This window comes from Pseudomonas sp. NPDC089395, from assembly GCF_044749525.1.
Taxonomy (GTDB): domain Bacteria; phylum Pseudomonadota; class Gammaproteobacteria; order Pseudomonadales; family Pseudomonadaceae; genus Aquipseudomonas.
On sequence record NZ_JBIVID010000007.1, the window covers coordinates 228,167 to 283,299 of the forward strand.

Annotated in this window: 57 protein-coding genes (2 of these 57 running past the window's edge); 29 read left to right on the forward strand and 28 right to left on the reverse strand. The window is 63.7% G+C overall.

Annotated elements, in window-relative coordinates; genetic code table 11:
* The 7 genes from rlmB to ACIPZG_RS17140 form a co-directional block, all read left to right on the forward strand.
* Nucleotides 1–196: the 3' portion of a 23S rRNA (guanosine(2251)-2'-O)-methyltransferase RlmB gene (rlmB, locus tag ACIPZG_RS17110; RefSeq protein ID WP_008089831.1), read on the forward strand. It extends 551 nt beyond the left edge of the window; only the last 196 of its 747 coding nucleotides appear in the window; the start codon falls outside the window, past its left edge; the stop codon is at nt 194–196.
* 357 nt (nt 197–553) lie between these two features.
* The gene (gene rpsF / locus ACIPZG_RS17115) at nt 554–979 is read left to right on the forward strand and encodes a 30S ribosomal protein S6 (protein ID WP_003249557.1); all 426 of its coding nucleotides are present in this window, start codon (nt 554–556) and stop codon (nt 977–979) included.
* 28 nt (nt 980–1,007) lie between these two features.
* The gene (gene rpsR / locus ACIPZG_RS17120) at nt 1,008–1,238 is read left to right on the forward strand and encodes a 30S ribosomal protein S18 (protein WP_003249563.1); all 231 of its coding nucleotides are present in this window, start codon (nt 1,008–1,010) and stop codon (nt 1,236–1,238) included.
* 33 nt (nt 1,239–1,271) lie between these two features.
* A complete protein-coding gene (locus ACIPZG_RS17125; protein ID WP_400640339.1) occupies nt 1,272–2,135 on the forward strand; it encodes a hypothetical protein in 864 nt (287 codons plus the stop codon).
* Between the two features lie 20 nt (nt 2,136–2,155).
* A complete protein-coding gene (rplI, locus tag ACIPZG_RS17130) occupies nt 2,156–2,602 on the forward strand; it encodes a 50S ribosomal protein L9 (RefSeq protein ID WP_008101037.1) in 447 nt (148 codons plus the stop codon).
* 113 nt (nt 2,603–2,715) lie between these two features.
* Nucleotides 2,716–4,113, forward strand: coding sequence for a replicative DNA helicase (gene dnaB, locus ACIPZG_RS17135; RefSeq protein WP_008101035.1), 1,398 nt, complete (start codon nt 2,716–2,718; stop codon nt 4,111–4,113).
* 185 nt (nt 4,114–4,298) lie between these two features.
* Entirely contained in the window at nt 4,299–6,599 is a 2,301-nt protein-coding gene (locus tag ACIPZG_RS17140) for a YgiQ family radical SAM protein (protein WP_400640340.1), read from the forward strand.
* Between the two features lie 119 nt (nt 6,600–6,718).
* On the opposite strand, the gene ACIPZG_RS17145 is transcribed toward ACIPZG_RS17140, so the two are convergent.
* Nucleotides 6,719–7,306, reverse strand: a complete 588-nt coding sequence (locus ACIPZG_RS17145; protein ID WP_400715589.1) for a TIGR00730 family Rossman fold protein — start codon at nt 7,304–7,306, stop codon at nt 6,719–6,721.
* 349 nt (nt 7,307–7,655) lie between these two features.
* Between ACIPZG_RS17145 and azu the strand changes: the two genes are divergently transcribed.
* Nucleotides 7,656–8,105: an azurin gene (gene azu / locus ACIPZG_RS17150; protein WP_008099951.1), complete on the forward strand. Its 450-nt coding sequence runs from the start codon at nt 7,656–7,658 to the stop codon at nt 8,103–8,105.
* A 123-nt stretch (nt 8,106–8,228) separates the two neighbouring features.
* Here the strand turns inward: azu and nadE are convergent, their stop codons facing one another.
* Together nadE and pncB are read right to left on the reverse strand one after the other, a co-directional pair.
* Nucleotides 8,229–9,056 carry an ammonia-dependent NAD(+) synthetase gene (gene nadE / locus ACIPZG_RS17155; RefSeq protein WP_400640342.1) on the reverse strand — a complete coding sequence of 276 codons (828 nt, stop codon included), beginning with the start codon at nt 9,054–9,056 and terminating at the stop codon, nt 8,229–8,231.
* Nucleotides 9,057–9,059: 3 nt separating this feature from the next.
* Entirely contained in the window at nt 9,060–10,265 is a 1,206-nt protein-coding gene (gene pncB, locus ACIPZG_RS17160) for a nicotinate phosphoribosyltransferase (RefSeq protein WP_400715591.1), read from the reverse strand.
* Between the two features lie 511 nt (nt 10,266–10,776).
* Here pncB and ACIPZG_RS17165 point away from each other — a divergent pair.
* The 6 genes from ACIPZG_RS17165 to ACIPZG_RS17190 all read left to right on the forward strand — a co-directional run bounded on the left by ACIPZG_RS17165 (nt 10,777) and on the right by ACIPZG_RS17190 (nt 17,248).
* Entirely contained in the window at nt 10,777–11,913 is a 1,137-nt protein-coding gene (locus ACIPZG_RS17165; RefSeq protein WP_008089574.1) for a branched-chain amino acid ABC transporter substrate-binding protein, read from the forward strand.
* Between the two features lie 154 nt (nt 11,914–12,067).
* Nucleotides 12,068–12,982, forward strand: coding sequence for a branched-chain amino acid ABC transporter permease LivH (locus ACIPZG_RS17170; RefSeq protein WP_400715593.1), 915 nt, complete (start codon nt 12,068–12,070; stop codon nt 12,980–12,982).
* 2 nt (nt 12,983–12,984) lie between these two features.
* Entirely contained in the window at nt 12,985–14,286 is a 1,302-nt protein-coding gene (gene livM, locus ACIPZG_RS17175; RefSeq protein ID WP_400715595.1) for a high-affinity branched-chain amino acid ABC transporter permease LivM, read from the forward strand.
* Nucleotides 14,283–15,158, forward strand: coding sequence for an ATP-binding cassette domain-containing protein (locus tag ACIPZG_RS17180; RefSeq protein WP_008089577.1), 876 nt, complete (start codon nt 14,283–14,285; stop codon nt 15,156–15,158). Before livM ends, ACIPZG_RS17180 begins: the two co-directional genes overlap by 4 nt.
* Nucleotides 15,155–15,871, forward strand: a complete 717-nt coding sequence (locus tag ACIPZG_RS17185) for an ABC transporter ATP-binding protein (RefSeq protein WP_400715597.1) — start codon at nt 15,155–15,157, stop codon at nt 15,869–15,871. Before ACIPZG_RS17180 ends, ACIPZG_RS17185 begins: the two co-directional genes overlap by 4 nt.
* 609 nt (nt 15,872–16,480) lie before the next feature.
* Nucleotides 16,481–17,248 (forward strand): SDR family oxidoreductase, encoded by a 768-nt coding sequence (locus ACIPZG_RS17190; protein ID WP_400715732.1) that lies wholly within the window; start codon nt 16,481–16,483, stop codon nt 17,246–17,248.
* Between the two features lie 117 nt (nt 17,249–17,365).
* On the opposite strand, the gene ACIPZG_RS17195 is transcribed toward ACIPZG_RS17190, so the two are convergent.
* The 3 genes from ACIPZG_RS17195 to ACIPZG_RS17205 form a co-directional block, all read right to left on the reverse strand.
* Nucleotides 17,366–18,463, reverse strand: coding sequence for an AGE family epimerase/isomerase (locus ACIPZG_RS17195; protein WP_400715599.1), 1,098 nt, complete (start codon nt 18,461–18,463; stop codon nt 17,366–17,368).
* Nucleotides 18,464–18,640: 177 nt separating this feature from the next.
* Nucleotides 18,641–19,273 (reverse strand): HTH-type transcriptional repressor FabR, encoded by a 633-nt coding sequence (gene fabR / locus ACIPZG_RS17200; protein ID WP_400715601.1) that lies wholly within the window; start codon nt 19,271–19,273, stop codon nt 18,641–18,643.
* A 121-nt stretch (nt 19,274–19,394) separates the two neighbouring features.
* A complete protein-coding gene (locus ACIPZG_RS17205; protein WP_400715603.1) occupies nt 19,395–19,802 on the reverse strand; it encodes a phage infection protein in 408 nt (135 codons plus the stop codon).
* Between the two features lie 342 nt (nt 19,803–20,144).
* Between ACIPZG_RS17205 and ACIPZG_RS17210 the strand changes: the two genes are divergently transcribed.
* A complete protein-coding gene (locus ACIPZG_RS17210) occupies nt 20,145–22,211 on the forward strand; it encodes an AsmA family protein (RefSeq protein ID WP_400715605.1) in 2,067 nt (688 codons plus the stop codon).
* 125 nt (nt 22,212–22,336) lie between these two features.
* Here ACIPZG_RS17210 and ACIPZG_RS17215 read toward each other — a convergent pair whose 3' ends face one another.
* The gene (locus tag ACIPZG_RS17215; RefSeq protein ID WP_008089584.1) at nt 22,337–22,867 is read right to left on the reverse strand and encodes a bacterioferritin; all 531 of its coding nucleotides are present in this window, start codon (nt 22,865–22,867) and stop codon (nt 22,337–22,339) included.
* 47 nt (nt 22,868–22,914) lie between these two features.
* The gene (gene osmE, locus ACIPZG_RS17220; RefSeq protein ID WP_400715607.1) at nt 22,915–23,256 is read right to left on the reverse strand and encodes an osmotically-inducible lipoprotein OsmE; all 342 of its coding nucleotides are present in this window, start codon (nt 23,254–23,256) and stop codon (nt 22,915–22,917) included.
* A 125-nt stretch (nt 23,257–23,381) separates the two neighbouring features.
* Here osmE and ACIPZG_RS17225 point away from each other — a divergent pair, with 125 nt between their 5' ends.
* Nucleotides 23,382–24,272 carry an alpha/beta fold hydrolase gene (locus tag ACIPZG_RS17225; RefSeq protein ID WP_400715608.1) on the forward strand — a complete coding sequence of 297 codons (891 nt, stop codon included), beginning with the start codon at nt 23,382–23,384 and terminating at the stop codon, nt 24,270–24,272.
* Here ACIPZG_RS17225 and ACIPZG_RS17230 read toward each other — a convergent pair.
* A complete protein-coding gene (locus ACIPZG_RS17230; protein ID WP_400715609.1) occupies nt 24,253–25,146 on the reverse strand; it encodes a DMT family transporter in 894 nt (297 codons plus the stop codon). The genes ACIPZG_RS17225 and ACIPZG_RS17230 overlap by 20 nt on opposite strands.
* Nucleotides 25,147–25,272: 126 nt before the next feature.
* Between ACIPZG_RS17230 and ACIPZG_RS17235 the strand changes: the two genes are divergently transcribed.
* The 3 genes from ACIPZG_RS17235 to ACIPZG_RS17245 all read left to right on the forward strand — a co-directional run bounded on the left by ACIPZG_RS17235 (nt 25,273) and on the right by ACIPZG_RS17245 (nt 27,487).
* Entirely contained in the window at nt 25,273–26,061 is a 789-nt protein-coding gene (locus tag ACIPZG_RS17235) for an AraC family transcriptional regulator (protein WP_400715611.1), read from the forward strand.
* Between the two features lie 63 nt (nt 26,062–26,124).
* Complete coding sequence (locus ACIPZG_RS17240; RefSeq protein ID WP_400715613.1) at nt 26,125–26,409, forward strand: PsiF family protein; 285 nt, start codon at nt 26,125–26,127, stop codon at nt 26,407–26,409.
* 70 nt (nt 26,410–26,479) lie between these two features.
* Nucleotides 26,480–27,487, forward strand: coding sequence for an AI-2E family transporter (locus ACIPZG_RS17245; protein ID WP_008089590.1), 1,008 nt, complete (start codon nt 26,480–26,482; stop codon nt 27,485–27,487).
* A gap of 120 nt (nt 27,488–27,607) precedes the next feature.
* On the opposite strand, the gene ACIPZG_RS17250 is transcribed toward ACIPZG_RS17245, so the two are convergent.
* Nucleotides 27,608–28,879, reverse strand: a complete 1,272-nt coding sequence (locus ACIPZG_RS17250; RefSeq protein WP_400640355.1) for an Hsp70 family protein — start codon at nt 28,877–28,879, stop codon at nt 27,608–27,610.
* A gap of 165 nt (nt 28,880–29,044) precedes the next feature.
* Here ACIPZG_RS17250 and cbpA point away from each other — a divergent pair, with 165 nt between their 5' ends.
* Nucleotides 29,045–29,995, forward strand: a complete 951-nt coding sequence (gene cbpA / locus ACIPZG_RS17255) for a curved DNA-binding protein (protein ID WP_400715615.1) — start codon at nt 29,045–29,047, stop codon at nt 29,993–29,995.
* A gap of 2 nt (nt 29,996–29,997) precedes the next feature.
* Nucleotides 29,998–30,303: a chaperone modulator CbpM gene (locus ACIPZG_RS17260; RefSeq protein WP_400715617.1), complete on the forward strand. Its 306-nt coding sequence runs from the start codon at nt 29,998–30,000 to the stop codon at nt 30,301–30,303.
* Nucleotides 30,304–30,426: 123 nt separating this feature from the next.
* On the opposite strand, the gene ACIPZG_RS17265 is transcribed toward ACIPZG_RS17260, so the two are convergent.
* From ACIPZG_RS17265 to cbiE, 17 genes are all read right to left on the reverse strand, one after another.
* The gene (locus ACIPZG_RS17265) at nt 30,427–30,942 is read right to left on the reverse strand and encodes a GNAT family N-acetyltransferase (RefSeq protein WP_400715619.1); all 516 of its coding nucleotides are present in this window, start codon (nt 30,940–30,942) and stop codon (nt 30,427–30,429) included.
* Nucleotides 30,943–30,974: 32 nt separating this feature from the next.
* On the reverse strand, nt 30,975–31,673 hold the full coding sequence (urtE, locus tag ACIPZG_RS17270; RefSeq protein WP_400715621.1) for an urea ABC transporter ATP-binding subunit UrtE: 699 nt from the start codon (nt 31,671–31,673) through the stop codon (nt 30,975–30,977).
* A gap of 136 nt (nt 31,674–31,809) precedes the next feature.
* Nucleotides 31,810–32,667 carry an urea ABC transporter ATP-binding protein UrtD gene (urtD, locus tag ACIPZG_RS17275; protein ID WP_008099609.1) on the reverse strand — a complete coding sequence of 286 codons (858 nt, stop codon included), beginning with the start codon at nt 32,665–32,667 and terminating at the stop codon, nt 31,810–31,812.
* A complete protein-coding gene (urtC, locus tag ACIPZG_RS17280) occupies nt 32,664–33,743 on the reverse strand; it encodes an urea ABC transporter permease subunit UrtC (RefSeq protein WP_400715623.1) in 1,080 nt (359 codons plus the stop codon). Before urtC ends, urtD begins: the two co-directional genes overlap by 4 nt.
* Complete coding sequence (urtB, locus tag ACIPZG_RS17285) at nt 33,743–35,263, reverse strand: urea ABC transporter permease subunit UrtB (protein WP_400715624.1); 1,521 nt, start codon at nt 35,261–35,263, stop codon at nt 33,743–33,745. The genes urtC and urtB overlap by 1 nt, the downstream gene beginning before the upstream one ends.
* Nucleotides 35,264–35,370: 107 nt before the next feature.
* Entirely contained in the window at nt 35,371–36,633 is a 1,263-nt protein-coding gene (urtA, locus tag ACIPZG_RS17290; protein ID WP_400715626.1) for an urea ABC transporter substrate-binding protein, read from the reverse strand.
* A 187-nt stretch (nt 36,634–36,820) separates the two neighbouring features.
* A complete protein-coding gene (cycA, locus tag ACIPZG_RS17295; protein ID WP_400715628.1) occupies nt 36,821–38,221 on the reverse strand; it encodes a D-serine/D-alanine/glycine transporter in 1,401 nt (466 codons plus the stop codon).
* Nucleotides 38,222–38,436: 215 nt separating this feature from the next.
* Nucleotides 38,437–39,804 carry a PepSY-associated TM helix domain-containing protein gene (locus ACIPZG_RS17300; protein ID WP_400715630.1) on the reverse strand — a complete coding sequence of 456 codons (1,368 nt, stop codon included), beginning with the start codon at nt 39,802–39,804 and terminating at the stop codon, nt 38,437–38,439.
* A gap of 58 nt (nt 39,805–39,862) precedes the next feature.
* Complete coding sequence (locus ACIPZG_RS17305; protein WP_400715632.1) at nt 39,863–41,929, reverse strand: TonB-dependent copper receptor; 2,067 nt, start codon at nt 41,927–41,929, stop codon at nt 39,863–39,865.
* 65 nt (nt 41,930–41,994) lie between these two features.
* The gene (locus ACIPZG_RS17310; protein WP_008093031.1) at nt 41,995–42,426 is read right to left on the reverse strand and encodes a DUF2946 domain-containing protein; all 432 of its coding nucleotides are present in this window, start codon (nt 42,424–42,426) and stop codon (nt 41,995–41,997) included.
* Nucleotides 42,427–42,451: 25 nt separating this feature from the next.
* Nucleotides 42,452–42,937, reverse strand: a complete 486-nt coding sequence (locus ACIPZG_RS17315) for a copper chaperone PCu(A)C (RefSeq protein ID WP_008093033.1) — start codon at nt 42,935–42,937, stop codon at nt 42,452–42,454.
* Nucleotides 42,938–42,985: 48 nt separating this feature from the next.
* A complete protein-coding gene (locus ACIPZG_RS17320; protein ID WP_400715634.1) occupies nt 42,986–43,375 on the reverse strand; it encodes a DUF2946 domain-containing protein in 390 nt (129 codons plus the stop codon).
* 196 nt (nt 43,376–43,571) lie between these two features.
* Nucleotides 43,572–44,426, reverse strand: a complete 855-nt coding sequence (locus tag ACIPZG_RS17325) for an SPFH domain-containing protein (protein WP_400715636.1) — start codon at nt 44,424–44,426, stop codon at nt 43,572–43,574.
* 27 nt (nt 44,427–44,453) lie between these two features.
* Nucleotides 44,454–44,891, reverse strand: coding sequence for an NfeD family protein (locus ACIPZG_RS17330; protein WP_400715638.1), 438 nt, complete (start codon nt 44,889–44,891; stop codon nt 44,454–44,456).
* 224 nt (nt 44,892–45,115) lie between these two features.
* On the reverse strand, nt 45,116–45,838 hold the full coding sequence (locus ACIPZG_RS17335) for a cobalt-precorrin-6A reductase (protein ID WP_400715640.1): 723 nt from the start codon (nt 45,836–45,838) through the stop codon (nt 45,116–45,118).
* Nucleotides 45,835–46,929 (reverse strand): cobalt-precorrin-5B (C(1))-methyltransferase, encoded by a 1,095-nt coding sequence (locus tag ACIPZG_RS17340; RefSeq protein ID WP_400715642.1) that lies wholly within the window; start codon nt 46,927–46,929, stop codon nt 45,835–45,837. The genes ACIPZG_RS17335 and ACIPZG_RS17340 overlap by 4 nt, the downstream gene beginning before the upstream one ends.
* A complete protein-coding gene (gene cbiE / locus ACIPZG_RS17345; protein ID WP_400715734.1) occupies nt 46,922–48,133 on the reverse strand; it encodes a precorrin-6y C5,15-methyltransferase (decarboxylating) subunit CbiE in 1,212 nt (403 codons plus the stop codon). The genes ACIPZG_RS17340 and cbiE overlap by 8 nt, the downstream gene beginning before the upstream one ends.
* A gap of 101 nt (nt 48,134–48,234) precedes the next feature.
* On the opposite strand from cbiE, the gene cobG reads away from it, so the two are divergent.
* From cobG to ACIPZG_RS17385, 8 genes are all read left to right on the forward strand, one after another.
* Nucleotides 48,235–49,566, forward strand: coding sequence for a precorrin-3B synthase (cobG, locus tag ACIPZG_RS17350; RefSeq protein WP_400715644.1), 1,332 nt, complete (start codon nt 48,235–48,237; stop codon nt 49,564–49,566).
* The gene (locus tag ACIPZG_RS17355; RefSeq protein WP_400715646.1) at nt 49,559–50,185 is read left to right on the forward strand and encodes a precorrin-8X methylmutase; all 627 of its coding nucleotides are present in this window, start codon (nt 49,559–49,561) and stop codon (nt 50,183–50,185) included. The genes cobG and ACIPZG_RS17355 overlap by 8 nt, the downstream gene beginning before the upstream one ends.
* On the forward strand, nt 50,182–50,916 hold the full coding sequence (locus tag ACIPZG_RS17360; RefSeq protein WP_400715648.1) for a precorrin-2 C(20)-methyltransferase: 735 nt from the start codon (nt 50,182–50,184) through the stop codon (nt 50,914–50,916). Before ACIPZG_RS17355 ends, ACIPZG_RS17360 begins: the two co-directional genes overlap by 4 nt.
* Nucleotides 50,917–50,918: 2 nt before the next feature.
* Nucleotides 50,919–52,610: a precorrin-3B C(17)-methyltransferase gene (cobJ, locus tag ACIPZG_RS17365; RefSeq protein ID WP_400715650.1), complete on the forward strand. Its 1,692-nt coding sequence runs from the start codon at nt 50,919–50,921 to the stop codon at nt 52,608–52,610.
* 102 nt (nt 52,611–52,712) lie between these two features.
* Entirely contained in the window at nt 52,713–53,402 is a 690-nt protein-coding gene (locus ACIPZG_RS17370) for a hypothetical protein (RefSeq protein WP_400715652.1), read from the forward strand.
* 65 nt (nt 53,403–53,467) lie between these two features.
* The gene (locus tag ACIPZG_RS17375) at nt 53,468–54,151 is read left to right on the forward strand and encodes a hypothetical protein (protein WP_400715654.1); all 684 of its coding nucleotides are present in this window, start codon (nt 53,468–53,470) and stop codon (nt 54,149–54,151) included.
* Nucleotides 54,138–54,305 carry a hypothetical protein gene (locus ACIPZG_RS17380; RefSeq protein ID WP_400715656.1) on the forward strand — a complete coding sequence of 56 codons (168 nt, stop codon included), beginning with the start codon at nt 54,138–54,140 and terminating at the stop codon, nt 54,303–54,305. Before ACIPZG_RS17375 ends, ACIPZG_RS17380 begins: the two co-directional genes overlap by 14 nt.
* Before the next feature lie 127 nt (nt 54,306–54,432).
* A complete protein-coding gene (locus tag ACIPZG_RS17385) occupies nt 54,433–54,798 on the forward strand; it encodes a hypothetical protein (RefSeq protein WP_400715658.1) in 366 nt (121 codons plus the stop codon).
* A 12-nt stretch (nt 54,799–54,810) separates the two neighbouring features.
* Here the strand turns inward: ACIPZG_RS17385 and ACIPZG_RS17390 are convergent, their stop codons facing one another.
* Nucleotides 54,811–55,133: the 3' portion of a MarC family protein gene (locus tag ACIPZG_RS17390; protein ID WP_400715660.1), read on the reverse strand. It continues 274 nt past the right edge of the window; 323 of the gene's 597 nt are visible here — the last part of the coding sequence; its start codon lies beyond the right edge, outside the window; the stop codon is at nt 54,811–54,813.

A 55,133-nucleotide genomic window follows, 5' to 3' on the forward strand; every position in this document is an offset into this window, starting at 1 on the left:
CTATCAGCAGGACCTGACCGGGCCTTTGGTGATGATCATGGGTGCGGAAGGCAAGGGTATGCGCCGGCTGACCCGTGAGCATTGCGATTTCCTGGTGAAGTTGCCGATGGGCGGTAGTGTCAGCAGCCTGAACGTTTCGGTGGCGACGGGCGTCTGCCTGTTCGAGGCCGTGCGTCAGCGCCAGGCCAAGCGCTGATCTTCACTCTGTAGCTGTGCGCCGGCTCTTGTAGGAGCGGCCTTGTGTCGCGAAAGGGGTGCGAAGCGCCCCCCAGATTTTCAGCTCCGCCGCATAAATCGCCGGGGCCGCGCTGCGGCCCATTCGCGACACAAGGCCGCTCCTACAGGCGATAGGGCCGGAACAGCCATAAAGTGTTTCCGGCTGTTCAAATATTCGCCAATCACCTTGCTTGTGCGTCCTGCCTTCTCTACAATTGCGCCCCTTGCCGAGCTGGCAGGCGCGCATGTGCCTCCCCTTCATGGCAAGACATACAGTGTCATTCACTCCTTGTCTGACTAGATATCCTGGCAGACTACTAACCCGTAAGGAGCATTCATGCGTCATTACGAAATCATCTTCCTGGTTCACCCGGACCAGAGCGAGCAAGTCGGCGGCATGGTTGAGCGTTACACCAAGCTGATCGAAGAAGACGGCGGCAAGATCCACCGCCTGGAAGACTGGGGCCGTCGTCAACTGGCCTACGCAATCAACAATGTTCACAAGGCTCACTACGTGATGCTGAACGTTGAGTGCACCGGCAAGGCCCTGGCCGAGCTGGAAGACAACTTCCGCTACAACGATGCCGTTATCCGTAACCTGGTCATCCGTCGCGACGAAGCCGTTACCGGCCAGTCCGAGATGCTGAAGGCTGAAGAGAACCGCAGCGAGCGCCGTGAGCGTCGTGAGCGTCCTGAGCATGCTGACTCCGCCGAAGGCGACGACAGCAATGACAGCGACTCCAGCGATAACGCTGACGAGTAATCCACGGACCTTTAGAGGAGCCTATTAAATGGCACGTTTCTTCCGTCGTCGTAAATTCTGCCGCTTCACTGCTGAAGACGTGAAAGAGATCGACTTCAAAGATCTCAACACCCTGAAAGCTTACGTATCCGAAACCGGCAAGATCGTTCCAAGCCGTATCACCGGTACCAAAGCTCGTTATCAGCGTCAGCTGGCTACCGCTATCAAGCGCGCCCGCTTCCTGGCCCTGCTGCCCTACACCGACAGCCACGGCCGCTGAGACCGGGTCGTCGACAAGCAGTAAGGGATTAGCATGCGAGCGTTAGCAAGTTTCATCATGCGCGGTCGTGTGCAGGCCACCCTGGTGGTGGTCATCAGCGCGGTACTGCCGCTGCTGTTCTGGTTGAGTGCCGCTGCCGGCAGCCTTGTGCTGCTGCGGCGTGGGTTCAAGGATGCTTCAACGGTCATCGCCGGCGGCCTGCTGGCCGGGCTGGCCGTGTGGTTCATGGGCGATCCCATCACCTTTTTGGTGATCGCGGGTGCCCTGGGCCTGGCCGCCATGTTGCGTGCCGAGCATCCTTGGAGCCGAGTGCTGGTGGTCAGTGCCGTGTTCGCCGTGGTTTTCAGCCACGTGCTCGACCTGGCGCTGGCACAGACCTTCGATGTGCTGGCCAAGGCGTTTGCCGAAGCCATGCCGCAAATCGAGGGGCAACCCGTGCTCTCCGGTGAGCTGATCCGCCCTGTGCTGGTCGCTTCCACAGCCGTGACAGTGCAATTGTTCAGTGTGCTGGCCCTGGTGCTGGCGCGCTATTGGCAGGCAGCGTTGTACAACCCTGGAGGCTTCGGTCGCGAATTTCGCGCCCTGAAGCTGCCGAAACAGACCATGGCGGTCTTGGTGGCAGTGATGGTGGTGGCTCCGTTTATCGGGCCGCAGTTCATCATCCTGGCATCGGCGTCCAGCCTGGTTCTGGTCCTGGCCGGCATCGCCTTGATGCATGGGCTGGTGGCACAGGGGCGACTGGCCGGGTTCTGGCTGGTGGGCATGTACGTGACGTTGCCGCTGATCATGCAGCTGATTTATCCGTTACTGATGGTTTTGGCCATTGTCGACAGCCTGATTGATTTTCGCGGTCGCAAGTCCCCCCCGGGGAAAGACTCCGCGAACGGTGAAGGTTAAAAGTTAAGAGGTTTTACCAAATGGAACTGATCCTGCTGGAAAAAGTCGCTAACCTGGGCAACCTGGGCGACAAAGTTAAGGTTAAGGCTGGTTACGGCCGTAACTTCCTGCTGCCATTCGGCAAGGCCACCGTTGCCAACGCCGCCAACCTGGCTGCGTTCGAAGAGCGTCGCGCCGAGCTGGAAAAAGCAGCTGCTGACCGTAAAGCATCGGCTGAAAGCCGTGCTGCCCAACTGGCCGAGCTGGAAGTGACCATCACTGCCACCGCTGGCGACGAAGGCAAGCTGTTCGGTTCGATCGGCACCCACGACATCGCTGACGCCCTGACCGCCTCCGGCGTTGAAGTGGCCAAGGCTGAAGTTCGTCTGCCGAACGGCACCATCCGTCAGGTTGGCGAATACGACGTAGCCGTGCACCTGCACAGCGACGTTGAAGCCACCGTACGCGTGGTCGTCGTAGCTGCCTAAGCTGCGCTGACTGGCTAGCCCCAAGCGGGTTCGCCGGTTAACATCGGGCACGGTCCTGTTTTCGACAGGCCGTGCCCTTTGTCTTTTTCATCCTCCAGAATTCTTTCGTGGCCATGAACGAGATTACCAACCCCGAACAACTCGACCTGCAAACCGCTGCCCTGAAGGTGCCGCCGCATTCCATCGAGGCCGAACAGGCCGTGCTCGGTGGCCTGATGCTGGACAACAATGCCTGGGAGCGGGTGCTGGATCAGGTGTCGGATGGTGACTTCTACCGGCATGACCACCGCCTGATCTTCCGCGCCGTGCACAAGCTGGCGGACGCCAACCAGCCGTTCGACGTGGTGACGCTGCACGAGCAGCTGGACAAGGAAGGCCTGTCGACCCAGGTCGGTGGCCTGGCGTATCTGGCTGAGCTTGCCAAGAACACGCCGTCGGTGGCCAACATCAAGGCCTACGCCGCGATCATTCGCGAGCGGGCCACATTGCGTCAGCTGATCAGCATCAGTACCGACATCGCCGACAACGCCTTCAACCCGCAAGGGCGCAACGCCGAAGAAATCCTCGACGACGCCGAGCGGCAGATCTTCCAGATCGCCGAGGCGCGGCCGAAGACCGGCGGCCCGGTGGGCGTCAACGAGCTGTTGACCAAGGCCATCGACCGCATCGACACGCTGTTCAACTCCGACAGCGACATCACCGGTGTCTCCACCGGCTACACCGACCTGGACGAGAAGACCAGCGGCCTGCAGGCAGCCGACCTGATCATCGTTGCCGGCCGTCCGTCGATGGGCAAGACCACCTTCGCCATGAACCTGGTGGAAAACGCCGTGCTGCGCACCGACAAGGCGGTGCTGGTGTTCTCCCTCGAGATGCCAGGTGAATCGCTGATCATGCGTATGCTCTCGTCGCTGGGCCGTATCGACCAGACCAAGGTGCGTTCCGGCCAGCTGGACGACGATGACTGGCCGCGCCTGACCTCGGCGGTCAACCTGCTCAACGACCGCAAGCTGTTCATCGACGATACCGCCGGCATCAGCCCCTCGGAAATGCGTGCGCGTACCCGCCGCCTGGCGCGTGAGCACGGTGAGATCGGCATGATCATGGTCGACTACCTGCAGCTGATGCAGATCCCGGGTTCGGCCGGTGACAACCGCACCAACGAAATTTCCGAGATCTCCCGTTCCCTCAAGGCCCTGGCCAAGGAATTCAACTGCCCGGTCATCGCCCTATCGCAGCTCAACCGCTCCCTCGAACAGCGGCCGAACAAGCGCCCGGTGAACTCCGACTTGCGTGAATCCGGTGCAATCGAGCAGGACGCCGACGTGATCATGTTCGTTTACCGGGATGAGGTGTATCACCCGGAGACCGAGCACAAGGGCATTGCCGAAATCATCATCGGCAAGCAGCGTAACGGCCCCATCGGCTTCATTCGCCTGGCGTTCATCGGCAAGTACACCCGCTTCGAGAACCTCGCGCCGGGCATGTACAACTTCGACGACGACGAGTAAGTCGCCGCCCCATCGCCGGCAAGCCGGCTCCCACAGGTACCCCGCCGTATCTGTAGGAGCCGGCTTGCCGGCGATAGGGCCAGTAGCAGCTACACATGAATCCGACCTCTGCCGTCGGATTTGGTCAAAATTTGTGCTATATTCCGCGCCCGCGATTTCCCTGCACACCAGAACCGGTCACTGACATGCAAGCAGCCAAACCTCTCTACGACTATCCCAAGTACTGGGCCGAATGCTTCGGGCCAGCACCTTTCCTGCCAATGAGCAGGGAGGAGATGGATCTTCTCGGCTGGGATTCCTGCGACATCATCATCGTGACCGGTGATGCCTACGTCGACCATCCGTCGTTCGGCATGGCCATCATCGGCCGCCTGCTGGAAGCCCAGGGCTTTCGCGTGGGCATCATTGCCCAGCCGAACTGGCAGTCGAAAGACGACTTCATGAAGCTCGGCGAGCCGAACCTGTTCTTCGGCGTCGCGGCCGGCAACATGGACTCGATGATCAACCGCTATACCGCGGACAAGAAGATCCGTTCCGATGACGCCTACACCCCAGGTGGCTTGGCCGGCAGCCGTCCGGACCGCGCCAGCCTGGTGTACAGCCAGCGCTGCAAGGAAGCCTACAAGCACGTACCGATCGTGCTCGGCGGCATCGAGGCCTCGCTGCGCCGCATCGCCCACTACGACTACTGGCAGGACAAGGTTCGCCACTCGATCCTGATCGACGCCAGCGCCGACATCCTGCTGTTCGGCAACGCCGAGCGCGCGGTGGTCGAGGTGGCCCAGCGCCTGTCCAACGGCGAGAAGATCGAGTCCATCACCGACGTGCGCGGCACCGCGTTCGTGCGCCGTGACACGCCGCAAGGCTGGTACGAGATCGACTCCACCCGTATCGACCGCCCAGGCCGCGTCGAGAAGATCCTCAACCCGTACGTCAACACCCAGGACACCCAGGCCTGCGCCATCGAGCAAGCCAAAGGTGACCAGGAAGACCCGAACGAAGCCAAGGTCGTGCAGATCCTCGACAGCCCGAGCGTGACCCGGGAAAAGTCGGTGATTCGCCTGCCATCGTTCGAGAAGGTGCGCAACGACCCGGTGCTCTATGCTCACGCCAACCGCGTGCTGCACCTGGAAACCAACCCCGGCAACGCCCGCGCCCTGGTGCAGAAGCATGGCGAAGTGGATGTGTGGTTCAACCCGCCACCCATTCCCATGAGCACCGAAGAGATGGACTACGTGTTCGGCATGCCCTACGCCCGTGTGCCGCACCCGGCCTACGGCAAGGAGCGCATCCCGGCCTACGAGATGATCCGTTTCTCGGTGAACATCATGCGTGGCTGCTTCGGCGGTTGCACCTTCTGCTCGATCACCGAGCACGAAGGCCGGATCATCCAGAACCGTTCGCACGAGTCGATCCTGAACGAGATCGAGGAGATGCGCGACAAGGTGCCGGGCTTCACCGGCGTGGTCTCCGACCTTGGCGGCCCGACCGCCAACATGTACCGCATCGCCTGCAAGAGCCCCGAGATCGAGAAGCACTGCCGCAAGCCGTCGTGCGTGTTCCCCGGCATCTGCGAGAACCTCAACACCGACCACAGCTCGCTCATCGAGCTATACCGCAAGGCCCGTGCCTTGCCGGGTGTGAAGAAGATCCTGATCGCCTCGGGCCTGCGCTACGACCTGGCGGTGGAATCGCCGGAGTACGTGAAGGAGCTGGTTACCCATCACGTTGGCGGCTACCTGAAGATTGCCCCGGAGCACACCGAGCGTGGCCCGCTGGACAAGATGATGAAGCCTGGCATCGGCTCCTACGACCGCTTCAAGCGCATGTTCGAGAAGTTCTCGAAAGAGGCAGGCAAGGAGCAGTACCTGATTCCGTACTTCATCGCCGCGCACCCCGGCACCACCGATGAAGACATGATGAACCTGGCGCTGTGGCTCAAGGGTAACGGCTTCCGCGCCGACCAGGTGCAGGCGTTCTACCCATCGCCCATGGCCTCGGCCACGGCCATGTACCATTCGGGCAAGAACCCGCTGCGCAAGGTGACCTACAAGAGCGAAGGGGTCGAGATCGTCAAGAGCGACGAGCAGCGCCGCTTGCACAAGGCGTTCCTGCGCTACCACGATCCGAAGGGTTGGCCGATGCTGCGTGAAGCGCTGCAGCGCATGGGCCGCGCCGACCTGATCGGGCCGGGCAAGCACCAGCTGATCCCGCTGCACCAGCCGCAGACCGACTCTTACCAGAGTGCCCGACGCAAGAACTCGACGCCGGCGGGCAGCCATAAGGTGGGCAAGGAGCAGAAGATCCTTACCCAGCATACCGGCCTGCCACCGCGTGGCAGTGATGGCAGCAATCCCTGGGACAAGCGTGAGAAGGCCAAGGCCGAGGCATTTGCCCGTAACCAGCAGGCAGCCAAGGAACGCAAGGAAGCCGCCAAAGGTGGCAAGGGCAACAAGAAGCCGCGCCAGCCCGTCATTCCGCGCTGATTTCAGGGGCTGCTTTGCAGCCTTGTGGGAGCGGGCTTGTCCCGCGAATGCGACAGTGGTTTCACTGACGCATTCGCGGGACAAGCCCGCTCTCACAGGTTCGGTGTACAGTCAGGAAACTAGTCAGGCTTCTTGTCGACCCACTTCGGCAACACCGGTGACTCGAACCGGTCCATCCCATCCAGCAGCGCATCCGCCTGCTGTTCCAGCAACAACATCGCCCGATGTTGCGGCCGCACGAACCCTTCTTCGACGATATGGTCGAGAAACCCGCCGAGTTTTTCATAAAAACCGTTCACATCGAGCAGCCCCAGCGGCTTGGCGTGATAGCCCAGCTGCCCCCAGGTCCACACCTCGAACAGTTCCTCCAGCGTACCCAGCCCACCCGGCAGGGCGATGAAGGCATCGCTCAGCTCGGCCATGCGCGCCTTGCGCGCGTGCATGCCGTCGACCACTTCCAGCCGGGTCAGGCCCTTGTGGCCGATTTCGGCGTTCATCAGGCTTTCGGGGATGATCCCGATGACTTCGCCACCCGCCGCCATGGCCGCGTCGGCGACGGTGCCCATCAGGCCGACCGCGCCACCGCCGTAAACCAGGGTCAAGCCACGGCGAGCGATGGCCTGGCCAAGGGCGATGGCTGCATCACGGTAAGCAGGGTTGGCACCGATGCTGGCGCCGCAGAACACACAAACGGAACGTACGGGCATTGCTCATCTCCAATCACTTGGCGTGATAGGGTAAAGCGCAGGCCTGCCGCTTCCAAGGTCACTTTCACTCGGGCCGAGAGAATTCACAGGTGACGCCAGTGGCACCCTGGGCGTAGGCGGCGAGCAGGCTGTTCATGAAATTCGAGAGGGACATTGGCATTGCTCCTAAATGAGAGGTTGTCCCATCGTCTAGTAAAAGGGCATGATGTGCTCTTAGATTGGTTGTATACAATCCATCGAACAATTCTACTGACTGTCCACTTGACACCCACTTTGATTCATATCAGCAAGGGGATGAACGGTTTCGGGCAGTCTCGCAATTGATACAACCCTGCCAAGGAGATTCATGATGTTTGCGAAAGCTGTAGCGGTATCCCTGCTGACCCTCGCCAGCGCCTCTGTCTTCGCAGCCGAGTGCTCGGTGACTGTCGAATCGACGGACCAAATGTCCTACACCACCAAGGAATTCACCGTCGACAAGAGCTGCAAAGAGTTCACCGTCAAGCTGACCCACTCGGGCAACCTGCCGAAGAATGTCATGGGCCACAACCTGGTGATCAGCAAGACCGCCGATATGCAAGGCATCGCCACTGAAGGCATGAGCCAGGGCATCGAGAAGGGCTATCTGAAGGAAGACAACGCCAACATCATCGCCCACACCGCGATGATCGGCGCGCCTGAGAAAGAAACCGAAGTGAAGTTCGACACTTCCAAGCTGGAAGCCGGTGGCGACTACAGCTTCTTCTGCACCTTCCCGGGCCACATCTCGATGATGAAAGGCAAAGTCATCGTCAAGTAATCCGGAAAACGGGGAGGGCTTTGCCCTCCTTTCGCGACACAAGGCCGCTCCTACAGACGATCGTATTCATCTGTAGGAGCGGCCTTGTGTCGCGAATGGGCTGCGCAGCAGCCCCCAGGGCCCTCAAGGGGCGAACGGCAGTTCGCGCTTGTGCTGAGTCTTGCGATAGGTAGCGACGATGATATCGAACGCTTCCTGGTCAACCGGCTGCCCCTGCAGGAACGCATCGATCTGCTGGTAGGTCACTCCATGCGAAGCCTCGTCCGGCTTGCCCGGCTCCAGGTCTTCCAGGTCCGCGGTCGGCACTTTCTCCACCAGTGATTCCGGCGCGCCAAAGCTGCGCGCAATCGCCCGTACCTGGTTTTTCACCAGGCCACTCAGTGGCGCCAGGTCACACGCACCGTCACCAAACTTGGTAAAGAAGCCCATCACTGCCTCGGCGGCGTGGTCGGTACCAATCACCAGGCCCGCACGGGCGCCGGCGATGGTGTACTGCGCCACCATGCGCGTGCGCGCCTTGACGTTGCCGACAACGAAATCCACCAGGCTTGGCGAGCCTCCTTCCAGTGCTTTCACTTCCTTTGCCAGCGCGCGCACCGCCGGGGCGATGTCGACCGTGTGCACTTCATCGGCCTTGATCACGTCCAGGCAGGCCTGGGCATCGTGCTCGTCGTGCTGCACTTGATACGGCAGGCGCACGGCGATGAAGCGGTAGGCCTGGTCGCCGGTTTCGGCGCGCAGCTCGTTGATGGCGCGCTGGGCGAGCAGGGCGGCAGTCAGCGAGTCGACGCCACCGCTGATGCCCAGCACCAGGGTCTTGAGCCGGGCGTTGGCCAGGCAGCCCTTGATGAACGCCACGCGCCGGGCGACCTCGGCCTCGATCGCAGCGGCGCCTTCGAACGGCGGCTGCACCTTGAGCGCCTGGGCAATCTCTTGCTGAACGGCTTGCATGGGTTACTCCTTGCTGGGGACTTTGAATACGTGACGCATGTAGGCGACGAAGTTCGCGTCGCGGCACTGGGTCTTGGCGGCTTCGTCAGAGATCTTCGCCACCGGCGAGCCGTTGCAGTCGGTCATTTTAAGCACGATGTTCATCGGCGCCACACCCGGGATATCGCAGGTCAGGTTGGTGCCGATGCCGAAGCTGACGTTGATGCGACCGCGCAGGGCGCGGAAGATTTCCAGCGAGCGGGTCAGGTTCAGGCCATCGGAGAACACCAGGGTCTTGGTCATCGGGTCGATGCCCAGTTTCTGGTAGTGGGCGATGGCCTTTTCCGCCCAGGCAACCGGTTCGCCCGAATCGTGGCGCAGGCCGTCGAACAGCTTGGCGAAGTACAGGTCGAAATCGCGCAGAAACGCATCCATGGTGATGCAGTCGGTCAGGGCGATACCAAGCAGGCCGCGGTATTCGCGTACCCAGCAGTCGAGGGCGGCGATCTGGCTGTCGATCAACCGTGGGCCGAGCTGCTGGTGGGCCATGAACCACTCGTGGGCCATGGTACCCAGCGGCTTGATATCCAGTTTCCATGCCAGGTCGACGTTGCTGGTGCCGACGAAACGGCCCGGGAAGTCGTCGCGCAGGACCCGCACCACTTCAGCCTGTACACGGCTGGAGAAGCGCCGGCGGGTGCCGAAGTCGGCCACTTGCAGCGCGGCCAGTTCGTCGTCGCTGGCGTGGGCGCGCAGCCAGTCGAACTTGCGGTACAGCTGGTCGCGGGCTTCGGCTAGGCGCATGTGCGGATGCAGGTGGCGGTTGCGGACTTCGCTGATGATGGCCAGTAGCGGCACTTCGAAAAGGAGCACATGCAGCCACGGGCCTTTCAGGCGCAGGAACAGCTGGTCGTTTTCGACGCCAAGGTGCACATAGCGCAGGTTGAAGCGGAACAGCCGCAGAAAGCGCAGGAAGTCGGGTTTGAGGAAGCTGATGCGTTCGAGGAACGCCAGCTGGCCGTCATCCAGGGTGAGTTCGCTGAGCAGTTCGAGCTGGTTGCGGATCTCGCCGAGGTAAGGGCGCAAGTCCTCGCCATTGCGGCAACGGAACTCCCATTCCACATCGGCGTCCGGGTAGTTGTGCAGCACGCCCTGCATCATGGTGAACTTGTAGAAATCGGTGTCGAGCAGGTTATGCACGATGCGCTCGGCGAATGCGCTCTCGCTCATCAAGGGGGCTCCAGAAGCGGCGAATGGTGGTCATTGTGCCAGTCTTTTCAGTTGTGTTGTGTCTGTACCGGCCCTATCGCCGGCAAGCCGGCTCCCACAGTTGGGCATTGTGGTAACCCTGTGGGAGCCGGCTTGCCGGCGATAAGGCCAGTACAGGCAAAACAGGTGTTTTTTCGTGCACCAGCTAGCCTTGAAACAGTGCCGCCTGTAGCAGTCGCGCACCAGCGGTGTGCACTTCGGTGACGGTGCGCTGTTACAGGAGGGTTGCACGTAAACACTTGTCAGGGTTGCAATGATGGCACCGCAAGGTTGCTCCTTGTCTGTACGAGTGGTGGCGCCTGCCGCGTGGCAGACGGTTGCACGCTCAATAAAGAAAAGGCCGTCGGTCGCCTGCTGGCCTCCTGTCCAGTGTGTTTTCCCGGAATACAAAATCAATGGCACGGCCCTTGCTCGGAGCACAGGGCTGAGAAGTTGTAGTGCCAACCAAAAAAAACTCTAGGAGCACCACCTCATGTCGCAGACGTTTTACAAGAAAGGTTTCCTGGCACTTGCCGTGGCTACGGCGCTGGGTGTTTCTTCGTTTGTTCAGGCCGACGTCAAGATCGGCGTCGCGGGCCCCATGACCGGGGCTAACGCAGCGTTTGGCGAGCAGTACATGAAAGGTGCCCAGGCGGCGGCCGACAAGGTCAACGCCGCAGGTGGCGTAAACGGCGAGAAGATCGTCCTGGTCAAGGGCGATGATGCCTGTGAACCGAAGCAGGCCGTGTCCGTGGCCAACCGTCTGGTCGACCAGGACAAGGTGATCGGCGTGGTTGGCCACTTCTGTTCCTCCAACACCATCCCCGCTTCCGAGGTGTATGACGAAGCGGGCGTGATTGCCATCACCCCAGGCTCCACCAACCCGCAGGTCACCGAGCGTGGTCTGAGCGGCATGTTCCGCATGTGCGGCCGTGACGACCAGCAGGGCATCGTTGCCGGCAATTACATCGTCGACGTGCTCAAGGGCAAGAAAGTCGCGGTGCTGCACGACAAGGACACCTACGGCCAGGGCCTGGCCGACGCGACCAAGGCGCAGCTGGAGAAGCGCGGCGTCAAGCCTGTGCTGTATGAAGGCCTGACCCGTGGCGAGAAAGACTTCAGCGCCGTGGTCACCAAGATCCGAGCCGCCGGTGCCGACGTGGTCTACTTCGGTGGCCTGCACCCGGAAGCCGGTCCCCTGGTACGCCAGCTGCGCGAGCAGGGCCTGAAAGACGTCAAGTTCATGTCCGATGACGGCATCGTCACCGACGAACTGGTGGCCACCGCAGGCGGCGCCCAGTACGTCGACGGTGTGTACATGACCTTTGGCGCCGACCCGCGCCTGCTGCCTGACAGCAAGGCCGTGGTGGAAGAGTTCCGCAAGGCCGGCACCGAACCCGAGGGCTACACCCTGTACGCCTACGCCTCGGTCCAGGCCCTTGCCGCCGCGTTCAACGGCGCCAAGTCGAACAAGGGCGAAGACGCTGCCAAGTGGCTCAAGGCCAACCCGGTGCAGACCGTGATGGGCGAGAAGAAGTGGGACAGCAAGGGCGACCTGACCGTCTCCGACTACGTGGTCTACCAGTGGGACAAGGACGGTAAGTACCACCAGCTGGAAAAACAAAAATAATAACGGCCAACGGCCCGGGCACACATGCCCGGGCCAGTGCCCCGCGGTACCTGTCTTTATCCGAAGATCTGCACAGTTCTGCGCTGCGAGGGCCGCTGCACCCCAGCCCGCCGTGGTCGGCGCTCGTGCAATCTCAATCAGGTGAGATTGCGTTATGGATGGTATTTTCCTGCAGCAACTGGTCAACGGCCTGACCCTCGGGTCGGTCTATGGCCTGATCGCCATCGGCTACACAATGGTCTATGGCATCATCGGCATGATCAACTTCGCGCACGGCGAGGTGTACATGATCTCCGCTTACCTAGCGGCGATCAGCCTGGCATTGCTGGCTTATTTCGGTATCGAGTCGTTCCCCCTGCTGATGTTGGGCACTTTGTTGTTCACCGTCGTGGTCACGGGTGTGTACGGCTTCACCATCGAACGCATCGCCTACAAACCCCTGCGTAACTCCACCCGCCTGGCACCGCTGATCAGTGCCATCGGCATCTCGCTGATCCTGCAGAACTACGCGCAGATCAGTCAGGGCGCCCGCCAGCAAGGCGTGCCAACCCTGCTCGAAGGCGCCCTGCGCGTCGAAGTGGGCAGCGGCTTCGTGCAACTGACCTACACCAAGATCTTCATCCTGATCGCCGCGTTTGTCGGCATGGGCCTGCTCACCTATGTAATCAAGTACACCAAGCTAGGCCGCATGTGCCGCGCCACTCAGCAAGACCGCAAGATGGCCTCGATCCTCGGCATCAACACCGATCGGGTGATCTCCTACGTGTTCGTCATCGGTGCGGTGATGGCTGCGCTGGCCGGCGTGCTGATCACCATGAACTACGGCACTTTCGACTTCTATGCCGGCTTCATCATTGGCATCAAGGCATTCACCGCCGCGGTGCTCGGCGGCATCGGCTCGCTACCGGGCGCCATGCTTGGCGGCATCATCCTGGGCATCTCCGAGTCGCTGTTCTCCGGCCTGATCAACTCCGACTACAAGGACGTATTCAGCTTCTCGCTGCTGGTGATGATCCTTATCTTCCGCCCACAAGGCCTGTTGGGTCGCCCGCTCGTGGCTAAGGTGTGAATATGTCCGTTGCCAAAACTGCCCCTGTTTCCGAAACCAATGGTTTCGATCTCAAACGCAGCTTGCTGGAGACCATCGTCGCCGGCTTGCTGGCGCTCATCGTCTTCGGCCCGGTAGTCGGCGTAGTGCTCGACGGCTACACCTTCAATGCCGAACCCCGGCGTGTCGCCTGGCTGGTCGGCGGGGTCATGATCGGGCGTTTCCTGCTCAGCCTGTACCTGCAGAGCGCACCCGGGCGGCGCATGCTCCAGGGGTTCGACAGCGGTGGCTCGGGCGTGCACGTGAATGCACCTGACTACAAGTCGCGCCTGCGCTACATCGTCCCGGCGCTGATCGTGATCGCCATCGTCTTCCCGATCTTCGCCAACAAATACCTGCTGACCGTGGTCATACTTGGCCTGATCTACGTGCTGCTGGGCCTTGGCCTGAACATCGTGGTCGGCCTGGCGGGCCTGCTCGACCTGGGTTATGTGGCGTTCTACGCCATCGGTGCCTATGGCCTGGCGCTGGGTTACCAGTACCTCGGCCTGGGCTTCTGGAGCGTGCTGCCGCTGGCGGCCATCGCGGCAGCCCTGGCGGGATGCATACTCGGCTTCCCGGTGTTGCGCATGCACGGTGACTACCTGGCGATCGTGACCCTGGGCTTTGGCGAGATCATCCGCCTGGTGCTGAACAACTGGCTGTCGTTCACCGGTGGCCCGAACGGCATGCCGGCGCCGTCGCCGACCTTCTTCGGTCTGGAGTTCGGTCGGCGGGCCAAGGACGGTGGTACGCCAATCCATGAGTTTCTCGGCATCGACTACAACGCCAACCTGAAGTTCGTGTTCATCTACGCGGTACTGTTCCTGGTCGTACTGGCGGTGCTGTACGTCAAGCACCGGCTGACCCGCATGCCGGTCGGCCGCGCCTGGGAAGCACTGCGCGAAGACGAGATCGCCTGCCGCTCGATGGGCCTGAACCACGTGCTGGTCAAGCTCTCGGCATTCACTCTGGGCGCTTCCACCGCCGGCCTTGCCGGGGTGTTCTTCGCCACCTACCAGGGCTTCGTCAACCCGTCGTCGTTCACCTTCTTCGAGTCGGCGCTGATTCTGGCCATCGTCGTGCTCGGAGGCATGGGCTCGACCGTCGGCGTGGTGATCGCGGCATTCGTGCTGACCGTGGCGCCGGAGCTGCTGCGCAGCTTCTCCGAATACCGAGTGCTGCTGTTCGGCGTGCTGATGGTGCTGATGATGATCTGGCGACCGCGTGGGCTGATCCGCATCAGCCGTACCGGTGTGACCCCGCGTAAAGGAGTGGCGCCATGAGCGACGAAATCATTCTCTCGGTCGACAACCTGATGATGCAGTTCGGTGGCATCAAGGCGCTCAGCGATGTCAGCCTCAAGGTCAAGCGCAACCAGATCTTCGCCCTGATCGGCCCCAATGGTGCCGGCAAGACCACGGTGTTCAACTGCCTCACCGGTTTCTACAAGGCCAGTGGCGGGCGAATCGAGCTGAACGTGCGCGGCAGCCATACCAACGTCATCCAGCTGCTGGGCGAGCGCTTCCAGGCCACCGACTTCGTGTCGCCGGCGAAGTTTGCCAATCGCCTGTACTACAAGATGTTCGGCGGAACCCACCTGGTGAACCGGGCAGGCCTTGCCCGGACTTTCCAGAACATTCGCCTGTTCAAGGAAATGTCGGTGGTGGAGAACCTGCTGGTGGCCCAGCACATGTGGGTCAACCGCAACCTGCTGGCCGGGGTGCTCAACACCAAGGCCTACCGCAAGGCGGAGAGCGACGCCCTGGACCACGCGTTCTACTGGCTGGAGGTGGTCGACCTGGTCGACTGCGCCAACCGCCTGGCCGGTGAGTTGTCCTATGGGCAGCAGCGCCGTCTGGAAATCGCCCGGGCCATGTGCACACGGCCGAAGATCATCTGCCTCGACGAGCCCGCCGCGGGCCTCAACCCGCAGGAGACCGAAGCGCTGAGCCGCATGATCCGCGTGCTGCGTGACGAGCACGACATCACCGTGGTGCTGATCGAACATGACATGGGCATGGTCATGAGCATCTCCGACCATATCGTCGTGCTCGACCACGGCAACGTGATCGCCGAAGGCGCGCCACAGGATATCCGCCACAACCCGACGGTGATCGCCGCCTACCTGGGTGCCGACGAAGAGGAACTGGTATGAGTGCACCCATTCTCGAACTGAAGGACCTGGACGTGTTCTACGGGCCGATCCAGGCGCTAAAGAAAGTCTCGATGCACATCAACGAGGGCGAGACAGTGAGCCTGATCGGCGCCAACGGTGCCGGCAAGTCGACGCTGCTGATGTCGATCTTCGGCCAGCCGCGTGCGGCGTCCGGGCACATCGTCTATCGCGGCACTGACATCACCCGCAAGTCGTCGCACTACATCGCTTCCAACGGCATCGCCCAGTCACCGGAAGGGCGCCGGGTGTTCCCCGACATGACCGTCGAGGAAAACCTGATGATGGGCACCATCCCCATTGGCGACAAATTTGCCAACGAGGACATGCAGCGCATGTTCGAGCTGTTTCCGCGCCTGAAGGAGCGGCGTAACCAGCGAGCCATGACCATGTCCGGTGGCGAGCAACAGATGCTCGCCATTGCCCGGGCGTTGATGAGCCGGCCCAAGTTGTTGCTGCTGGATGAGCCTTCGCTGGGGTTGGCACCGATCGTGGTCAAGCAGATCTTCGCGACCCTGCGTGAACTGGCCAAGACCGGGATGACCATCTTCCTGGTGGAGCAGAACGCCAACCATGCATTGAAGCTGTCCGACCGGGCGTATGTGATGGTCAACGGGCAGATCCGCATGACCGGCACGGGGCAGGAGTTGCTGGTGAACGAAGAGGTGCGTAGCGCTTATCTGGGCGGGCACTGAGTGTTACTTGGGGCCGCCAAGCGGCCCCAAGGTTTTGCACCCAAGCGGATGTGGACAACTTGTCGCATATCTTTCTCGAACCACACCACAAAGCCCTCGCAAGCCCTTGTTTCCACAGGCTGTATTTTTTCCACGGATAATGTGGAACCGCCTGTGGAAAACATGGTGGCACCTCGCTAAACCCCTTTGATTTCAAGGCCTGCAACAGTCTGATCATATTTTGATCAGCTTTCCTTTGTGGATGATTTTTCAAACTTTTTTTGCACAGGCCAAATATGCGGTCGAGTCTCCGCATTCCTGTGGATAACTCTGTGAGAAACCCTTGGACAGTCCGCTGCAAGCGGCATGCTTGAAAGCCTTGAGCCATCACCCGTCAGACCTGACGCGACCGCATTTTGCTGAAAGGGTTCCGCTAGGCGGACAACTTGCCCCCAATCCATGGGGAAAGGCTTGTGGATAACATGCGTATAGCTGGCGCGAGGGCCTCTGCAGCAAGGGTTCTGCGAGTATGTACAAAAAATGACCAGCTACGTTGATACCTTGCTGCCAGGCCCAAGCGAAGGCATGCTGCAAGGCCTGCCGATGACTATCCACCGCGAGGAACAGAGCATGACGTCCACCGTATTCATCACTGGCGCGACTTCCGGTTTTGGCGAAGCCACCGCCCGCCGTTTTGCCGACGCTGGCTGGAAGCTGGTGCTCACCGGGCGCCGCAAGGAACGCCTGGACGCGCTGTGCGCCGAGCTGTCGGCCAAGACCGAAGTGCATGGCCTGGTGCTCGACGTGCGCGACCGCAAGGCCATGGAACAAGCGATCGCCACTTTGCCGGCCGGCTTCGACAAGCTGCGCGGCCTGGTCAACAACGCCGGCCTGGCACTGGGCGTGGAGGCGGCGCAGAACTGCAGCCTGGATGATTGGGAGACCATGGTCGACACCAACATCAAGGGCCTGATGTACACCACCCGCCTGCTGCTGCCGCGCCTGATCGCTCACGGCCGTGGGGCGTCGATCCTCAACGTAGGTTCCGTGGCGGGCAACTACCCTTACCCGGGTAGCAACGTGTATGGCGGCACCAAGGCCTTCGTCGGTCAGTTCTCGCTGAGCCTGCGCTGTGACCTGCGTGGTACCGGTGTACGTGTGAGCAACATCGAGCCGGGGCTGTGCGAGAGCGAGTTCTCGCTGGTGCGTTTCGGCGGGGACCAGGCCAAGTACGACGCCACCTATGCCGGTGCCGAGCCGATCCAGCCGCAGGACATCGCCGAGACCATCTTCTGGATACTCAACCAGCCGGCGCACATCAACATCAACAGCCTGGAGCTGATGCCGGTGAGCCAGGACTGGGCCGGGTTCTCGATCGACCGTTCGGTCAAGGGGTGATTACAGAAACAGGGGCCGCTTTGCGGCCCATTCGCGGGACAAGCCCGCTCCCACGGGTACTCTGCTGAACCTAAGGCAGGAGAGAGCCTGTGGGAGCGGGCTTGTCCCGCGAATGCGTCAGCTCAGGCGCTGCAACCCTTCCAGGCAAGTCGCCAAGTGATAGGGCGTAGTCGAAGGCATGTCATGACGGCTCACAGCACCTGCACCATCCCGGCACTCATACCAGCCGCCTTCATGCAGGAAGCGCTGCTCCATCGCCTGCAACTGCTCAGCCAGCTTCGCTTCACTCCCCGCCCGCAACACCAGCGCCCGCAGATACTCCGCCTGCGCCCAGATCCGCTGGGTAGCATCGATCACCTTGCCATCCACATCGAGCATCGCCAGCACCGCCGCATTCTGTACCCCGCATCGCTCGGCATAGCCGAACGCACGCTCGATGGACGCATGCAGCGACGTACCCCGTAGCAGCGGCGAAGTTTCCAGCAGGTAGAACCATTCGAACTGATGGCCGGGCTCGAACCAGTTATCCACAGCACCACGTGGCTTTTCCAGCATCAGCCCATGCTGCGGTTCGACGAAGTGCGCCTGCAGCGCTTCACACAGTTGCAGAAGGTCCTGTTGCACGTCTTCGTCTTCACGCACGGCGAGCACTTGCAGGAAGGCCTCGGCCAGGTGCATTTGCGGGTTCTGCAGTGGTCCGCTGCTCAGGTCGGACCAGTCCTCGCCCAGGCTCGCCTCGTACAGGCCATCATCGCGGGCGAACTGCTCGGCGACGATCTCCAGCGCAGCATTCAGCGCCGACTCCACCAGGCTCTCGCGCACCTTGCCCCAGTAATGGGCGCAGGCGAAGACGATGAAGGCGTGGGTGTAGAGGTCCTTGCGTCGATCCAGCGGCTTGCCGTCGGCGTCGATGCTGTAGAACCAGCCACCGTTCTCGGCGTCATGGAAATGCCGCTGCAGCGAGCGGAACAGCGCCGTCGCGCGCTCGGCGGCGCCCGGTTGCTCGATACGGCTGCTGAACAGGTACAGCTGACGCGCACAGGCCATGGCCCGGTAGCGCTGGACCGGCAGCGGGCGGTGCTGGGCGTCCAGGGCTTCATAGGGCAGGGCCAGGTCGGCATTCCAGCCCGGGCCTTGCCACAGCGGCACGATACGTTCGGCGAAGTGCTGGTTGAAGCGGGCCAGTTCGGGCAGGGTGGGGCGGGGGTTGGGCATGTGGGCGCTCGTCGCTGTCGGGCAGGGCGCCATGGTAGCAGAAGTGCGATTGTCGGTTGTCTGTGCCGGCCTCTTCGCGGGACAAGCCCGCTCCCACAAACTCAATGTGCAGTTAAGACCTGAGAGGTACTTGTGGGAGCGGGCTTGCCCCGCGAAGAGGCCAGTACGGCCAGCAGATCAACCAGGGTTGCCCAGCCCTTGCCAATGCCGCGCGCCGACGAAGATGAAGCGCAATTGCTGGGTGATCTTCTCCTGCGCCGTCAACGCCTGTGGATAACCTTGCTCAGGGCTGTCGATCAACTCGGGCAGGGTGGCGAACACGGTCTTGACCACCAGGTCGGCCATCACCGCCAAAGCGGCGCTGTCCAGGTGTTGCCAGCGCTTCATGCGCGCAAGGTCGGTGGAGAGGTCGTTACTGATGTCCTGGCGCAGGCGGGCAATGGCTTGGCGGACCGCTTGCGAGCCACCGTACTGCTCGCGGGCGAGGAACAGGAACTGCGCGCGGTGGGCCGCTACCACGTCGAGAAAGATCCGCACCGAAGCGTCGGTGATACCGCCGAGTTCGAATTCGTTCTGGCGTACCAGGCGGATGGTCTGGCGAAAGGTGGTATCGACTTCGGCGACCAGGGCAAGGCCCAGGGCGTCCATGTCGGTGAAATGCCGGTAGAAGCCAGTGGGGACGATACCTGCCGCCCTGGCGACTTCTCGCAGGCTGATGCTGCCGAAGCCGCGACCACTCTCCATGAGCTGGCAGGCAGCATCGAGCAGGGCCTGGCGGGTCTGTTGCTTTTGTTCGGCGCGCGGCAGCATGGCAGGAATTCTGAGACGGTGAGGCTGGGCACTCTAGATAAAAAAACGAAGCCCGGTCAATGGACCGGGCTGGGAGGGGAGCAGGCACTGTGATGCAGGTTGTAGTTTTCGGCCATGGTGATCAGCTCACACGGCTGATTTCAACCAGACGGTCCGAGCCACCTTCGGCGACGCGGCCGGCGCGTTCGATCAGACGGTCCGAGCCACCTTCGGCTACACGGCCACTACGTTCGATCAGACGGTCCGAGCCACCCTCAGCAACGCGGCCACTGCGTTCGATCAGGCGGTCCGAACCACCTTCAGCGACACGGCCACTGCGTTCGATCAGGCGGTCCGAGCCACCTTCGGCGACGCGGCCACTGCGTTCGATCAGGCGATCCGAACCACCTTCGGCAACCGTTTTCAGCGGTTGGGCAACTTCAGCGGCGCTGGAACGCGATTCGGCGGTCAGGTGCTGGTCGGCGGCTGGGACGGCAAAGGCGTTGGCAGCCAGGATGGACAGGGTCAGGGTCAGCAGGTGGCGTTTCATGATGGCGGTGCTCCTCGGTGGGGCTGGAAAGTGGGTACGAAGCCAATGCTACGCCGGGGAGCGCCAGAGAGAAGTTCATACGGGTAATGGTAACAATCGACCGCATTGATAGAGATTCTCAAGTGCTCTATTACGCGCGTTTCGAAGCGGTTGATGGCTATTGGCCGGTAGCTTTGTCGGGCCCTTCGCCAGCCTTTCCAAGACCATTAGATGAGCAAGAAGCAGGGAAAAACTTCGCTATCATGCACGCCACCGATAAAACCCCGCGGGTTTTCATCAGTCCGAGATATTGAGTGCCATCACTGCGCCCGTTTCGTGCCATGTCGTCAGGAGAACTACGCAATGACGCGTCCTGCCAGAATCATCGTCTGGACCCTCACCACCCTGCTGACCCTGTTGGCGATACTGGTGGTGGTGATTGCCACCTTCGACTGGAACCGCGTCAAGCCGCTGCTCAACGAGAAGGTCTCAGAGGCCCTGCAGCGGCCTTTCGCCATCAACGGCAACCTTGCCGTGCACTGGCGCATCGAACCCGAAGAGGGTGGCTGGCGCGGCTGGGTGCCCTTGCCGCACTTCATTGCCGAAGACCTGACCTTGGGCAACCCCGACTGGCTCAAGGAACCGCGAATGGCCAGCCTGGAGCGCGTCGAGTTCCGCCTGGCAATGGTGCCATTGTTGTTCCAGCAGATCGTCATCCCGCGCATCGATCTGGTCAAACCCACAGCCAGTCTTACCCGCCTGGCCGATGGCCGGGCCAACTGGACGTTCGATTTCGGGCCCAAGGACGAGCATGCAGAACCCTCCAACTGGCAGCTGGACATCGGCGCCATCGGTTTCGACCAAGGTAATGTCAGCTTCGACGACCAGACCCTGAAGACCAGCATGAAGGTGCAGATCGACCCCCTGGGCAAGCCGATCCCGTTCAGCGATATCGTCGGCAAGGCCCGTGCGGAAAAAGCCGCTGGCGCCCAGGACTACGCCTTTGGGCTCAAGGCCCAAGGCCGCTACAAGGGCCAGCCCGTGTCCGGGACGGGCAAGATCGGCGGCCTGCTCGCGCTGCAGGATGCCAGCCAGCCGTTCCCACTGCAGGGCGATGTGCGTATTGGTGACACCCACGTGGTAGTGGCCGGCACCCTGACCGACCCGCGCAACCTGGGCGCCCTGGACCTGCGCCTGCGCCTGGCAGGCGCCAGCCTGGGCAACCTGTACCCGCTGACGGGCGTAACCCTGCCAGATACCCCGCCCTACAACACTGATGGCCACCTCACGGCCAACCTGCGTGCTGCCGAGGGGGCAACCTTCAATTACCAGGGTTTCAACGGCAAGATCGGTAACAGTGACATCCATGGCGACCTGGCCTTCGTCGCCAGCCAGCCACGGCCCAAGCTGACGGGCAAGCTGGTTTCCAACCAACTGCTGTTCAAGGACCTGGCGCCGCTGATCGGTGCCGATTCGAACGCCGAACAGAAGGCCCGTGGCGGCGCCAGCAAACAGCCTGCGGGCAAGGTGCTGCCGGTAGAGGAGTTCCGCACCGAACGCTGGCGCGCCATGGATGCCGATGTCACCTTCGCCGGCAAACGTATCGTCCACAGCGAACAGCTGCCGTTCAATGACTTGTCGGCCCATGTGATCCTCGAAGACGGCCTGTTGCGCCTGGAGCCGCTGCGTTTTGGTGTGGCAGGCGGCAACCTGGCCTCCAACATTCGTCTGGACGGGCGCAGCGTGCCCCTGCAGGGCCGGGCCCAGCTGACCGCGCGCGACATGAAGCTCAAGCAGCTGTTCCCAAGCTTCGCGCCCATGCAAACCAGCTTTGGCGAGCTTAACGGCGATGCCGACATCAGCGGTCGGGGTAATTCGGTGGCGGCGTTGCTGGGTACGGCCAATGGCGACCTGCGCATGCTGATCAACGATGGGGCGATCAGCCGCAGCCTGATGGAGATCGCCGGGCTCAACGTCGGCAACTATGTGATCGGCAAGCTGTTTGGTGACGAGGACGTGAAGATCAATTGCGCGGCGGCGGATGTCGGGATCAAGGATGGGCTGGCGACCACGCGCTTGTTCATCTTCGATACCGAGAACGCGATCATCTACATCAATGGCACGGCCAATTTCGCCAGTGAACAGCTGGACCTGAAGATCACCCCTGAGTCCAAGGGCGTGCGGCTGTTCTCGCTGCGTTCGCCGCTGTATGTGCGCGGGCCGTTCGCCAAGCCCAGTGCGGGTGTGCAGGCGGTGCCGCTGGCCTTGCGCGGTGCGGGGATGGTGGCGCTGGGGGTGCTCGCGGGGCCGGCGGCGGGGCTGTTGGCGCTGGTGGCGCCGAGCAGTGGTGATGAGCCTAATCAGTGCACGCCTTTGCTGCAGCAGATGAAGGCCGGCAAAGCGCCGGCTGCGGTGAAAGGGAAGAAATAGGGGCCGCTTTGCGGCCCAATCGCCGGCAAGCCGGCTCCCACAGGTACAGCACAGGCTTCGAAAGCTGTGGAGTACCTGTGGGAGCCGGCTTGCCGGCGATTGGGCTGCAACGCAGCCCCTCGCGATTACAACCCCTGCAACAAGTCGGACATATCGTCCGCGTGCTCTTCTTCCTGCGCCAGAATGTCTTCGAAGATCCGCCGCGTAGTCGGGTCGGTATCCCCGATGAACTGAATGATCTCCCGGTAGCTGTCAATCGCGATGCGCTCGGCCACCAGGTCTTCCAGCACCATCTCCTTCAGCGAACTGCCCGCCACATACTGAGCATGGGAATTCTTGGTCAGGTTGTCCGGATTGAAGTCCGGCTCTCCCCCAAGCTGCACGATGCGTTCAGCCAGCTTGTCGGCGTGTTCGGCTTCCTGGGTGGCATGCTCGAGAAACTCTTCAGCCGCGACGCTCGCCTTGATCCCGCTGGCCATGAAGTAGTGGCGCTTGTAGCGCAGCACGCAGACCAGCTCGGTGGCCAGCGACTCGTTGAGCAGGCGCAGGATCTTTTCGCGATCAGCCTGATAGCCCTCGGTCACCGCGCCTTGTTCCACATGCTCGCGCGCACGCTTGCGCAGGGTTTGCACATCGGTCAGTTCAACGTTGCTCATGGTTGTCTCCAATCAGATCAGGACGGTGGGTCAAGGTGTGGGCAGGCTCACGCGCCTCTTACGGCGTCGCTGTCCTCTTCTCGTTGCTTGCAAGTCTTGAAGCCCTTGGCATCGACATGGCCGGTGGCGTCGAAACGCACGTAGTAAGGCTGCTGGTGGCCGTCGTGGTTGAGGATGTAGTCGTTGCAGGTGCCCCCGTGCGGCAAGTCGATCACGTTGGATGGGCTGCCGCCGATGGCAATGACTTTCTGCATGGTCATGCCCTTTTCCACCTGCTTGACCAGCGGCTCGTCGTGGTAGGTGGCGTAGTCCACCGGGTTCTCCGGGTGGCTGCCGCAGGCGGCCAGGGTTGCGCTTGCCAAAAGGATTGCCAGGGTCTGCTTGTACATGGTCCCGCTCCTTGCACAGGGTCTGTTCTGGTTTGGAACCGCAGCGCGCGCCAGGAGTTCGATTGCGATGGTCATCGCGGCCGCTGTAGTGTGGGCCGATCGTCCACGGAAAAGGGGCAGGGGCAATGGGGCAGGAGTTGGCCACGCGATACCCGCTGGTGCTGGTGCCGGGCATGCTCGGCTTCGTCAGGGTGCTGCTCTACCCCTACTGGTTCGGCATCGTGCCGGCCTTGCGCAAGGGCGGGGCGCAGGTGTTTCCCGTGCAGGTTTCGCCGTTGCATTCGAGTGAGGTGCGCGGCGAGCAGTTGCTGGCGATCATCGAGGACATCTGCCAGCGCGCCGGCACCGACAAGGTCAATCTGATCGGCCATAGCCAGGGCGCCTTGGATGCCCGCTACGCCGCTGCCAAACGGCCTGATCGGATAGCCTCGGTCACCTCGGTGGCAGGGCCTAACCACGGCTCTGAACTGGCCGATCATCTGGAGCGCACAGCACCCGGCGACTCAGCCCAGGGACGCTTGCTCAAAGCCGTGTTGCACGGTTTGGCGGTGCTGTTGGTATGGCTTGAAACCGGCTGGCGCCGCGACCCGCTGCCGATCGATGTGCACGCCTCGCATCAATCCCTGACCAGCGCCGGGGTGGCGCTGTTCAACCAGGCTTATCCACAAGGCTTGCCCGACACCTGGGGCGGTGAAGGGCCGGGCGAGGTGAATGGCGTGCGCTATTACTCCTGGTCGGGCACCCTGCAGCCAGGGCTTACCGACCAGGGGCGCAACCGCTTCGATGGCAGCAACCGCTTCTGCCGTCTGTTCGCGCGCAGCTTCGTCAAGGAGAAGGGCCACTGCGACGGCATGGTCGGTCGCTTCAGTTCACACCTGGGGCAGGTGATCGGTGATGACTACCCGCTCGACCACCTGGACATCGTCAACCAGTCGCTCGGCGCCGTGGGCAAGGGCGCCGAGCCGGTGCGCCTGTTCACCGAGCACGCTGCTCGGCTCAAGGCTGCGGGGCTGTAGCTGCACGGCGCACGGGGGTAGTCCAGCGTTCGGCGAGGACCACGCCGGCCAGGGTCAGCAGGCCGCCGATCAGGTGGTAGCTGGCCAGTTGTTCGTCGAGTACGCCGGCGGCGATCAGCGCGGTCACCACCGGCAGCAAGTTGAAGAACAGCGTGGTGCGGCTGGGGCCAAGGCGGTGTACGGCCTGCATCCACACCAGCGGTGCGACCATCGAGGCCAGCACGCAGGCATACAGCACCAGGCCGACGTTGTGGGCATTCAGCCCGGTCTTGTCCGAAACCAGGAACAGCGGCAGCAACACGATGATTGCCACCAGCACCTGCAGGTACAGCAACTGCAAGGGCGGCAGGCGTAGCTGCCATTTCTTCAGCAGGAAGCTGTACAGCGCGTAAGCCAGGGTGGCCACCAGCATCAACAGGTCGCCGCTGTTCAGGCCCTGTTCGAGCAGGGCGCCGGGGTGGCCGGCGCTGACCACTTCGAGCACCCCATAGAACGACACCAGGGCACCGAGCAAGGCGCCATAGCTCAGACGCTGGCCCAGCCAGGCGATGGACAGCGCCAGCGACATCAACGGCATCAGCGACAGGATGATGCCCATGTTGGTGGCGCTGGTAATGCTTGCGGCGAAGTACGCCAGGCTCTGGTAGATGGCCATGCCCAGCACGCCGAGGACGAACACCTTGCCCAGATGCGGGCGGATGGCTGCGCGGTTGCGCCACACCGCAGGCAGCAGGAACGGGGTGAACAGCAGGCCGGCGAGCAGCCAGCGGTAGAAGCCGATTTCGGCGGGGTGGATGGCACCGGCGGACAGCTTGGTAACTACGGTGTTGCCGGCCCAGATCAGGATGGCGGTGAGGGGGAACAGGTAATTCATACAGCTGTGATTCTCTGAGATGTTGCGAAAGGGCCGCCCAGCGGTCCCCGATAGGCGCCTATTATCCGCTGTCCGTTCGCAAGCCTATACTCCTATCCAGACAACCTGCCCCTGCAAGCAGACACCATGGCCCGCAAATACCTCGACATCCCCCAGTTCGACCAGCTCCCGGCGCCGGTGTACTTCCGTCACGACGAATTTGGCGCCGATACCCACAGCGCCCCGCATCGCCACGCCTGGGGCCAGCTCAACTACACCGCCCACGGCGTCATGCATCTGGACGTCGATGGTCAGCGCTTTCTTTCACCTCCGCACTATGCGGTCTGGGTGCCGCCGGGCACCGAGCATGGCTGCTACAACCCCCAGGCCATCGTCTACCGCTCGGTCTATCTGGACCGCAGCCTTTGCGCCGACTTGCCGCAACAGCCTTGCAGCCTGGTGATCAGCGACATCCTCAAGGCCATCCTCAGCGACTTCGCCCGGCGCGATCTCAAGGTGGCGCAGGATGAACGGGACCAGCGCCTGGTCCAGGTGCTGCTCGACCAACTGCTGCTGGCGCCGACCCAGACCTGCTACCTGCCGTTTGCCCGCAGCGATGGTTTGCGCCAGGTGCTCGACGCCCTCGGCGGTGAACCCGGTGACAACCGCCCGTTGGCAGAGTGGGCAGCGCAGGTACATGTCAGCGAGCGCACCCTGGCGCGCCAGTTCCTGCGGGAGCTGGGCATCAGCTTTGGTGAATGGCGCCTGCGCCTGCGTTTCTTGCGCGCCATCGAAGCCCTGGAGGCCGGCCAACCGATTCAGGCGATCGCCTTCGACTTGGGCTATAGCAGTGCCTCGGCCTTCATCGCCATGTTCCAGCGCCAGGCCCAGTGCACGCCGGAACAGTACCGCCGCCAGGCACGGGCGGGCGTGTAAAAATTCTTGTCTACACTGATCTGCACCACCGTGCATCGGGCGCGGAGAAAAGGAGATCGCTCCATGAAGATGCTGCAAATGCCGTTGCTGGTGTTGGCTGTGTTGTTCAGTGCGCAAGGATTCGCCGCCACCGCACAACAGGAAAAGATGACCTCGTGCAATGCCGACGCCTCTGCCAAGGCGCTCAAGGGCGATGAGCGCAAGGCGTTCATGAGCAACTGCCTGAAGAAGGACGTTCCGACTGCCCAGCAGGAAAAGATGAAGACCTGCAACGCTGACGCCACCACCAAGGCCCTGAAGGGCGACGCGCGCAAAGCCTTCATGAGCGACTGCCTGAAGAAGAAATGACCTGCGCCTATGCCTCTGGCTTCAAGGCTGGCAGACTGCGGGTCTTTCCGCTGTCTGCCGTCGAGGCTGTATGACCTTCACCCCCCGCCAGATCACCCTTGCCAGCCTGATCATCGTGATGGCCGGGTTGCTCCTGGCCCTGCCCCTGAAGTTGCTGCCTAGCCTGCTGGCCGGCCTGCTGGTGTTCGAACTGGTCAACATGCTCACGCCACGGCTACAACCGCTGATCGCCGGCCAGCGCGCGCGCTGGCTGGCGGTGGCGCTGCTCGGCACATTGGTGGTCAGTACCCTGACGCTGCTGATCGCCGGCGCGTTCAGTTTCCTGCTGCACGAGGCGGAAAACCCCGGCGCCTCGCTGGACAAGTTCATGGGCCTGGTCGAGCGTGCCCGTGGCCAGTTGCCGCCGTTCATCGAGGCCTACCTGCCGGCCAGCGCCGCCGAGTTCAAGGTGGCCATCGGTGACTGGATCAAGAGCCACCTGAGCGATCTGCAACTGGTCGGCAAGGGCATGGCGCACATGTTCGTGACCCTGCTGATCGGCATGATCCTGGGCGCCATCATCGCCCTGCAGCGCATCCCTGACATTTCCCGGCGCAAGCCACTGGCGGCCGCGCTGTTCGAACGGCTGAGCCTGCTGGTGCAGGCGTTTCGCAACATCGTGTTCGCGCAGATCAAGATCTCGCTGCTCAATACCGCCTTCACCGGTATCTTCCTGGCCGTGGTGATGCCCATGTTCGGGGTGCACCTGCCGCTGACCAAGACGCTGATCGTGCTGACCTTCCTGCTGGGGCTGTTGCCGGTGATCGGCAACCTGATGTCCAACACCCTGATCACCATCGTCGGTCTTTCGCTGTCGATCTGGGTGGCGGCGGCGGCGCTGGGGTATCTGATCGTCATCCACAAGGTCGAGTATTTCCTCAACGCGCGGATCGTCGGTGGGCAGATCAGTGCCAAGGCGTGGGAGCTGTTGCTGGCGATGCTGGTGTTCGAGGCGGCGTTCGGGCTGCCGGGGGTGGTGGCGGGGCCGATCTATTACGCCTACCTGAAGAGTGAGCTGAAGCGGGCGGAGCTGGTTTGACGAATGCTGGGGCCGCTTTGCGGCCCTTTCGCGACACAAGGCCGCTCCTACACCAGTACGCGGTCGTCTGTAGGAGCGGCCTTGTGTCGCGAAAGGGCTGCAAAGCAGCCCCAAAATGGATCAGGCCGCCCCGTAACGCTTGCGCGCCTCGATCGCCAAGCCGCTACCAATGCTGCCAAAGATGTTGCCTTCCACATGCCGCGCATTGGGCAGCATCGCCGCCACGCTGTTGCGCAGCGCCGGAATACCGCTGGAACCGCCGGTGAAGAACACCGTATCCACCTGCCCTTCGCTCACGCCGGCCTTGGCCAGCAGCTCGGTCACGCTGCCGCGCACGCGCTCCAGCAGCCCCTCGATGGCCCCTTCGAACACCGCACGGGTCAGGTCCACGCCCAGCTCGCGCTCGACACGGCCCAGGTCGACGCGGCGGCTCTGCTGGTCGGTCAGCTCGATCTTGCTGGCCTCCACTTCCATCGCCAACCAGTGCCCGGCGCGCTGCTCGATCAGCTTGAACAGGCGGTCGATGCCGAGGGTGTCCTCGATGTCGTAGCGCATGCTGCCCAGCGCCAGCTGCGACTTCTGCGAGTACAGGGCGTTGATGGTGTGCCAGGTGGCCAGGTTGAGGTGATAGCTGGTGGGCATCAGCGCGCCGCTCTTCATCCGGCTGCCATAGCCGAACAGCGGCATCACGCCCTGCAGGCTCAGCTGCTTGTCGAAGTCGGTACCGCCGATGTGCACGCCGCCGGTGGCGAGGATGTCGCTCTGGCGCTCGGCCACCTGGTGGCGCTCGGGCGACAGGCGGATCAGGGTAAAGTCCGAGGTACCACCGCCGATATCGACGATGAGCACCAGCTCTTCACGGCTGATGCCCGACTCGTAGTCGAACGCTGCGGCAATGGGTTCGTACTGGAACGACACGTCCTTGAAGCCGATCTTGCGCGCCACGTCGGCCAGGGTGTCCTCGGCCTCCTGGTCGGCGGCCGGGTCTTCGTCGACGAAGAATACCGGGCGACCCAGCACCACCTGATCGAATTCGCGGCCGGCATCGGCCTCGGCGCGCTTTTTCAGCTCGCCGATGAACATGCCCAGCAGGTCCTTGAATGGCAGGGCGCTGCCCAGCACGCTGGTGTCGTGCTTGATCAGCTTCGACCCGAGCAGGCTCTTGAGCGAGCGCATCAGGCGGCCTTCGTAGCCTTCCAGGTACTCGTGCAGCGCCAGGCGGCCATACACCGGGCGTCGCTCTTCGATATTGAAGAAGACCACCGAGGGCAAGGTGATCTTGCCGTCTTCCAGGGCGATCAGCGACTCGCTGCCAGGGCGGTGCCAGCCGACCGTGGAGTTGGAGGTGCCGAAGTCGATGCCAAGGGCGCGGGCCGGGGATACGTCAGACATGGGGAAACAGGCTTCCGGAGGCAAAACGGCCGCGCAGTTTATGCCAGTTGGCCAGAGAATCAAGACCGGTCGTCTGCCTTGCAGCAACGCCAAGCGCACCTTGAAAGGCTATGCTTGACCCCTATCTTCAGTTGCAACACGCAATTTCACATTGGTGATCCACAGATGGACTTCAAAGACTATTACAAGATACTCGGCGTAGAGCCCACGGCGGACGACAAGGCGATCAAGGCCGCGTACCGCAAGCTGGCGCGTAAGTATCACCCGGATGTCAGCAAGGAGCGGGACGCCGAGGAGAAATTCAAGGAGGCCAACGAGGCCTACGAGGTGCTCGGCGATGCCCAGAAGCGCGCCGAGTTCGACGAGATCCGCAAATACGGCGGTCAGCACGGGCGGCCCTTCCAGGCACCGCCGGGCTGGGAAAGCCGTGGCGGTGGCGGCGGCTTCGAAGGCGGTGACTTCTCCGACTTCTTCAGCTCGATCTTCGGCGCCCGCGGCGGCAGCCCGTTCGGCGGCGCCCGCCAACAACGCAGCGCCGGCAGGCGAGGGCAGGACGTGGAACTGGAACTGGCGATCTTCCTTGAAGAAACCCTGAGCAAGGAATCCAAGCAGATCAGCTTCCAGGTGCCGCAGACCAACGCCGCCGGTCAGCGCACCGGGTTCACCACCAAGACCCTGAACGTGAAGATTCCAGCCGGGGTAACCGATGGCGAGCGCATCCGCCTCAAGGGCCAGGGTGCGCCGGGCGTGGGCGGCGGGGCCAATGGCGACCTGTTTTTGACCGTGCGCCTGGCACCGCACCCGCTGTTCGATGTCGAAGGTCATGACCTGATCATCACCGTGCCGTTGGCACCGTGGGAGGCCGCGTTGGGCACCAAGGTGGCGGTGCCGACCCTGACCGGCAAGATCAACCTGACCATCCGCCCCGACAGCCAGAGCGGCCAGCGCCTGCGTGTTCCGGGCATGGGCCTGGCGAACAAGCAGGGCGAGCGCGGCAACCTCTACGCCCAGCTCAAGGTGGTCATGCCGCCGACATCCGACGCTTCTGCCCGCGAACTGTGGACCCAGCTCTCCGAAAAGGCTGCGTTCGATCCGAGGAAACAATGGAGTAAGTGATCATGAGCAGCACCCTGATCGTTCAACTGGACATGCGCACCCTTTGCCAGGAGGCCGATATCACGGCCGACTTCGTGGTCGAGATCGTCGAGCACGGCATCGTTGAACCTTCGGGGCGAACGCCGGAGGAGTGGTTGTTCGACGATCAGGCGCCGATCTTGGCCAAGCGCGCAGTGAAGCTGCACCAGGAGCTTGAGCTGGAATGGGAAGGGGTGGCGCTGGCGTTGGAGCTGTTGCAGGAAGTGCAGCAGTTGCGCAGTGAGAACAGCATGCTGAGACAGCGGTTGGGGCGGTTTACCCAGATGTGAATGTGTTTGCCTGTGCCGGCCTCTTCGCGGGACAAGCCCGCTCCCACAGGTACACCTCAGGTTTTGAGAACTGGGGTGCACCTGTGGGAGCGGGCTTGTCCCGCGAAGAGGCCGGCACAGGTATCAAGCTGGCTCGGCTCCAGGATTCAACACCAACTGCATGAAGGTCAAATCCAGCCACCGCCCGAACTTCACCCCCACCTGCGGCATCTGCCCGGTCACCACAAAGCCCAATCGCTCATGCAGGCGCACCGACCCCACGTTGCCGCTTTCGATCGCCGCCACCATCACATGCTTGCCACACGTGCGCGCACGCTCGATCAGCACCGCCATCAGCACCGGCCCCAGGCCTTTGCCACGCTGGTCGCCACGGATATACACCGAGTGCTCCACGGTGTGGCGAAACCCCTCGAACGGCCGCCAGTCGCCAAACGAGGCATAACCCAGCACCCCCGTTTCATCCACCGCCACCAGGATCGGATAACCCTGCAGTGCCCGCGCCTCGAACCAGGCCTGGCGGTTGGCCAGGTCCACCGGCGTTTCGTTCCAGATCGCCGTCGTGTTGCGCACCGCGTCGTTGTAGATCTCAAGGATGCCCGGTATGTCGGTGGCCAGGGCGTCACGGATTTCGTGGCTCATGTGCAGCGTCTCGCAAGGTCGATGGCAGCAGATTAAATGGTTACCAGCCCCCGCACACCCTCGGCCTGCATGTTTTCACCGCGCCCGCGCTGGACGATCTCGCCACGGGCCATGACCAGGTATTGGTCGGCCAGAGCCTCGGCGAAGTCGTAGAACTGCTCCACCAGCAGGATGGCCATGTCGCCACGTTCGGCCAGGCGTTGGATGACCGCGCCGATTTCCTTGATCACCGAAGGCTGGATGCCTTCGGTCGGTTCGTCGAGGATCAGCAGCCGTGGGCGGCTGGCCAGGGCGCGGCCGATGGCCAGCTGTTGCTGCTGGCCGCCGGACAGGTCGCCCCCGCGGCGTTGCTTCATCTGTTCCAGGACCGGGAACAGTTCGTAGATGAACGTTGGCACTTCGCGTGCCTCGCGGGCAGGGAAGCGCGACAGGCCCATCAGCAGGTTTTCCTCGACGGTGAGGCGCGGGAAGATCTCGCGGCCCTGGGGGACGTAGGCGATGCCGGCCTGGACCCGCTGTTGCGGCTTGAGCGTGGTGATCGGCTTGCCTTCCCATTCGATGCTGCCTTCGCGCGTTGGCACCAGGCCCATCAGGCAGCGCAGCAAGGTGGTCTTGCCCACGCCGTTGCGCCCGAGCAGGCAGGTGACTTCGCCGACCTTGGCCTCGAAGGACAGGCCGCGCAGGATGTGGCTGCCGCCGTAGTATTGGTGCAGGGTGTCGATTTTCAGCATGTGAGAGTTCCTGAAGTTGTTGCTGTGGCTGCACCGGCCTCATCGACTGCAAGCCGGCTCCCACAATGTCCGCGGCGTTGCAAAAACCCTGTGGGAGCCGGCTTGCCGGCGATGAGGCCAGAGCAGGCAACGAAGATCATCGGCCCAGATAGACCTCGACCACCCGCTCATCCGCCTGCACCTGCTCCAGCGACCCCTCCGCCAGCACACTGCCCTGGTGCAGCACGGTCACATGGTCGGCGATACTGCCGACGAACCCCATGTCATGCTCCACCACCATCAGCGAGTGCTTGCCGGCCAGCCCTTTGAACAGCTCGGCGGTGAACTCGGTCTCGGCATCGGTCATGCCCGCCACGGGCTCGTCGAGCAACAGCAATTGCGGTTCCTGCACCAGCAGCATGCCGATCTCCAGGAACTGCTTCTGCCCGTGGGACAGCAGGCCGGCCTGGCGTTGGGCCAGGGGCAGCAGGCGCAACGTGGTCAGCACCTGCTCGATGCGCGCGCGTTGCTCGCCGTTCAAGCGCGCGGCCAGGCTGGCCCACACCGACTTGTCGGTCTTCAGGGCCAGTTCAAGGTTCTCGAATACCGTCAGCGCTTCGAACACCGTGGGCTTCTGGAACTTGCGACCGATGCCGGCCTGGGCGATCTGGAATTCGCTCATGCGGGTCAGGTCGAGGGTGTCGCCAAAATACGCGCTGCCCGTGTCGGGACGGGTCTTGCCGGTGATCACGTCCATCATCGTGGTCTTGCCGGCGCCGTTCGGGCCGATGATGCAGCGCAGTTCGCCGACGCCGATGTACAGGTTCAGCGCGTTGAGCGCCTTGAAACCATCGAAGCTGACGCTGATGCCTTCGAGGCTCAGTACCGTGCCATGGCGCGTGTCCAGGCCTGCCGCGCGGCGGCTGCCCAGGCCAATGGCATCGCGGCCGGCGCCCAGGTGATCGAAGACCGGTTCGAGCATGAATTCGGGGTGCACGGGGGGAACGCCTCTCATGGCTGGCTCCTTTTCTTGAGCAGGCCGACCACGCCTTTGGGCAGGTACAGGGTGACGAGGATGAACAGCGCGCCGAGGAAGAACAGCCAGAATTCCGGGAAGGCCACCGTGAACCAGCTCTTCATGCCGTTGACCAGGCCGGCGCCGAGCAGCGGGCCGATCAGCGTGCCGCGACCGCCCAGGGCCACCCACACGGCGGCTTCGATGGAGTTGGTCGGCGACATCTCGCTGGGGTTGATGATGCCCACCTGCGGCACATACAGCGCACCGGCCAGGCCGCACAGCACGGCGCTGAGCACCCACACCAGCAGTTTGAAACCACGCGGATCGTAGCCGCAGAACATCAGGCGGTTCTCGGCATCGCGCACGGCGGTCAGCAGGCGGCCGAACTTGCTCATGGTCAGGCGCCAGCACAGGTACAGGCTGGCCAGCAGCAAGCCTACCGTGAGCAGGAACAGCACCGCCCGTGTGCCCTGGGCGGCAATGTCGAAGCCGAGGATAGTGCGGAAACTGGTGAAGCCGTTGTTGCCGCCAAAGCCCGTTTCATTGCGAAAGAACAAGAGCATGCCGGCGAAGGTCAGGGCCTGGGTCATGATCGAAAAATACACGCCCTTGATCCGCGATCGGAAGGCGAAGAAGCCGAACACCAGCGCCAGCAAACCCGGCGCCAGCACCACCAGGCACAGTGCCCAGGCAAAGTGCTGGGTACCGGCCCAGTACCAGGGCAGCTCGCTCCACGACAGGAAGGTCATGAACCCTGGCAACCCATCGCCGGCCGCCTGGCGCATCAGGTACATGCCCATGGCGTAGCCACCGAGGGCGAAGAACAGGCCATGGCCAAGCGACAACAGCCCGGCATACCCCCAGACCAGGTCCAGGGCCAGGGCGACGATGGCGTAGCAGAGGATCTTGCCGACCAGCGTCAGGGTGTAGGCCGACACCTGCAACGCATGGCCTGCCGGCAATAGCGACAGCAGCGCCAGGGCCAGCAACAGCAGGGCGGCGACAGCGGCGATGGCCAGCGTCACGCGTGGGCCGGCTTTTTGTGAAGCGGTGACAAGCAGTGGCTGGTTCATCAGTCGATTACCCGTCCCTTGAGGGCGAACAGGCCTTGCGGGCGCTTCTGGATGAACAGAATGATCAACGCAAGGATGAGGATCTTGCCAAGCACGGCGCCGATCTGCGGCTCCAGCAGCTTGTTGGCGATGCCAAGGCCGAAGGCCGCCCAGAGGCTGCCGGCCAGTTGCCCGACGCCGCCAAGCACCACCACCAGGAACGAATCGATGATGTAGCTCTGGCCCAGGTCCGGGCCGACGTTGCCGACCTGGCTCAGGGCCACGCCGCCTAGCCCGGCGATACCCGAGCCGAGGCCAAAGGCGAGCATGTCGACGCGCCCGGTGGGCACGCCACAGCAGGCCGCCATGTTGCGGTTCTGGGTGACCGCGCGCACGTTCAGGCCCAGCCGCGTGCGGTTGAGCAGCAGCCAGGTGAGCAGCACCACGGCCAGGGCGAAGCCGATGATCACCAGGCGGTTGTACGGCAGCACCAGGTTGGGCAGCAGCTGGATACCGCCGGACAGCCAGGCCGGGTTGCTCACCTCGACGTTCTGCGCGCCGAACAGCAGGCGGATGGCCTGGATCAGGATCAGGCTGATGCCCCAGGTCGCCAGCAGGGTTTCCAGCGGACGGCCATAGAGGTGGCGGATCACCGTGCGCTCCAGCGCCATGCCGACCCCGGCGCTGACGGCGAAGGCCACCGGCAGGGCGATCAGTGGGTAGAACTCGATGGCGCCCGGCGCGTAGCGCTGTAGCAGGACCTGGACCATGTAGGTGCTGTAGGCACCGAGCATGAGCATCTCGCCATGGGCCATGTTGATCACCCCGAGCAGGCCGAAGGTGATGGCCAGGCCCAGTGCAGCCAATAGCAGGATCGACCCCAGGGACAAGCCGCTGAAGGCCTGTCCGAGCAGCTCGCCGAACAGCAGTTTGCGCTTGACCTGGGCCAGGCTGGTTTCGGCGGCGGTGCGTACTGCAGCGTCGGTTTCTGCGCTGGGTTGCAGCAGGGCTTCCAGGCGGGTGCGGGCCAGCGGGTCGCCGGTTTCGCCGAGCAGGCGCACGGCGGCCAGGCGTACCGAGGGTTCGCTGGCGCCCAGCTGCAGGTTGGCCAGGGCCAGGCCGAGGGCGGCATGCACGGCGGTGTCCGGCTCGCTGGCGAAACGGCGGTCGAGGAAGGCCATCTGCGCGGGCTGCGCGCTTTTTTGCAGGTGCTGGGCGGCGGCAAGGCGCAGGTCGCGGTTGTCACCGAGCAATTGATGGCTGGCCAGGGCATTGTCGATCAGGCCGCGCAGGCGGTTGTTCAGGCGTAGCTTGCGGGTGTCGCCTTCGGCGATGCGGCCCTGGCGCAGGTTGTCCAGCAGAGGCAGGCGTGCAGGGTCGGGTTGGGCCGCCCAGCTTTCGAGCAGGCGGGCCTGCTCGGCGGGCTTGGCGGTGAGGAAGAATTCGCCTTCGCTGGCTTGGGTTGCCAGGGGCAATAGCAAGAGGAGGGTGAGCAGGAATCTGAGCATGCGGGCAATCCTGGAGATCGGCGGTGGATTCATCGCCGGCAAGCCGGCTCCCACAGGATCCCCCACCGCCCTCAAGGCCTGTGGAGATCCTGTAGGAGCTGGCTTGCCAGCGATTGGGCTGCGCAGCAGCCCCAGTGCACTCAGTTACCTTTCACCGCGTAATCGGGCCGCTTGTCATTGCCCGGAATGAACGGGCTCCAAGGCTGCGCCCGCAGCGGCTGCTCGGTCTCCCATACCACGCTGAACTGCCCGTCATCCTGGATCTCGCCGATCATCACCGGCTTGTGCAGGTGGTGGTTGGTCTTGTCCATGGTCAGGGTAAAGCCGGACGGTGCCTTGAAACTCTGCCCGGCCAGCGCCTCGCGGACCTTGTCGACCTCGGTGGACTTGGCTTTTTCCGCCGCCTGCGCCCACATGTGGATGCCCACATAGGTGGCCTCCATCGGGTCGTTGGTCACCGCCTTGTCGGCGCCTGGCAGGCCCTTGGCCTTGTATGCCTTCCAGTCGGCGACGAACTTCTGGTTGACCGGGTTATCCACCGATTCGAAGTAGTTCCACGCCGCCAGGTGGCCCACCAGCGGCTTGGTGTCGATGCCGCGCAGCTCCTCTTCACCCACCGAGAACGCCACCACCGGTACGTCGGTGGCCTTCAGGCCCTGGTTGGCCAGCTCCTTGTAGAACGGCACGTTGGAGTCGCCGTTGACGGTGGAGATCACCGCGGTCTTGCCACCGGCGGAGAACTTCTTGATGTTGGCGACGATGGTCTGGTAATCGGCATGGCCGAACGGCGTGTAGACCTCTTCGATGTCCTTGTCGGCCACGCCCTTGCTGTGCAGGAAGGCGCGCAGGATCTTGTTGGTGGTGCGCGGGTAGACGTAGTCGGTGCCGAGCAGGAAGAAGCGCTTGGCGCTGCCGCCGTCCTCGCTCATCAGGTATTCCACCGCCGGGATCGCCTGCTGGTTGGGCGCGGCGCCGGTGTAGAAGACGTTCGGCGACATCTCTTCACCTTCGTACTGCACCGGGTAGAACAGCAGGCCGTTGAGCTCTTCGAACACCGGCAGCACGGACTTGCGCGACACCGAGGTCCAGCAGCCGAACACCACCGCGACCTTGTCCTGGGTCAGCAGCTGGCGGCTCTTCTCGGCGAACAGCGGCCAGTTGGACGCTGGGTCGACCACCACCGGCTCCAGCAGCTTGCCGTTCACGCCGCCCTTGGCGTTGATCTCGTCGATGGTCATCAGCGCCATGTCCTTGAGCGAAGTCTCGGAGATCGCCATGGTCCCGGACAGCGAATGCAGGATGCCGACCTTGATGGTTTCGGCGGCCTGGATGCTCCAGCTCAGGCCCATCGCCGCGATCGATGCGCTGAGGGTAAAGGCCTTGATCAGACTGCGACGCTTCATGTGCTCTCTCCGCTGAGTTTTTTAGGGTGTTGGCCAGCGGGGAGGGGCGTTGCAAGGGGTGTGCCGAGTGGCGAAAGGGGCGCAGTAGAGGGGTTGTGCGAGGTGTTGGGGCGTGAAGTGGATCCAGCTTGGTGCCTGGTAGATCTGTGTGCACAGCATTGGGGCTGCAAAGCAGCCCCTTGCAGAATCAACCGTTACGCACAGCCGTGCGCGGATGCCGCTTGCTGCGCACAAACTGATAAGTCACCGCCAGCAGCACGAACCAGATCGGCGTCACCAGCAGCGCCGCACGGGTGTCGTCTTCAAGGCTCAGCAACACCAGAATGAAGGCGAAGAACACCAGGCACACGTAGCACATGAATCGCCCGCCCGGCATCTTGTACTTCGACGCCTGATGCAGCGCCGCACGGTGTTTGCGGTACTTCAGGTACGACAGCAGGATCAGCGTCCAGACGAACATGAACAGCACCGCCGACACCGTGGTGACCAGGGTGAACGCTTCGACCACGTTGGGCACCAGGTAGATCAATACCGCGCCGAGCAACAGGCAGGCGCAGGAGAAGTACAGACCGTTGGCCGGCACGCTGCGTGACGAGAGTTTCTCGAATGCCTTGGGCGCATCGCCTTCCTGCGACAGGCCGAAAAGCATGCGGCTGGTGGAAAACACCCCGCTGTTGGCCGACGAGGCTGCCGAGGTGAGGACCACGAAGTTGATGATGCTCGCCGCTGCCGGCAGGCCGGCCAACACGAACAGCTCGACGAACGGGCTCTTGCCCGGTACCACGTCGCGCCACGGGGTCACGGCCATGATCGCGATCAGCGCCAGCACATAGAACACGATGATCCGCACCGGGATCGAGTTGATTGCCCGTGGCAGGGTGCGCTCGGGGTTCTTCGCCTCGGCGGCGGTGGTGCCGACCAGCTCGATGCCGACGAAGGCGAACACGGCAATCTGGAAGCCGGCGAAGAAGCCCATCAGGCCATTGGGGAACATGCCGCCGTCATTCCACAGGTTGGCCAACTGCGCGGTGTGCCCGCTCGGCGAATCGAAGCCGGTGATGACCATGTACAGGCCGGTGGCGACCAGGCCGAGGATGGCGACGATCTTGATCAGGGCGAACCAGAACTCCAGTTCACCGAACATCTTCACGGTGACCAGGTTCAGCGACAGCAGCAGCCCTACGCAGGTCAGCGCCGGTATCCACTGCGGCAGGTCGGGGTACCAGAACTGCGTGTAGGCGGCGATCGCCACCACGTCGGCAATGCCGGTGACCACCCAGCAGAACCAGTAGGTCCAGCCGGTGAAGTAACCGGCCCAGGGGCCCAGCAGGTCGGCGGAGAAGTCGATGAACGACTTGTAGTTGAGGTTCGACAGCAGCAGTTCGCCCATGGCGCGCATGACGAAGAACAGCATGAAGCCGATGATCATGTAGACGAAGATGATCGACGGCCCCGCCAGGCTGATGGTCTTGCCCGAGCCCATGAACAGGCCGGTGCCGATGGCGCCACCGATGGCGATCAGCTGGATGTGGCGGTTGGTCAGGTTGCGCTGCAGGTGCTGGTCTTCAGCGGGAGGGGTCGGGGTCATTGGCTGCATTCCATTGAGGGTCAGTCTTTTTCTGAAAGCCGAGTAGGCTAACACGAGCGTCCCAAATCGGGGCGCGACAGATCGACACGACCATCAGGGTGCAGGGGACCGCTTTGCGGCCCTTTCGCGACACAAGGCCGCTCCTACAGTAGTACGCGGTCGTCTGTAGGAGCGGCCTTGTGTCGCGAAAGGGCTGCAAAGCAGCCCCAAGGCCCTCAAGCGCTAACCAGCACCCGGCGCCGCCGCACCACCAGACTATCCACCACCCACATCACCACCATCGACACCCCCACCAGCGGGAACATCACCCCGAGCACCAGCATCACCCCCACCGCCGTCTTCCAGCGCGGCAGGTCATGACGCAGCGGCGGCACGCCCAGGCCACCTTCCGGCCGGCGCTTCCACCACATCACCAGCCCGCTCACCGAGCCCAGCAGGATCATCAGGCACACCAGCAGGATGATGATCTGGTTCAGCGCGCCGAACATCTTGCCTTCGTGCAGCATCACGCCCAGCTCGGTCGCCTGGGCGACCGGGCTGTAGTCTTGCCAGCGCACGTCGGTCAGCACCTTGCCGGTGTACTGGTCGACATGCAGGGTGGCGTCGTTGCGTGGGTCGTCGGCGAACACGGCGATGGTGAACACGCCGTCGGCAGTGGTTGGCAGGGTGATGCTGTAACCCGTCTCGACCTGGCGCTCAGTGGCCACGTCCTCCACCTGCTGCAGGGTCACCTGTGGCGCTGCCGGCATGTCCGACATCGTGTGATGCCCGGCATGTTCGGCATGCGCGCCGGATTGCGGCATGGGCGTGTTTTCCAGCGCCCACGGCACGGTCTGGCGGTGGGCCTTGTTCAGCTCACCTGCCTGCTGATCGGACTTGGGCACGTCATTCCACATGGCCGCCGGGAAGCGGTTCCACAAGTCGGCGTACTGCTTGCCCCACAGCCCGGTCCAGGTCATGCCGCTGATCAGCATCAGCAACAGCAGGGCCGAGCCCCAGAAACCGGTGACGGCATGCAGGTCGCGCCAGAACACTCGACCTTTCGCCCCGATGCGAGGCCATAGCACGCCAGCGCCGTTGCGCCCCCGCGGCCACCACAGGTAGAGGCCGGACACCACCAGCACGATGCCCCAGCCGGCCGCCAGCTCCACCAAACGGTCGCCGACCGTGCCGACCATCACCTCGCCGTGCAGGGCGCGGGCGATGGCCTGCAGGTTCTGCTTGGCGTCCTGCTCGCCGAGGATCTTGCCGCTGTACGGGTCGACGAACACATTCAGCTCGCGCCCACCGTCATGCACCACGAACTGCGCGCTGCGCTCGGCATCGATCGGCGGCAGGTACTGGCCCACGTGGCCCTTGGGGTACGCCTGGCGGACTTCGGCCAGCATCAGGTCCGCGCCCTGTCGATGATGCCCGGCTTCGACCACCATCAGGTCGCGGTACAGCAGCGGGTCGAGTTGCGGCTTGAACAGATAGATGATCCCGGTGATCGCCAGCAGGATCATGAAAGGGGCCACGAACAGCCCGGCATAGAAATGCCAGCGCCAGGCCAGGTTGTAGAAGGAAACGCGTGTTCCGCTCATGGGAACCTCCTGTTTGACCAGCTGAGGGGCGCGACCGTGACCGCGCCCATTGTTGTTGTCAGAAGCTCAAATCGACCTTGGTCCAGAAGGTCCTGCCTGGCTCGTTCACCGGCTGTGGATCAGTGGCCGGGTAGCCGAACCCGGCATTCCCGGCCAGGTTCAGGTGCTCGGCGTAGGTTTTGTCGAACAGGTTGTCGACCCCTGCGCTGAGCTTGAGGTTGTGGTTCACCTTGTAGGTGCCATTGAGCGAGAACACGCCGAAGCCGGCGCTCTTGTCGTAGTCCTTGCCGACCACGTTGCCCTGGTTCTCGGCAATGCGGTTTTGCGCCGCGACCAGCCGCCACAGTGCCCCGGCACTCCAGGTGTCGCGGCTGTAGGTCAGGCCCAGGCGGCTTTCCAAGGGTGGCATCTGTGGTAGCGCTTTGCCATCACTGCTGTTCTTGCCCCAAGCGTAGGCGAGCGTCGCATCGGTCTTCCAGTTTTCCGTCAGCTTGTAGGCGGCACCCAGCTCGCCGCCCATGATGCGGGCATCGATGTTCTGCGCCTGGGAGGTGCTCATGCCCATCATGCCGGTGTGGTAGTCGAACAGGATGTAGTCGCGGATCTGCCCGACGTAACCCGAGGCCCAGGCTTCCAGGCGCTCGTCGCGGTACTGGATGCCGAAGTCGAGCTGGGTGGTCTTCTCGGGCTTGATGCTGTCGAAGGCGTTGGTCGAGCCGGCTGGCCCCTGGTCCGGGGAGAACAGCTCCCAGTAGTCGGGGAAACGCTGGGCATGGCCCAGGCCGATGTAGGTGGTGGCTGGCAGCGCCGCCAGGTCGTGCTCGTAGCGCACGAAGCCACTGGGCAGGGTGTCGGCACGGGTGTCGCCGTTGGTGGCGCTGTCATCACGGAAATCCCTGGCCGAGGCGCGATCCAGGCGAGCGCCGGTGATCAAGCGGTCCTGGCCGGTGGCATACCAGGTGAGTTCGCCGAACGCACCGTAGTTGTGGAAGTCGGCGTCCTTTTCCCAGGGCTCGTTCTTGTAGGCGTCGACGCCCATGGCGCTGCGTGCGCGGTGCTCGTTGGTCTGCGCATCGATGCCGCTGATCAGCTGCACGTCGGCCCAGCGCCAGGTGGCCTTGATGCGTGCGCCCAGCGTGCGGCGGTCGACGGCGGAGGCCATTGGCCCGGCCATCATGCCGGTGCCCGATGGGGTACGCAGGGTGTAGTTGTCCATCACGTGGTCGGCGTAGTTGTAGTAGACCTGCGCCTCGACCTTGTCGAGCACCTCGCCCAGGTTGGACTTCTCGAAGCGCAGGCCCAGGCTTTCGCGCTTGAACTGTGCACCGTCCATGCCGCGCCCGGCGTAGCGCGCTTCGCCGTCACCCTTGCCGGCGGTGAGCTCCAGCAGGGTGTCCTGGTCGGGGGTCCAGCCCAGGGCCACATCGCCATTCCATTTGTCCCAGCGCGAGGGCACGGTGTCGCCGCTGCCATCCTGGTAATCGTCCGAGTGCGACTGGTTGCCGACAAAGCGGGCATAGCCCTGGCTGTTGCCGGCGGCGGCATCGAGCAGCTTGTCGAAGCGGCCATTGGAGCCTGCCAGCAGGCTGGCGTTGACCCGGCTGCCGAGGGGGCCGAACGTTTCCGGTTCACGTTCGAAGAGGACGGTCCCGGCCGAGCCACCGGGGCCCCAGAGCACGCTTTGCGGGCCTTTGATCACGGTGAGGCGGTCGTACGTCTCCGGCGAAATGTAGGACGTCGGCGCATCCATGCGGTTGGGGCAGGCACCGAGCATCACGCCGCCGTTGGTGAGGATGTTCAGGCGCGAGCCGAACATGCCGCGCAGCACCGGGTCGCCGTTGGTGCCGCCAGCGCGAATCGCCGAGAAGCCGGGGATGGTCTTGAGGTAGTCGGCGCCATCGCTGGCCGGCACGGGCTGGCGCGGGTCTTTCGGGTTGGTGACCACGGTCAGCGGCGAGCTGGGCGCAAGGGCGGTGATCACCGTCGGGCTCAGCTCGGCCTGGTCGTGCTCATGGCCTTCGTGGCCAGAGTCGGCGGCCAGGGCCATGGGCGCGAGCAGCGAGCCGCACAGGGCGGCGAGTGTGCCTTTGAATGCATAGGCAAAAGCAGGGGTACAGCCGGACATAAGATTTCCGTCGATCAGTCATGAGTGAGCGCGAAGCCTCCTGGCTCCGTGCAGCAATAGGGGTTTCAGACGCTGATCGAAGGCGGCGGCGCGCGGCTGCGCGCACCGGGGAACACGGCCTGCCGGGCATGGCCCTGGTGAGTGGGCGCGGGATTGAGGGTGGCGGGGGTAACACTGGCCGCGCTGAGCGGGCTGAGGGTTTGCGGTAAGGCGGGGCAGTTGAACAACAGGCTGCAGTAGCCGCACTTTTCCCACATCACATGCAGCTGGCCATCGTCTCCATGGCCAGAGTGCGCGTCGCCGCCATGCTGATGGCTGGCAGGCATCGCCATGTCCATCGGCATGCTCATGCCGGCGTGGTGGTCCATCGGCATCGACTGGGAAACCAGCGGGCCGATGAAGATCATCCACATGGCGAACAGGCTCAGCCAGCCGCCACCGACGCGCCTGCGATCAGGGCGGGTGGTACGGCTGAGGCGGTTGCGCGGCAGGCTCATGGTGCGAGTGCCTGTCAGCTAGCGGTCAGTGCGCGTGTTCGTGACCTTGGGGCTGGTCCGCCGGCGGCTGCTTCTGCACGGCGACATCGACCGTGATGTCACCGGCCTTCTCGAAGTGCAGGGTCAGCGGGAAGCGCTTGCCGTCGCTGAGCAGGCTGCGGTCCTTGGGCTGCATGAGCATCACGTGGTAGGCGCTGGGGGCGAAGATCACCTCCTTGCCGGCCGGCACCACCACGCTGGGCACCTGCTGCATCTTCATGGTGCCGCTGGCGGTCATGCTGTGTTCGTGCAGTTGTGCGTCAGCGGTGATCGGGCTGTCGACGCTAAGCAGGCGATCATCGACCTTGCCGTTGTTGTGCACGATGAAATACGCGGCGACGTTGGGCGCATTGGGTGGCAGTTGCAGCGACCAGGGGTGCGCGATGTGCAGGTCGCCCACGGTGTATTCATGGGCATTGGCGAAGGCGCCGGGCAGCAGCAAGGCGGCCACTACGAGAGCTTGCTTGAGCATTGGGTGAGTCTCCATTCTGTTCGGGTTCAGGCAGACAGCGTGATGAACTCAGACCAGGGGAGAGGCACGGGGGTTGAGCGCGGGCCATAGCTGGCGCGGCGTCGCTTGGTAGTGGGGGAGCGCTGGCGCATGGCCGACCAACAGCGTGGGTGGGTTGTGCAGCTGTGGTGGGTAGCCTGGCAGGGCCAGCAGCGGCGCGGCGCCGGAGCAGCACCAGCAGTGCTGCATGTTGGAATGGTCGTCGCTTTGCGTGCCGAGGTCGATCTTGGCCAAGGCTTGTACGTCGACCTTGGCCTTGCCGGCCAGGCTGGAACAGAAAGCCCCCCACAGCAGCTGTTCGGCCGGGCCCTTGGGCGCGGCAGTGGACAGCGGCATGGCCAGCAGGTTGAACAGCACTGCGAAGCAGGCTATCCAGGCGATGTGCCGACGTGGGGGCATGGAGAGATCCGGTCAGGAATCGTGGCGGGTATTGTAAGGCGGAGTATAGGTAAAAATGCGGGGTGCGGTGAAGTGACGCAGGTAGGTGGTGTTATCGGGGGCTGCTGTGCAGCCCAATCGCCGGCAAGCCGGCTCCTACATGGACGGTGGTGAACCTGTGGGAGCCGGCTTGCCGGCGATTGGGCCTCAACCTATATCAAGCCTTGCTACGCCCCATCAGCCCACGCACCGTCTCCTGCAGATCCGCCGGCAACACCACCACCTTGGCATTGCTGCTACCGGCCAGATTCTCCATGGCACCCACATAGCGCTCACCCAGCAGGTACATGGCTGGCACCGTCTCGTTGCCCACCGCCTCCTTGACCAGCGAAATCGCCTGTGCCGAGGCTTCGGCCAGGTTGATCTGCGCCTCGGCGTCCAGCTTGGCCGACTGCAGGCGCGCCTCGGCTTCGAGGATCGCTGCTTGCTTGGCGCCTTCGGCGCGGGTCACGTCGGCTTTACGCTCCCGCTCGGCGGCCGCCTGGCGCTCCATGGCCAGTTGCATGTTCTCGGATGGCTTGATGTCCTGGATCTCCACCGAGCGTACGGTCACGCCCCAGTCTTCGGTCTGCTCGGACATCGCCTCACGCAGGCGCGCCTTGATCTGCTCGCGGCTGGACAGCGCTTCGTCCAGGTCCATGGCGCCGACGATGGCGCGCAGCGAGGTCATGGTCAGGCTGGTGACGGCGAACGAGAAGTTCTGCACGCCGTAGGAAGCCTTCTGCGGGTCGACCACCTTGGCGAAGCACAGGGCATTGGCGACGATCACCGCGTTGTCGCGGGTGATGATTTCCTGCTCTTGTACATCGAGGATGATGTCCTTGGTCGGCAGGCGGTACGCGACCACGTCCATGTACGGAATGACGATGTTCAGGCCGGGCTTGAGGGTGCTGTGGTAGCGGCCCAGGCGCTCGACGATCCATTCCTCGCCCTGGGGCACGATACGCACCCCCTTGAACACGGTGATCAGGACGAACAGGGCGAGGACAGCTACGACGATGAGGCTGGTCATGATGCTTACTTCCTTTTAATGGCGCAATCAGGCCCGAATGACCCGGGCGGTATTGCCTTCGATGGCGACGAGCCGCACACGCTCGCCGGAGGGGATGTCGCTGGCGGCGACGCAGACCCATTCCTCGTTGCCGAGGATCGGCTTCTGGAAACGCACACGGCCCTTCTCGAACGGCGAAACGCTGTTGACCAGCAGCCCGACCTCACCGATCACGCTGTCGGCGGTCCAGCGCACGTCCGGCTGTCTGCGCTTGAGCAGCTTGAACCAGAGCAACGTGGTGCCCGAGGAGAACAGCACCCACAGCAGCACCTGCATGTCCAGGTGCAGGCTGGGGGCGGCCAGTGCGATAAGCGAGACCAGCACGGCACCGATGCCGAACCAGATGATGAAGAACGTGGGCAGGATCAGTTCGAGCAGGATCAGGCCGATGCCGAAGACCAGCCAGATCCACCATTGCATTTCCATATGGGTGACGCCTACCAGAGGAGGGGGCTCGAGTTTAGGTAGGCGGGAAAGGAAGGCTATTCAGACAGATTGGAGTTAGTTGTAGGAATGGTCTGGATTTCGGCGGGTGCCAAAGGCGGACAACCATGGCCTGACAGACCCTGGCACGTTGCAACGAATGTAGGAGCGGATTTATCCGCGATGCGCCGCGCGGGCGGCGCTCGATCTCGAGGGCGCTAAAAGCCTCACGGCTTGCTGAGAGCCGCCATCAATTCTTCCGAAGACAGATACTCACGATCTACGCCAGGAAGAACCGGGCGCTTCAAGATCAGCACCGGAACGCCAAGCGCCCTTGCCACCTCAAGCTTCGGCTCAGTCGCCACGCTGCCGCTGTTCTTGCTGACCAGCACATCGATCTGCCGGCGAGCGAACAATGCCTGCTCATCTTCGCGCTGAAATGGCCCTCGCGCCCCGATCACCTCGCAGCGGTCATTCCCAGGGCAGGCCTGCAACGCCCGCAACGTCCAGAACTGCCCCGGCGGAATCTCGTCAAGGTGTTGCAGCGGCTCGCGCCCCAAGGTGAACAGTGGCCGCCGAAACGGCTTGAGCGCGTCGATGAGCCCCGCCCAGTCTTCCACCTCGCGCCATTCGTCACCAGGCTGGGCCTGCCAGGCCGGGCGGCGCAAGGCCCAGCACGGGATACCGACAGCTCGGGCGGCAGTGGCGGCATTGCGGCTGATTTGCGCGGCGTAGGGGTGGGTGGCGTCGATCAGCAGCGTGATGCCTGCTTCACGCAGGTAGCGGGCCAGGCCTTCGGCCCCGCCATAACCACCGACCCGCACCTGGCAGGCCAGGTCCTGCGGCACGCGGCCGATGCCGGCCAGGCTGTAGACATGCTCGGGCCCAAGCTGGCGGGCGATGGCCAAGGCCTCGGTGACGCCACCGAGCAGCAGGATGCGCCGGCTCATTGCACACCGGCCTTGCCGACGATGCCGCCCTGGCGGTCGATGGCGAATACTTCCACCTGCACCTGCGCCGGCACCACGCTGCGGGCGAAGGCGAGCGCATGGGCGCAGACCGCATCGCCCAGGGCGACACCGGCCGCGTGGGCCAGGGCCAGGGCTTGCTGGCTGGTGTTGGCGGCAATGATCGCCGCCTGCAGCTCGGCATCGGCGCCCACGTCCGCTGCCCAGTCGGCCAGTTGCGGCAGGTCGATGCTCGAATGGCGGCTGTGCAGGTCCATGTGCCCGGCGGCCAGCTTGCTGATCTTGCCGAAGCCGCCGCACAGGGTCAGGCGCGGCACCGGCACCTTGCGCACGTGCTTGAGCACCGCACCGACGAAGTCGCCCATCTCGATCAGGGCGATTTCCGGCAGGCCGTAGACCCGCCGCATGGTGTCTTCGCTGGCATTGCCGGTGCAGGCGGCGATATGGGTGTAGCCATTGGTGTGGGCCACGTCGATGCCTTGGTGGATCGAGGCGATGTAGGCCGAGCACGAGAAGGGCCGCACGATACCGCTGGTGCCCAGAATCGACAGGCCGCCGAGAATGCCCAGGCGCGGGTTCATGGTCTTCAGCGCGAGTTGCTCGCCGTCTTGCACATTCACCGTGACCTCGAAGCCGCCCGGGTAGGCGCAGTCATCGGCCAGTTGCTGCAGGTGTTCGCTGATCATGCGCCGGGGCACCGGGTTGATCGCGGGTTCACCCACGGCGAGCACCAGGCCAGGCCGGGTGACCGTGCCGACACCCAGGCCTGCGACGAACCGCACACCGGGTTCAGCCTGCAGGCGCACCTGGCTGTAGAGCAGTGCGCCATGGGTGACATCCGGGTCGTCGCCGGCATCCTTGAGCGTGCCGGCTTCGGCGCGCTCGTCGTCGCGGCGGCAGAACTCCAGGCGCATCTGCACCACCTTGCCCTTGGGCAGGGTGATGCTCACGGCGTCATTGACCTGGCCAGTGAGCAGCAGGCGCGCTGCGGCCAGGCTGGTGGCGGTGGCGCAGCTGCCGGTGGTCAGGCCGCTGCGCAGCGGGGCTGGTTGTTCACAGGTTTCTTCACGCATCGAGCGGCTTCACCACGTCGAGCAAGGTGATCGGCAGGGCCTGGCGCCAGGTATCGAAGGCGCCCAGGGGCTGGGCCTGGGCAACATGGATGCGGGTCAGTTCGCCGCCATGCTGCTCACGGAAATGCGCCAGTGCCAGTTCGCTTTGCAGGGTCACCGCATTGGCCACCAGGCGACCGCCGGGGCGCAAGCGTTCCCAGCACAGCGGCAGCACCCCTTCGCGGGTGACGCCGCCGCCGATGAAGATCGCATCCGGGCGCTCCAGCTCGGCCAGGGCCTCAGGCGCCTTGCCGCGAACCAGTTGCAGACCGGGAACGCCCAGAGCGTCGCGGTTGTGCTCGATGAAACCCTGGCGGCCTTCGTCGGCTTCGATCGCCAGGGCACGGCACGCAGGGTGGGCGCGCATCCATTCGATGCCGATCGAGCCGCAACCGGCGCCGACGTCCCACAGCAGCTCACCCGGTTGAGGGGCCAGGCGGGCGAGGGTAATGGCGCGCACGTCGCGCTTGGTCAGTTGGCCGTCGTGACGGAAGGCGCTGTCCGACAGGCCGGGCACGCGTGCCAGGCGTGGCGCATCTGGCGTGGCCTGGCACTCGATGGCGACCAGGTTGAGCGCGGCCACTGGCGGGCAGGGCCAATCGTCGGCGCTCCCCGACAGCTGGCGCTCGTCCGGGCCACCCAGGTGTTCGAGTACATGCAGGCGGCTCGGCCCGAAGCCGCGCTCGCGCAGCTGCGCGGCGATAGCGGCGGGGCTGTCGCCATCATTGCTCAGCACCAGCAGGCGCATGCCGCTGTGCAGGTGGGCGTTGAGCGCTGCCAGTGGCCGCGCGACCACCGACACCACCTGCACCTCCTGCAACGGCCAACCCAGGCGGGCAGCGGCCAGGGCGCAGGAGGAGGGCATCGACAGCACGTGCATTTCAGTGGCTGGCACGTGCCGCGCCAAACTGGCACCGACGCCGTAGAACATCGGGTCGCCACTGGCCAGTACGCACACGGGTTCTCCGCGCAGCGCCAGCACCGGGGCCACGGAGAATGGGCTGGGCCAGTCTTGCCGTGCGCCGCTGATGCAGCGCGGCAGCAAGGCCAGCTGACGCGGGCTGCCGATGATCCGCGAGGCGCTCAGCAAGGCGCGTCGGGCCTGCTTGCCCAAGCCACTGAAACCGTCTTCGCCAATGCCTATTACTGTCAGCCAGGGTGCCATCTGATCCAATCCGCCCATCATGCTCGACCACCGGCTTTTCATGCCGCCGGACAAAGCAGGCATAATACCGCGCCTTCTACACTCAAGCGCATTTTCAGCGATTGCCGGACACCCCTTTGAAGCAGGCCCATGCCCCCACCGTTTCGCCCCGTCCCTCGGCCTGTCCGGGGTTGTGGCGCATCGTCAGTGCCCGTGACGGCGGCATCTGCAGGATCAAGCTGCCCGGTGGCCTGCTGCTGGCCGACCAGGCCGATGCCGTGGCAGACGCCGCCGAGCGTTATGCCTCGGGCGTGATCGAAGCGACCAACCGCGCCAACCTGCAGGTACGCGGTATCGGCAACGATCATACAGGGTTGATAGACACCTTGCTGGCGGCCGGCCTCGGGCCGCGTGACGCTGCCAGCGACGATGTGCGCAACCTGATGCTCAGTCCCTTGGCTGGGCACGACCCGGCAATGCGGCTGGATGTGCGGCCACTGGCCGAGCAGATTCTCGACTTGCTGCAAGGCACGCCACGCTTTCACCAACTGTCGGCCAAGTTTGCCGTGCAAGTGGACGGCGGCGAAGGGCTGGCAATGCTCGAACACCCCCACGACCTGTGGCTTTGCGCGCTTCACCTGGAGCAGCGCAGTTGGCTGGCGTTCGGCCTGGCCGGTTGCCCGGCCGACGGCCAGGTGCTGGGCGCGGTGCCGCTGGAGCAGGGGCCGGCGCTGGTGCGTGCGGTGCTCGGGCGCTTCCTCGACCTGGCCAGCCCGGAGCAGTCACGCATGCGCCAGCTGCTGGCAAGCTGCACAGTTGAAACCTTCGTCGCGGGACTTGAAGTGCCGCTGCGTCGCGATGCGGCCGTGCTGCAGTGGCGCCGCAAAGTCGCAGACAGACCGTGGCTCGGCGTCGTGCCTCAGCAGCACGGCACAGCCCTGGGCGTTGCACCGCCGCTGGGCAGGCTTACGCCCGACATGTTGCGCGGCGCCGCGCACATCACCCGGCAGTGGGGTGACGGTAGCCTGCGCTTGACCCCTTGGCAGAGCCTGATGCTGACCAACATCGACCCCGCCGGCATCGAGCAGGCCCAGCGAGCGCTGTCGGCCCTGGGTCTGCTCTGCCACAGGCATGAGCCGTTGGCCCGCATCGTCGCCTGCACCGGCGCCAGCGGCTGCGCCAAGGCGCATGGCGAGACCAAGGCCGATGCGGTAGCGCTTTCAGCCCTGTTGCGTACCGGTGCCCCAGCCAGCGTGCACCTGTCTGGCTGCTCCCGATCCTGTGCCGTGGCCCATGTCGCCCCGGCCACCCTGCTGGCCCGCTCGCCGGGCCGCTACGACCTCTATCTGCGTGACGCGCGCCAACCGGGCTTCGGTGCCCTGCGCGCCACCGACCTCACCTTGAACGAAGCAGGCGCCATGCTCGCCCTGCCGACGGAGCACCTTGATGATTGACTACATCCGCGATGGTCAGGAGATCTATCGCAATTCCTTCCGGATCATCCGCGAGGAAGCCCGGCTCGAGCGGATCCCCGCAGACCTGGAGAAGCTAGCCGTGCGCGTCATCCATGCCTGCGGCATGGTCGAGGCCATCGACGGCCTGCAGTTCTCCGAAGGTGCCGGCCGTGCCGGGCGTGAAGCCCTGGCCAACGGTGCGCCGATCCTCTGCGACGCGCACATGGTCGCCGAAGGCATCACCCGTGCGCGCCTGCCGGCGAACAACCAGGTGATCTGCACGCTGCGCGACCCCAGCGTCCCGGACCTGGCCAAGGACGCCGGCAACACCCGCTCCGCCGTGGCCCTGGAATTGTGGAGGCCGCACCTGGAAGGCAGCGTGGTGGTGATCGGCAACGCGCCGACCGCCCTGTTCTACCTGCTGGAAATGATCGATGCGGGCGCACCGAAACCTGCGCTGATCCTCGGCTTCCCGGTCGGTTTCGTCGGCGCGGCGGAGTCCAAGGCCATGCTCGCCGCCGACAGCCGTGGCGTGCCGTTCGTGATCATGCAAGGCCGCCTGGGCGGCAGCGCGATGGCCGCAGCGGCGGTCAACGCCCTGGCCACGGAGGTGGAATGATGGCGCCGCGCGGACGTCTGCTGGGCCTGGGCGTGGGCCCCGGCGACCCTGAACTGATCACCGTCAAAGCCTTGCGCTTGCTGCGCGATGCACCGGTGGTCGCGTATTTCGTGGCCAAGGGCAAACGCGGCAATGCCTTCGGCATCATCGAGGCGCATCTGCAGGCCGAGCAAACGCTGCTGCCGCTGGTGTACCCGGTGACCACCGAGGCGTTGCCGGCACCGTTGTCCTACGAGCAGGTCATCAGCGATTTCTACGATGAAGCCAGCGTTCAAGTGGCCGAACACCTGGATGCCGGCCGCGACGTGGCGGTGATCTGCGAGGGTGACCCGTTCTTCTACGGCTCCTACATGTACCTGCATGACCGGCTGGCACAGCGCTTTGATGCCGAAGTGGTCCCGGGCGTGTGCTCGATGCTGGGCGGCGCTTCGGTGCTGGGTGCGCCGCTGGTCTACCGCAACCAGAGCCTGTCGGTGCTGTCAGGCGTGCTGCCTGCTGAAGAACTCAAGCGACGACTTGCCGACGCCGACGCGGCGGTGATCATGAAGCTGGGCCGCAACTTCCCCAAAGTGCGTCAGGTGCTCGGTGAGCTGGGGCTGGATGGGCGTGCGCTGTATGTGGAGCGCGCGACCATGGCCAACCAGAAGATCGTCCCGCTGGACCAGGTCGATCCGCAGTCTTCGCCTTACTTCTCGCTGATCATCGTGCCGGGTGAAAAATGGCAGGGATGAACATGCACGAAGCCCCGGCGATCATCCTCCTCGGGCCTGGCAGCCTGACCACGGCGCAACGTATCCAGCAGTGCTATCCAGCGTCCACGATCCATGGCTTGAATGGCCGGGTCGAAGGTGCCGACGCGTATTACGAGGCGTTTGGCGACACCCTGCGCGCCCTGTATCAGCAGGGTAGGCCGATCATTGCGTTGTGCGCGGCAGGCATCGTCATCCGCAGCCTGGCCAGCCTGCTCGGGGAAAAGGGCGAGGAGCCGCCGGTGCTGGCGGTTGCCGAGGACGGCAGCGCCGTGGTGCCTTTGCTGGGCGGCCTCAGTGGCGTCAACGTGATGGCTCGCGAAATCGGCGAGGCACTGGGCGTGGCGGCGGCGATCACCACCAGTGGTGAGCTGCGCTTCGGCACCTGCCTGCTGAACCCGCCCGAGGGGTATGCGCTGGCGGACCTCGACCAGGGCAAGCGGTTTGTCTCCGACCTGCTGGCGGGTGAGGCGGTACGGATAGAAGGTGATGCCCCTTGGTTGCAGCAAGCGCAGTTGCCGGCCAGTGACAGTGCGCAGCGCACGATCCATGTCGGCTGTGATGCACGCCCGACCCGCCGTGACGAGTTGCTGATTCACCGCCGCTCGCTGGTGGTGGCGGTTGCCAACGCTGGGCCCGAACTGCTGGCGCAGGTGCGCACTGCCTTGCGCGATGCAGGCCTGGCCGAGCAGGCGCTGGCCTGCCTGCTGGCGGATGAAGCCTTGATGGCGGAGCCATCGCTGCATGAGGCCGCCGAGGCACTTGGCGTCGGTCTGCGCTTTGCGCCAGTGCCCTGCGGCCTGGCCAGCATGCTGACCGAAAGCCTGCCTGGGGCGACGCTGGTCGAGCAGGCGAGGATCGTCATTGCCGTGGCAGCGTCGCCTGTCGACGTGACGCAGGTCGGTCGCCGCCGCGGTCGCCTGGCGGTGATCGGGCTGGGCCCGGGTGCCGCCGACCTGATGGTGCCCGCGGTCAAGGCAGAGCTTTCGCGCGCTGAAGATGTGCTGGGCTATGAGACCTACGTGCGCATGGCTGGCCCGTTCCGCGATGACCAGGTGCTGCATTGCACTGACAACCGAGAAGAGATGCAGCGCGCTCGCCACGCCTTCGAGCTGGCTGCCCAGGGCCGTTCGGTGGTGGTGGTATCGTCGGGGGACCCAGGCGTGTTCGCCATGGCCGCCGCTGTGCTCGAAGCGCTGCACGCATCCGACGACCCCGCCTGGCACCGTGTCGATCTGGAGATCCTGCCAGGGGTCTCGGCTTCGCTGGCGACCGCTGCCCAGGCGGGTGCACCGCTGGGGCATGACTTCTGCGTGATGTCGCTGTCGGACAACCTGAAGCCCTGGTCGATCATCGAGAAGCGCCTGGACCTGGCGGCCCAAGCCGACCTGGTGCTGGCCTTCTACAACCCGATTTCCAAGTCCAGGCCGCACCAACTCGGGGTTGCGCTGGAGGTGGTGCGTAGGCACCGCGAAGGGAACACGCCAGTAGTCCTTGGCCGTGACATCGGTAGGCCGGGGCAGACGCTGAAGATAGTCACCTTGGCAGAACTGCTGCCGGAAATGGTCGATATGCGCACCATGGTCTTGGTGGGCTCATCGACCACTTGCCGTTTCGATCGGGCGGACGGGCGTGAGTGGGTGTATACCCCGCGCTGGTATTACGCGGAAGGCTGATACGTTCAGGAAGGTTTTCAGGGCGCCCGCGCCTGCGGGCAATGGGTAGGGTGCAGTTCTGCCGGCGATACGCGTCGGCAGTTCTTCCCCGAGGAACTTCCCATGACTGATGAAACCGTCACAGAGAACAGCAACAGCCTGGCCATCATCGAACAGTCGCTGATGGCATTCGGCGCCGGTATGAGCGTGCAAGCCCGTCGGGATGCCAAGCAGAGCTACCGCTATGCATCGCTGCGGGCCTCCAAGCGCTACAACTCTGAGGGACAGACCGAGCAATGGTTCGGCGAATTCCTCAATGCCATGGGCACCTGCCACTGGACCATCGGCAAGCGTGACTTCGCCCGTGAACACACCTCTTCGAAAACGCTGACGATCGAGGCTGTCGCTTTCAAAGTCACCAAGGCCGCCGCCCAGGCCCTGATCGGTGGTCCGATCGCCGATGCGGTGAGCAAACTCGTCGGTGATGCCCTGTCCGGACTCGGCAACATCACCGAGGCCCAGGAAATCTTCAAACGCAACGTCAAAGAAAAACCGTCGGGCACCGTGAGCCTGGGTGCCTGCATTGAAACCTCGACGGGTGAAGTGGTCATGATGATGACCGCGCACAGTGCCTACCCCAGCAGCAATGACCTCGAGACCTTGGTGTTCAGCTGGAAGAGCTCCGGCGACGAGCAGTATGCCGGCTCGGCCTATCTGGTCCATGACACCGACATGTACGACACCATCCGGGACAGGATCAAGCAGGAGCTGCAGAACCATAGCGAACAGGACATGAAAGATCACCCGATCTGACCACCAGGGCGGGGTGGCTGCCGGCCGTCCCGTCTTTCGTTGCACTTGGACAAGGAAGCAGACAATTGGACATGCAGACATACACGCTGTGGCTCCTCGGTACGACGGCCCTGCTAGTCGACGACCGCACATCCGCCGCGCAACGCCAGGACGTTTTCGACAGTGTCCTCTATGCGCAGCTGCAGACCGAAAAACACGCTGACACGCATTTTTCCAACTATCCCGCCTGGAGCGGCTTTTACCGGGACGCATTGGCCAGTCGTGGCTGGGCTGCTGTGTTGCGCAACGGGCAGTACCTGTATGAAGGGCAACTGGCCGACACAACGCCGCTGCAGTGGATCGCAGGTCACCTTCAGGCGAAATACCTTCAGGCTCCGGAGGCGCTGGCGGCTGCAGTGAAGATGCTGGAACAGCAAACTTCGCTGCCATTCGACAACCCCGTCGAGGGCGCAGAGAACCGCTATGCGGTCTATGAACTGGGTTTATTGCACCCTGGGCCTGAATTGCTGCTGTGTGGGCTCGGCATGGAGCTCCGGCCATCCACTGTGCCTCCGCCACCGGCCGAGCCCTCGCGAGCGGCCGAGCTTGGCAATGACTACCTGAGCACGTGGCGGGGCGTACTGGATGACGATACCTACGAGGAAATGCGCGACCGTGTGCGCCGTGAAGTAGCGAGCAAGCTGCTCATCCATGACCTGATCAAAGACCTGGGTGCATTGCCCAAAGGAGATACTCATGGACAAGCCTGAAGCATCGCTGCTGGGCGGTAGCCTGGTCACGTTCCAGCCAGAGGTTACGCTCGAGCAGCGCAAGGCGGTGCGTCTGGCCGTACGCTTCGCTCGCCGTGCCACGTTCGATCTGTTGAAGGAGGAAAAACGCCAGAACGCCTTCCTATGCCACTGAAGAGGCGCGCAACCTCGATCTGTTCGCCTACTGCCGCCGACAACTGCAGTTTCTCGGGGCGGATGGACTGACTCCAGAGCAGGCCCACTGGCCGACGCCCCACCGTGACCAGATCGTCGACAAGGCATTGCAAGCGATCATGGCGGTCGGTGGCGACGCACATGCCAGCAGCATGCGCCTGGCCTTCGAAGGGCTGCGCCGTGATCCGCCGGGGTTACTGCACCTGACGCGTTACAGCAAGGAGCAACAAGGCTTTCAGTTGATTCCTTGCGGAACTGGCGGCACGCACCGAGTGGACATGGTGCTGTACTTCGAGACTGGCGACTTGTCGATGTTCGACTCCACTTTCCTGTTCAGGGGGCGCGAGCATACCTACGCGAGGGCGCAGTTGATTCGCTTCGATTCCCAACTGTTCGCCAGCGAGTACTGTGACAAAGTCATGCTCAGCCTGCAGCGCGGCTCCGATAGAGATATGCGTGAGCTACCTCTCTAGTGGGCCACGCCCTCATGGCAGCATATAACCCTTGATCCCGGTAAAGATGATCTGCGCCGCCAAGGCGCAGACGAACAGCCCCATCAGCCGGCTGACGATCTGCAGGCCCTGATCGCCAAGAAGCCGCTCTATGCCATGCGAGAGGTACAGGACCAGGCCTACGGTGAAACTGGCCAGGGCGATACTGACGATGGCCAGCAGCTTGTCGTCCCAATGCGGTTGCCCCACGCCCATCACCAGCAGTGCACCGATGGTGCCGGGGCCAACCGTGAGCGGGATGGTCAGCGGCACGATGGTCACATCCTGCTGCACGTTATCGGCCTGCACGGCCGGCT

What these genes read in the sequence shown, in the direction of transcription:
- cbiE (WP_400715734.1), bottom strand. Translation starts at nt 48,133, where the DNA reads ATGGCACCCTGGCTGACAGTAATAGGCATTGGCGAAGACGGTTTCAGT.
- ACIPZG_RS17125 (WP_400640339.1), top strand. Translation starts at nt 1,272, where the DNA reads ATGCGAGCGTTAGCAAGTTTCATCATGCGCGGTCGTGTGCAGGCCACC.
- ACIPZG_RS17225 (WP_400715608.1), top strand. Translation starts at nt 23,382, where the DNA reads ATGGGGCAGGAGTTGGCCACGCGATACCCGCTGGTGCTGGTGCCGGGC.
- ACIPZG_RS17335 (WP_400715640.1), bottom strand. Translation starts at nt 45,838, where the DNA reads ATGAGCCGGCGCATCCTGCTGCTCGGTGGCGTCACCGAGGCCTTGGCC.
- ACIPZG_RS17165 (WP_008089574.1), top strand. Translation starts at nt 10,777, where the DNA reads ATGTCGCAGACGTTTTACAAGAAAGGTTTCCTGGCACTTGCCGTGGCT.
- urtD (WP_008099609.1), bottom strand. Translation starts at nt 32,667, where the DNA reads ATGAGAGGCGTTCCCCCCGTGCACCCCGAATTCATGCTCGAACCGGTC.
- ACIPZG_RS17210 (WP_400715605.1), top strand. Translation starts at nt 20,145, where the DNA reads ATGACGCGTCCTGCCAGAATCATCGTCTGGACCCTCACCACCCTGCTG.
- urtA (WP_400715626.1), bottom strand. Translation starts at nt 36,633, where the DNA reads ATGAAGCGTCGCAGTCTGATCAAGGCCTTTACCCTCAGCGCATCGATC.
- ACIPZG_RS17215 (WP_008089584.1), bottom strand. Translation starts at nt 22,867, where the DNA reads ATGAGCAACGTTGAACTGACCGATGTGCAAACCCTGCGCAAGCGTGCG.
- rplI (WP_008101037.1), top strand. Translation starts at nt 2,156, where the DNA reads ATGGAACTGATCCTGCTGGAAAAAGTCGCTAACCTGGGCAACCTGGGC.
- urtC (WP_400715623.1), bottom strand. Translation starts at nt 33,743, where the DNA reads ATGAACCAGCCACTGCTTGTCACCGCTTCACAAAAAGCCGGCCCACGC.
- cbpA (WP_400715615.1), top strand. Translation starts at nt 29,045, where the DNA reads ATGGACTTCAAAGACTATTACAAGATACTCGGCGTAGAGCCCACGGCG.
- ACIPZG_RS17300 (WP_400715630.1), bottom strand. Translation starts at nt 39,804, where the DNA reads ATGAGCGGAACACGCGTTTCCTTCTACAACCTGGCCTGGCGCTGGCAT.
- ACIPZG_RS17185 (WP_400715597.1), top strand. Translation starts at nt 15,155, where the DNA reads ATGAGTGCACCCATTCTCGAACTGAAGGACCTGGACGTGTTCTACGGG.
- livM (WP_400715595.1), top strand. Translation starts at nt 12,985, where the DNA reads ATGTCCGTTGCCAAAACTGCCCCTGTTTCCGAAACCAATGGTTTCGAT.
- ACIPZG_RS17170 (WP_400715593.1), top strand. Translation starts at nt 12,068, where the DNA reads ATGGATGGTATTTTCCTGCAGCAACTGGTCAACGGCCTGACCCTCGGG.
- urtE (WP_400715621.1), bottom strand. Translation starts at nt 31,673, where the DNA reads ATGCTGAAAATCGACACCCTGCACCAATACTACGGCGGCAGCCACATC.
- ACIPZG_RS17205 (WP_400715603.1), bottom strand. Translation starts at nt 19,802, where the DNA reads ATGAAACGCCACCTGCTGACCCTGACCCTGTCCATCCTGGCTGCCAAC.
- osmE (WP_400715607.1), bottom strand. Translation starts at nt 23,256, where the DNA reads ATGTACAAGCAGACCCTGGCAATCCTTTTGGCAAGCGCAACCCTGGCC.
- ACIPZG_RS17230 (WP_400715609.1), bottom strand. Translation starts at nt 25,146, where the DNA reads ATGAATTACCTGTTCCCCCTCACCGCCATCCTGATCTGGGCCGGCAAC.
- ACIPZG_RS17370 (WP_400715652.1), top strand. Translation starts at nt 52,713, where the DNA reads ATGACTGATGAAACCGTCACAGAGAACAGCAACAGCCTGGCCATCATC.
- ACIPZG_RS17250 (WP_400640355.1), bottom strand. Translation starts at nt 28,879, where the DNA reads ATGTCTGACGTATCCCCGGCCCGCGCCCTTGGCATCGACTTCGGCACC.
- ACIPZG_RS17245 (WP_008089590.1), top strand. Translation starts at nt 26,480, where the DNA reads ATGACCTTCACCCCCCGCCAGATCACCCTTGCCAGCCTGATCATCGTG.
- ACIPZG_RS17195 (WP_400715599.1), bottom strand. Translation starts at nt 18,463, where the DNA reads ATGCCCAACCCCCGCCCCACCCTGCCCGAACTGGCCCGCTTCAACCAG.
- ACIPZG_RS17180 (WP_008089577.1), top strand. Translation starts at nt 14,283, where the DNA reads ATGAGCGACGAAATCATTCTCTCGGTCGACAACCTGATGATGCAGTTC.
- nadE (WP_400640342.1), bottom strand. Translation starts at nt 9,056, where the DNA reads ATGCAAGCCGTTCAGCAAGAGATTGCCCAGGCGCTCAAGGTGCAGCCG.
- ACIPZG_RS17265 (WP_400715619.1), bottom strand. Translation starts at nt 30,942, where the DNA reads ATGAGCCACGAAATCCGTGACGCCCTGGCCACCGACATACCGGGCATC.
- cycA (WP_400715628.1), bottom strand. Translation starts at nt 38,221, where the DNA reads ATGACCCCGACCCCTCCCGCTGAAGACCAGCACCTGCAGCGCAACCTG.
- ACIPZG_RS17315 (WP_008093033.1), bottom strand. Translation starts at nt 42,937, where the DNA reads ATGCTCAAGCAAGCTCTCGTAGTGGCCGCCTTGCTGCTGCCCGGCGCC.
- ACIPZG_RS17305 (WP_400715632.1), bottom strand. Translation starts at nt 41,929, where the DNA reads ATGTCCGGCTGTACCCCTGCTTTTGCCTATGCATTCAAAGGCACACTC.
- rpsF (WP_003249557.1), top strand. Translation starts at nt 554, where the DNA reads ATGCGTCATTACGAAATCATCTTCCTGGTTCACCCGGACCAGAGCGAG.
- ACIPZG_RS17325 (WP_400715636.1), bottom strand. Translation starts at nt 44,426, where the DNA reads ATGACCAGCCTCATCGTCGTAGCTGTCCTCGCCCTGTTCGTCCTGATC.
- ACIPZG_RS17310 (WP_008093031.1), bottom strand. Translation starts at nt 42,426, where the DNA reads ATGAGCCTGCCGCGCAACCGCCTCAGCCGTACCACCCGCCCTGATCGC.
- dnaB (WP_008101035.1), top strand. Translation starts at nt 2,716, where the DNA reads ATGAACGAGATTACCAACCCCGAACAACTCGACCTGCAAACCGCTGCC.
- ACIPZG_RS17330 (WP_400715638.1), bottom strand. Translation starts at nt 44,891, where the DNA reads ATGGAAATGCAATGGTGGATCTGGCTGGTCTTCGGCATCGGCCTGATC.
- cobJ (WP_400715650.1), top strand. Translation starts at nt 50,919, where the DNA reads ATGCACGAAGCCCCGGCGATCATCCTCCTCGGGCCTGGCAGCCTGACC.
- ACIPZG_RS17145 (WP_400715589.1), bottom strand. Translation starts at nt 7,306, where the DNA reads ATGCCCGTACGTTCCGTTTGTGTGTTCTGCGGCGCCAGCATCGGTGCC.
- ACIPZG_RS17340 (WP_400715642.1), bottom strand. Translation starts at nt 46,929, where the DNA reads ATGCGTGAAGAAACCTGTGAACAACCAGCCCCGCTGCGCAGCGGCCTG.
- urtB (WP_400715624.1), bottom strand. Translation starts at nt 35,263, where the DNA reads ATGAATCCACCGCCGATCTCCAGGATTGCCCGCATGCTCAGATTCCTG.
- azu (WP_008099951.1), top strand. Translation starts at nt 7,656, where the DNA reads ATGTTTGCGAAAGCTGTAGCGGTATCCCTGCTGACCCTCGCCAGCGCC.
- ACIPZG_RS17360 (WP_400715648.1), top strand. Translation starts at nt 50,182, where the DNA reads ATGATGGCGCCGCGCGGACGTCTGCTGGGCCTGGGCGTGGGCCCCGGC.
- ACIPZG_RS17380 (WP_400715656.1), top strand. Translation starts at nt 54,138, where the DNA reads ATGGACAAGCCTGAAGCATCGCTGCTGGGCGGTAGCCTGGTCACGTTC.
- ACIPZG_RS17190 (WP_400715732.1), top strand. Translation starts at nt 16,481, where the DNA reads ATGACGTCCACCGTATTCATCACTGGCGCGACTTCCGGTTTTGGCGAA.
- ACIPZG_RS17235 (WP_400715611.1), top strand. Translation starts at nt 25,273, where the DNA reads ATGGCCCGCAAATACCTCGACATCCCCCAGTTCGACCAGCTCCCGGCG.
- ACIPZG_RS17240 (WP_400715613.1), top strand. Translation starts at nt 26,125, where the DNA reads ATGAAGATGCTGCAAATGCCGTTGCTGGTGTTGGCTGTGTTGTTCAGT.
- ACIPZG_RS17320 (WP_400715634.1), bottom strand. Translation starts at nt 43,375, where the DNA reads ATGCCCCCACGTCGGCACATCGCCTGGATAGCCTGCTTCGCAGTGCTG.
- rpsR (WP_003249563.1), top strand. Translation starts at nt 1,008, where the DNA reads ATGGCACGTTTCTTCCGTCGTCGTAAATTCTGCCGCTTCACTGCTGAA.
- ACIPZG_RS17355 (WP_400715646.1), top strand. Translation starts at nt 49,559, where the DNA reads ATGATTGACTACATCCGCGATGGTCAGGAGATCTATCGCAATTCCTTC.
- ACIPZG_RS17140 (WP_400640340.1), top strand. Translation starts at nt 4,299, where the DNA reads ATGCAAGCAGCCAAACCTCTCTACGACTATCCCAAGTACTGGGCCGAA.
- ACIPZG_RS17260 (WP_400715617.1), top strand. Translation starts at nt 29,998, where the DNA reads ATGAGCAGCACCCTGATCGTTCAACTGGACATGCGCACCCTTTGCCAG.
- pncB (WP_400715591.1), bottom strand. Translation starts at nt 10,265, where the DNA reads ATGAGCGAGAGCGCATTCGCCGAGCGCATCGTGCATAACCTGCTCGAC.
- fabR (WP_400715601.1), bottom strand. Translation starts at nt 19,273, where the DNA reads ATGCTGCCGCGCGCCGAACAAAAGCAACAGACCCGCCAGGCCCTGCTC.